Raw genomic sequence first — 57,671 nt, 5'->3', positions numbered from 1 at the left:
ACCACGGGTTTAACCTCGTTCGCTGCCTTCGTTAAAAATGGCGACAAGTTTATGTGAATACACCGCTCTACCATTGAGCTACAGAGCCGGGCTCTGACGGGTCTCGAACCCGCAACAAATGTAGATCCACAGGCATTCGCCAAAACAGGGTGGCACGACAAGTTGAGGTGGATCAGCCTGCTCTAACCGACTGAGCTACGGAGTCAGACTCCGGCAGGACTCGAACCTGCGACCTGGATCTTCATAGGATGTAGATCCACCAGCATTCGTGCCTTCAGCGTTGCGCGACAAATTCATAGCCGGGATGATACGCATCGGGAAAGATGTAATCCCGGCCAGCATTCGCGCCGCGCTGAATACTCTTTACAGCGTCACGGCTTCAATCTCTTCCAGCCAGTGCGCGCTGCCATAGCGACCGTTAACAAAGTTATCTATCACCGTAAACACCTCGTCGCTGAAGCCGCCGACGTTCAAAATATCGCTTCGTTCCGCCGCCTGGGTGGTACCGTAAGGCAGCAGATCGATACACACCAGGCGCGCCTGCGGGTTGCGCTTTTTCAGTTCGATCCAGCATTCCATGGTGGCCGTTGAGCCATGGCGCGATTTATCAACCCACGATTCGTTATCCGACACCATAATCACCAGATCCACCCGCGCCCGCTCGTTCAACAACCTACGCAGCGGCGCGGAGCAGTTGGTGCCGCCGCCGCCAACCGCCGCCAGCTTTTGCGCGTTGTGCATAACCGACTGGCGCGCATCAAGCTGCACGTCAACCACATCGCATTCAAACGGCAGCACGCGGGCCTGCGGATGATTACGCAGCACGGCGGCGGCGATCAGCCCGGCAACGTCCACGCAGCGGATCTTACTGGTCGCCCCCTTGCGATAGCCGGTTATCGACGACTTCATCGACCCCGACACGTCCGGGCAGACCACCACATTGCCGTGAAACGGCGGAATGTTCTCCAGCGCGTACTCCATCGCCTGCGCTAAAGCCTCGCGAATAACCTGCGGCACGCCGCTTTGCAGATTGCTCCACGCCGACAGCAACTGATAAGGATAAACCCAGGACTGGCGCACCTGCGCTCTGTCCGCCAGCCGCTGCGCCACGCTGGCGGCAAGCGTTGTATTCTCAAACACGTCATGACGCGCCAGCGTATTCAAATTCATCCGCAACGTTTGCCAACTCATCCGCTGCGCCAGTTGTGCCCACTGTTCGCGACTCAGCGGCGCGTTGGTCAGCAGTAAAAACGGCACATCGGGTAAGGCCGCGCCCATGTCGCCTTCACGAAACGCCAGCAGCGCGCGCGTTTTTTCCGGCAGCTGCGCCTTATCGCACGGCTTACCAATCAGCCAGGCGAAGAAGGCTTCCTGCCACGCCGCCTGCGGCCGTGGGTGCACCATTTTGACGATATCCGCCAGCGACGGCGCATTGCCCACCGATGCCTGCAATAAGCGCTCTTCGCTGGCGTTCTGCAACCAACGCTGCACCAGCTTCTTTGGCCGCGTCCCCAGCGAGCGCCGCCCGGTCACGCCGCTGCGCAACATTTGCACAAAGTTACGCAGCATCCGGCCATTGTTGATCACCCGCGCAAATACTACCGGCAGCAGCGCCGAACCACGCGCCGCCAGAATGGCGGTCAACAGCGCGGGCATATCCTTCATCATCCCGCGTTCGCGGCCATAAATCGCCAGTTGCGCTAAAAACAGATCGTCGAGATCTTTCGCCGTCGCCAGAACATCATTTAGCTGCGCCTGGCCGTTGGCATAAAAAGTCTCGTTCATGCAGCCGGTCATCACCATTTGCGCCAGTTTATGGCGCGGGGTGAAGGCAAAGGCCGCTGCGCCTTGCTGATTGCTGGCGTTGGCCAGCGGCACGTCCCTTAACAGCGAACGGAACAAAAGTGGATTAGCCATTTGTTTTTCCCATTTCCGTTATTCTCCATGCCATGGTTATTGCAACCAGCGTGCCAGAAAATAAATTATTTTTTAATCTATTGATTTTTAATTGATTTATTTCTTTAGCGTTCAAGTGAAAGAAAAATGCCTGCACGGTAGTCATTAAAAAGCGATAAAATTATCTCGTCTTTTAGAAGGAAATCTAAGATGCGAAAAACGGTGGCCTTTGGTTTTGTCGGTACGGTACTCGACTATGCAGGACGCGGCAGTCAACGTTGGGAAAAATGGCGCCCTACTTTGTGTCTGTGCCAGCAGGAGACGCTGGTCGTTCACCGCCTGGAACTGCTGTACGATGCCCGCTCTCGCTCGCTGTTTGAAGGATTAAAGAAGGATATCGCCAGCGTCTCGCCGGAAACGGAAGTCGTCGGCGTAGAAATCGCGATCCGCAACCCGTGGGACTTCGAAGAGGTTTACGCCTGCCTGCACGATTTCGCCCGCAACCATACCTTTCATCCCGAAGATGAAGACTATCTGATTCATATCACCACCGGCACCCACGTCGCGCAGATCTGCTGGTTCCTGCTGGCGGAGGCGCGCTATCTACCGGCGCGATTAGCGCAGACCTCGCCGCCGCGCAAAAAAGATAAATCGCATAGCACGGGCGACGTGACGATTATTGACCTCGACCTCAGCCGCTACAATGACATCGCCACCCGCTTCGCCCAGGAGCGGGAGGAGACGCTCAACTTCCTGAAGTCCGGCATTGCAACCCGCAACCCGTGTTTCAACCGGATGATTGAGCAAATTGAGCGCGTCGCGATACGCTCCCGTTCGCCAATCCTGCTCAACGGCCCGACCGGCGCGGGCAAGTCGTTTCTCGCCCGTCGCATCTATGAACTAAAACTGGCCCGCCACCAGTTCAGCGGCCCGTTTGTCGAAGTGAACTGCGCCACCCTGCGCGGCGACACGGCGATGTCGGCGCTGTTCGGCCACGTTAAGGGGGCGTTTACTGGCGCGAGAGAGGAGCGTGCAGGGCTGCTGCGCAGCGCCGACGGCGGCATGTTGTTTCTTGACGAAGTGGGAGAGCTGGGCGCGGATGAACAGGCCATGTTGCTGAAAGCCATTGAAGAGAAACGCTTTTACCCTTTCGGCAGCGACCAGCAGGTCAGCAGCGATTTCCAGTTGATTGCCGGCACGGTGCGCGACCTGCGCCAGCGAGTGGCGGAGGGGACATTCCGCGAAGACCTGTACGCGCGCATTAATCTCTGGACCTTCGAACTACCGGGCCTGCGTCAGCGCCAGGAAGATATTGAGCCAAACCTTGACTACGAACTGGAACGCCACGCGGCGCTAACCGGCGACAGCGTGCGTTTTAATACCGAAGCGCGCCGTGCCTGGCTGAGCTTCGCCACCTCGCCGCAGGCCGCCTGGCGCGGTAACTTCCGCGAACTCTCCGCCAGCGTCACCCGCATGGCGACGCTGGCGGACAACGGGCGAATCACGGTCGAAACGGTAGACGATGAAATCGCGCGTTTGCGCTATAGCTGGAATGACCATCGCCCCTCCGCGCTCGACGGACTGCCGGGCATTGACGCAACGGCGCTGGATCTGTTTGACCGTATGCAACTGGAAAACGTCGTTGCGGTCTGCCGCCAGGCGAAAACCCTTTCCGACGCCGGGCGGCAGCTATTCAACGTTTCCCGTCAGGGGAAAGCCACGGTGAATGACGCTGACCGGCTGCGTAAGTACCTGGCGCGTTTTGGTCTGACGTGGGACGTTTTACAGAATTAACACAGCTCCAGTTGGATATGGTTCTCCGTCAACACCTGCATCACGCCCGGCGGCGGCAGGGTATCGGTGTAGACCGCATCGACCATACTAATGCTGCCCATGTTTACCATCGCGTTACGACCAAATTTAGAGTGATCCACCACCAGCATCACGTGGCGCGAATTTTCGATAATCGCGCGCTTGGTGCGTACCTCATGGTAGTCAAATTCCAGCAATGAGCCGTCGCTATCAATACCGCTAATACCGAGAATGCCGAAATCGAGACGGAACTGGGCGATAAAGTCCTGCGTCGCTTCGCCAATAATGCCGCCGTCGCGGCTACGGAGTTCGCCGCCGGCGAGGATAATACGAAAATCCTCTTTCGCCATTAGCGTGTTCGCTACGTTCAAATTGTTGGTCACGATCCGCAAATTACTGTGCCCTAACAGGGCGTGCGCTACGGCTTCCGGCGTCGTGCCGATATCAATAAACAGCGTTGAACCATTGGGGATCTGGGCCGCGACTTTGCGAGCGATGCGCTCTTTTTCTTCCGTTTGCGTCGCCTTACGATCGTGCCACGGCGTATTCACCGAGCTGGAGGGCAACGCCGCGCCGCCGTGGTGGCGCAAAATCATATTCTGTTCCGCCAGATCGTTAAGATCCCGACGAATGGTTTGCGGGCTGACAGAAAAATGCTCCACCAGCTCTTCCGTACTGACGTACCCCTGTTTTTTCACCAGTTCAATGATCGCGTCATGCCGTTGTGTTTGTTTCATGAATAATCTCTGAAAGTAACCAACCTTGCGCCGGATAGCGGCATTCGCCCTACCCGGCCTGGAAAAATATCTCGACCACAGGCCGGATACGCCTCACGTTCGTTTTCGCGCATTCAGCGTATCAACAAAGGCCATCGCTAAACCGACGATAAGCCCGGCGATGTGCGCGCCGTTCGCCATAGACATGCCAAACCAGTCAAACCAACCAGCGACTATCCACAATAATGCAAAAATAATTAAGCCGCGCTGAAGGTAAATTCCGCTTTGCGGATCGCGCTCTCCGCGCAGCCACACGTACCCCATCAGCGCATAGACGACGCCAGACAGTCCGCCAAACCACGGGCCGCTAAATTTCTGCTGTACATAGCCGCTTAGCAGCGCGCTTATCACTGTAATGACGATTAATTTACCGCTGCCCAGGCGCTTCTCTACCGCCCCGCCGAGATACCACCACCACAGCAGGTTAAAAAGAATATGCATCAGTGAGAAGTGCATAAAGATATGGGTGAAGTAGCGCCAGACTTCAAATTTTAAAACCGGATCGAACGGCCACGCCAGCCATACCATCACCGTCTGATCGCCGATGAGACTCATCGCGATATAGACCACCACGCAGGCGAGCATCACGATCCAGGTAACAGGGCCGGCTCGTTCACGCAGCGTGGCGAGAAAGGGAAAACGGCGGTAGCGTAGCCCGCTGTTAGTCTGTCCGGACTGCCAGCTAGCCGCCAGATAACGCGGATCGCCGGGATTTTCTATAAACCGCGCCAGCTCGACCCGCACACGTTCGGCCTGCGATTCATCTGCCAACCAGATATCGCTTTGATTATGTTGCTGAATAGTAAGAATGACGCCCTGGGTGGCCATGTAATCAACAAATGCCTGCGCCACGCGAGGATTCGCAAAGGAAGTAATCATCAACATTATTGCTGTCGCTTAGTCCATACAAAAGAAGACAGTATATATACCCTTCTCGTCGGAGGCTGCATCTTTATGGGATTACGCGCCATTCGCGACATCGGCAGGGAAACGGCGATGCCAGGCCTCAAACCCGCCGTCAATGCTGTAAACCGCATCATAGCCTTGCTGGAGCAGATACTGCGCGGCGCCTTTACTACTGTTGCCGTGATAGCACATTACCATCACCGCGGTATCGAAACCATGCTCACGCATAAACGCGCCCAGCGTATCGTTAGTCAAGTGAAACGCCTGCGGCGCATGACCCATGGCATAACTTTGCGGATCGCGAATATCGACCAGCACCGCCGCGCCCTGGCGCAGTTTCTGATACGCCTCTTCTACAGTGATACATTCAAATTGTTCCATGAATCGCTCTTTCATTATTGCCGGTGAAGCCAATTAAGGCATTTTATCGCCCAGTGTACGTTGACGGAGTAGCTTAACGCCATAATGTTATACATATCACTCTAAAATGTTTTTTCGATGTTACCAATAGCGCGTTTCTTTGCTATTATGTTCGATAACGAACATTTTTGAACTTTAACGAAAGTGCAAGAGGGCAGCATGGAAACCAAAGATCTGATCGTGATAGGCGGGGGCATTAACGGTGCAGGCATCGCGGCTGATGCCGCCGGACGCGGTTTGTCCGTACTCATGCTGGAAGCGCAGGATTTGGCCTGCGCGACCTCATCCGCCAGTTCGAAACTTATCCACGGCGGCTTACGCTACCTTGAACACTACGAGTTCCGCCTGGTCAGCGAAGCGCTGGCAGAACGTGAAGTGCTGTTGAAAATGGCGCCGCACATCGCCTTCCCGATGCGTTTTCGTCTGCCGCACCGCCCGCATTTACGTCCGGCCTGGATGATCCGTATCGGTCTGTTTATGTACGATCACCTCGGCAAACGTACCAGTTTACCCGGTTCCACCGGTGTGCGGTTTGGCGCAGATTCGGTGCTCAAACCGGAAATTGTGCGCGGATTCGAATATTCCGACTGCTGGGTAGACGATGCGCGTCTGGTGCTGGCTAACGCACAGATGGTGGTGCGTAAAGGCGGCGAAGCCCTTACCCGTACTCGCGCAACCGCCGCTCGTCGGGAAAATGGTCTGTGGATTGTCGAAGCGGAAGATATCGACACCGGTAAAAAATATGTCTGGCAGGCGCGCGGACTGGTTAACGCCACCGGACCGTGGGTCAAACAGTTCTTCGACGAAGGGATGCACCTGCCGTCGCCGTATGGCATCCGCCTGATCAAAGGCAGCCATATCGTCGTGCCGCGCGTCCATAATCAGAAGCAGGCGTATATTCTGCAAAACGAAGATAAGCGTATCGTCTTTGTCATTCCGTGGATGGAAGAGTTTTCGATCATTGGCACAACCGATGTCGAATATAAAGGCGATCCGAAAGCGGTAAAAATTGAAGAGAGCGAAATTAATTACCTGTTGAAGGTCTATAACGCGCACTTCCAGAAACAACTGGGGCGCGATGACATCGTCTGGACGTACTCCGGCGTCCGTCCGCTGTGCGATGATGAGTCCGACTCACCGCAGGCGATCACTCGCGATTATACCCTTGATATTCATGATGAAAACGGCAAAGCGCCGCTGCTTTCCGTGTTTGGCGGTAAGCTCACGACCTACCGTAAGCTGGCCGAACACGCGATGGAAAAACTGGCGTCTTATTATCCAGGCATCGGGCCAGCATGGACCAAAACGTGCGTACTGCCCGGCGGCGACATCGACGGCAGCCGCGAAGATTACGCGGCGAAGCTGCGTCGTCGTTACCCATTCCTGACGGAATCGCTGGCGCGCCACTATTCGCGCACTTACGGCAGCAACACGGAGTGGATTCTCGGCGAAGCCACGTCGCTGCTTGATTTAGGCGAAGATTTCGGTCATGAGTTTTACGAAGCGGAACTCAAGTACCTGGTGGATCACGAATGGGTGCGCCGTACTGAAGACGCTATCTGGCGTCGCACCAAAGAAGGCATGTGGCTGACCGCCGAGCAGCAGTCCCGCATCACCCAGTGGCTGGCGGCGTATATTGAGAAACACCAACTTTCACTGGCGTCGTAATAAAATCCGGGGCGGTTTATACCGCCCTTTTCGCCACATACCGCATTCACTCGCCGGGTTTTGTACAGCCGGGCATATGATTAGTGATACGGTAGCGATCGACACTTATTTTGGTAATAAAGAAGGGTTTTGCCCGCGCTTCGCTATTCCAGAGAGTTTTCCCCGTTTTACACCAGCTTTTATGAGTAAAGTTGGCATAATGAACCACGCTCTCCTCCCCCAGCACGCTTTCAAAATGCGCGCGTTTATCACCGTCGGCCACGCTAAAGTCAGCATAAAAAAGATTGCTGTCCAGGTTAAACGTCATCTCTATTTCACTGGCGGACGATGGAAAGAACACAGGTAGCCAGGTCCAGATACCGGATTGCTCGGGTATGGCGGCATAATCAGGAAAATAGCTTACCTGGCGATCATCGCAGGCGGTCAGCACAGCGATGATGATTAATGCTGCACCACACCGGAGGACCTGATTAATCAGCTCAGCAACAATATCTTTATGCCACGAAGTGGATTCACGCCGTGCAATACGAATATCAGCGCCACTGGCCGGGTCTACGCCTACCCGTTCCACATATAATTTAACATCTTCCATTTAGTCCCTTTATTTCGCGGCCGGATACAGCGGCACATATCCCACATCCTGTACCAACTGTTGTCCCTGCGGGCTTAGAAACCAGTCCACCAGCTTTTGTGTTTCCGCTGTGGGGTGCTCACGGGTGACCATATAAACATCAACCGTGTACGGGTAACTGCCGTTACGAATATTTTCAACCGTCGGGGCAACATCGTTTATCGCCAGTAATTTAATCTCTTTATTGCTGTGCATCTGCGTAGCGTAATAACGAAAGGTATAGCCAATGGCGTTGTGCGTATTGCGATACTCAGCCACGATATCCACCATTTCCCCCATTGCGGTTGCCACTGATGTTGTTTGCGCTGGCATCAGCTTTGTTTCTTTCATTACCTTCGCCAGCATCGCCGTTTGGCTGCCAGAGTTTTCCGGTCGCTGCCAGGGCTTAATGTCGATTGCCTCTCCGCCTACCTCATTCCAGTGGGTGATTCTTCCGCTAAAAATGCCGCGAATTTGTACATCACTCAACGATGACACGGGATTGTTTTGGTTGACGATAAACACAAACGCTTCACGTGCAAAGGGGGTGTAAACCAGTTTTACGCCACTGGCCTCGGCCAATTGCTTTTGAGCAGTGGAAGGCTGGGCGACAAAAATAAGATCGGCATTACCGTTAAGGATATTTTGATAGGCTTCAATGGTTCCCTGGTTTTCAAGGTAGTCTTCAGGGCAGATATCATCCGGAAAGCGCGTAAGCGCATAAAAAGCCGAGGCGTATAACGGCAAGCCAGCCGTTGCGCCATCGAGCCGCGGCCAATTTTGAGTGAGCAAAAGTGTCGGTTCATCGCGCAGCCCGGTTAGCTTGTTGCCCCATGTGTGCGCCTGATAATCGCGGAAATAAAGATATTCACTGCTCTCGGGAGCGGGATACTTCACGGCATAAAGATGTGACTGGTATACGACACAGCTCCCGAAAAACAGCAGGCAAATCACCAGCAGATTACGACAAGAGTAGCCCGCACCGCCGCGTAGCACTCCCCAACGCGCACCGCCATACCCCAATGCAAAACAGAGCTGCGAGCCAACCGGGATGAGCAACACTGCCCATACCCAGCCGTTGAAAAAGGATATTACGCTGGGTACTAACCAAAGCGTTTGCACCACCTGGGCGATGGGTTTACGCCCTATCGCGTGAATATTAAGATCGGTGAGAAACATCAGGATGACCCACCCCATCAGCACCACCAGAGCGGGCATAAGCAGGCAGCAATCACGCCATTCTGGATTTACCTCTGATGCATTTCCCTTTCCCCATATTCGGCCACAAAGAAAAATTAACCCTGCGCCCAGAAGCGCTACCGGGATAATGGTCGCCTTCTCAATAGATTGCGCGACGGGGATACTATTTTCAAGAACGCTAATGCACGCCCACATTCCCCCCACGATAATCGTAATAATGTTCACCAGCAGCGGCACGCCGATAAACGCCATTATGATTGACAAAAAAAGCCAATTAGCATTTTTCATTTTTCTATCCGCTAATCCCTGCGATAACGGAAGTATAAACCCGGTAGTCCTGAGCCCACCCATGCATTTTTCTGAAATCGCGACGTTAAAACATTCACGATAGCGGCAGACAGAAGTTGAAAGTTCCGGCTGCCGTTTTTTATTTACAGGCTCACATTAACCTGCAAGATCGATCTTTTTCCGCGCCTGCCCAACAGCATCGGCGGCCCGCAATGCCGCCTGCACAGCCTCCGGCGTAATGGTAAACGGCTCGTTGTGTATCGTTTCCCCAGTTTGACAAGAGGCCCTGGCAACGGCCAGCAGTTCATCATCGCTAACGCCAGCCAGACCAATATCCGCCAGCGTGGTGGGCAAGCCTATATCTTCACAAAATTGATAAACCTCCTCGATAAGCTCAGGCGCTCTATCGGTGAGCATAAGCATTGCCAGCGTGCCAAACGCAACCTTTTCCCCATGCCAGTATTTGTGCGTGGCGGGCAGTACCGTCAGACCGTTATGAATGGCGTGCGCCGCCGCCAGCCCACCGCTTTCAAAACCGAGCCCGGATAATAGTGTATTCGCTTCGATAACATGTTCGAGCGCTGGAGTAACCTGATGTTGTTCACAGGCAAGCTTCGCCAGACGCCCATAGCGCATTAAGGTGGTGTAGCAAAAGCGCGCCAGCTCAAATGCGGTCATCGGTCCTGGCCTGGTGGTCATATTGCCTGCCCCTTTGATGCGGCAATCTTCCGCTTCAAACCAGGTTGCCAGCGCATCGCCTATCCCGGAAACCAAAAAGCGTACCGGCGCGGCAGCAATAATACTGCTGTCCACCAGCACAAGCGTCGGGTTACGTGGAATCATCAGGTAGCGTTTGAATTGCCCTTCTGGCGTATAGATAACAACCAGTGAACTGCACGGCGCATCCGTTGAGGCCAGAGTAGGAACCACGGCAATAGGCAACCGCAGGCTGGCGCCGGTTGCTTTTGCCGTATCCAGGGTTTTCCCACCCCCCATACCGACAATCACATCGGCGCCAATTTCCTGCGCGCGTGCGGAGATGCGAGCAATTTCCTCATCACTGCACTCGCTACTGAACACTTCGATATCAAATTCAATCACCCCGTGCAGTGCTGTTGCAACTGTATCCCGGTAGGTGTTGTGAACAACAGGATCCTGCAAAATCAGCGCCTTATGACCGAGTGCGGCCAATTCCTGCGGGAGATGCGTTGTCAATGCTCCTTTACCCTGAACATATCGTGACGGAAAGATCGCGGTAGTAACCATTGTTTCTCCTTAAAAAGCATTAAAGTTCAATATACAGAACACAAATTCCACATAAAGAATTTAATGCTGTTTACTCTGAACGCACAATGACCAGGTGAGAGCATCATCTTATCCTGTGAGGCAGCGCACAATTTTGGCTATGTATTAGACCGATGAGCAGTTTCCATTGGGCTATCCGCTCTTTCTCACCTTATCTCCGTTCATTTTTGAAGCAAATCACAAAATATAACCTTCCTTAGAGTATGGAATTGACGCTATATGAATACGTCGGCATAGTATCAATATACAGAACAGTAGTTCCATATACAGAACATATTTTTGATACTAAAGGGATGCAATGATGAGCATTGAAATAGAGAAACCGACCACACGAGGGCGCTGGCTGCATATTATTCCAGCCACGATCCTCGTTTATATCGTGGCCTATATGGACAGGACCAATATCGCCATTGGGATCGCAGGCGGCATGGATGAAGATTTAGGCATGACGGCTTCTTTTGCCGGTCTGGTCGCCGGGATCTTCTTTATTGGTTATATCTTCCTGCAAATTCCCGGCGGTCAGATAGCCGAGCGGCTAAGCGCCAAAAAGTTAATTGCCTGGACAATCGTCGCCTGGGGTGGCTTTGCCCTGCTGACCGGTTTTGTTCAGACACCGACGCAGTTGTTGATTATTCGCTTTGTGCTCGGCGTGGCGGAAGGTGCTGTGTATCCCGCCATTCTGGCGCTGATTGGCCACTGGTTCCCAAATGAGGAGCGCGCCAGGGCTATCGCCTATTTCCAGATGAACCTGGCCGTCGCTTCTATTATTACCGGGCCGCTTTCCGGCTGGCTTATTGAAACCTACGGCTGGCGGGAGATGTTTATCATCGAAGGCTTGCTCTCTCTGGGACTGCTCTTTGTCTGGCTACCTTTGGTTTCCGATCACCCGCATCAGGCAAAGTGGCTGGATCCGAAAGAGCGCGCCTGGATCGAACAAAAATTGCTGGCCGATCGCGCGTTGAGTATTGGCGGAGAGCAAAGCAGCATTCGCGGCGTATTAAAAAGCATCAACCTGTGGAAGCTTGTCGGTATCTATTTCTTCGTACAGGTCGGCTTCTATGGCTTCGCACTATGGATGCCAAATCTGATTAAACACCTGACCGGCAGCGGCATGACCATCGTTGGGGTACTCACTGCGGCGCCTTACGTTCTGTGCATCATCGGTCAGTATTACATCGCCAAATGGTGTGATAAAACGATGAATCGCCGCCTTTACACGGCTATTCCTCTGCTGGGTTTCGCGGTCTGCCTCGCCCTCTCCTTATTACTGAAAGATAACGTCTGGCTCGCCTACGGCATGATGGTTATTTGCGGGTTCTTCCTGCAAGCCTATGCCGGTCCATTCTGGACGCTGCCGCCATTACTCTTCGCCCCCAACGTTCTGGGCGGCGTGCGCGGCACGATCAACGCCCTGGGCAACATCGGCGGCTTTATCGGTCCGTACCTCGTCGGGCTGTTAACGGTGACGTTCTCGCAAACAGCAGGAATGACCGTACTGGTTGCCGCCCTGCTTATCGCCGTTGGACTGCTTTTCAGCTTACCTTCTGTTACCGCTCGTCCTGCAGGTAGCAGCAACACACCTAACACCTCGACGCCGGGTGCGTCACTTAAACAGGAAGGAATCGCCAAATGAGCCAAAAATGTCAACATGCTCGCGACCTGTGGTCGCAGCTCGACGCCCTGCGTCTTGGAATGAATTACAGCAAAGAAGATGTCAATAAACTGCAGGTCCTGGTGGATGATTGCTATGGCGAAAGTCATCCGGGCAGTTTCCATCTTAACCAACTGGGCGATGAAGCCGTGCTGGGTGTTCATGAAAGCGGCGGTCGCGCGGTCCGTCACCATGTGACGGATATCTGCGACGGCTGGGGTCAGGGCCACGATGGGATGAATTACATCCTGGCATCTCGAGAAGCTATTGCCAACATGGTCGAAATTCATGCCTCAGTGGTGCCTTATGATGCTGGTATTCTGATCTCAAGCTGCGATAAATCTATCCCGGCGCATCTGATTGCCGCCGCACGCCTGAACCTGCCGCTGCTGCATATTCCCGGCGGTTCTATGCGTCCGGCACCGAATATGAGTACTTCTGACCTCGGCGGGATCACTGCTAAGTTGAAGAAAGGCGAAATCGGCATTCAGCAAGTAGAAGCCATGCAGCAATGCGGTTGCCCCACCGCCGGAGCCTGCCAGTTTATGGGAACGGCCAGTACCATGCAGTGCATGTCGGAGGCCTTGGGGCTGGCCCTGCCAGGCAGCGCTTTGCTGCCATCGACCCTGGCGGAAATTCGCCGCGTTGCCAGAACTGCAGGCCACCAGGCGCTGTATCTGGCGGAGAAAAATATCACCACCCATAAGATCCTGACTCCTGCTGCGTTTGAAAATGCTATCAAAGTCCATGCTGCTATTGGTGGCAGCACCAATGCGATGATCCACCTTCCGGCCATCGCTCATGAACTTGGATGGGAGCTGAAGCCCGAACTGTTTGATCGGATCAATAACGAAATCCCTTATCTGACCAATATTCAGCCCAGCGGTGAATACGTTACCGAAATGATGTGGTTCGCTGGCGGCGTGCCAATGGTGCAATGGTATCTGCGCGATTATCTGGATCTTGATGTTCTTACCGTGACTGGCCGTACGCTCGGCGACAACCTGGAAATGCTCCATCAATCCGGCTTCTTTACCCGCAACCACGGTTACCTCAACAATTACAAAGTCAGTCCGGAGGCGGTAATCCGTAAACCAGAAAATGCCACCAAAAAAGGGTCGATTGCGGTACTGAAAGGCAACATCGCGCCTGAAGGAGCGGTCATTAAATACGCGGCCTGTGCGCCGGATATGCACCACCATACCGGTCCTGCTCGGGTCTTTAACTCCGAAGAAGACGCTCAGCAGGCCATTATCCATAACCATATCGAACCCGGCGACGTCATTTTCATTCGCTACGAAGGCGCAAAAGGCTCTGGCGCACCGGAAATGCTGATGACCACCGATGCCATCGTGTATGACAAACGCCTCGACGGAAAAGTCGCATTGATTACCGACGGTCGTTTCTCTGGAGCGACCAGCGGGCCATGTGTCGGACACGTCTCGCCAGAAGCCGCTGATGGCGGGCCGATTGCCCTGGTGGAAGATGGTGATTTAATCGAAATGGATGTGAAAGGCCGCAAGCTCAATATTGTAGGGATCGACGGGATGCCTAAAACAGAAGAGGAAATACGCCGCTGTCTTGAAGAGCGTCGAGCAAGCTGGAAGAAACCTGATTATTCAAACCGTCGCGGCGTCTTTAAACAGTTCACCGCTAATGCAACATCATTAATGGCCGGAGCCTGGCTTAAATAATATCCCTGGCGGGCTACGGCTCGCCTGTTTTAAGGATCAATACATGACTCAGATTACGAAATTTCACGGCGTATTTCCGCCAGTTCCGACCATTGTTAATGCGCAGGGAGAGTTAGATAAAGTCGGCATGGCAACCTTGCTGGATCATCTTATTGCAAGCAAGGTCAATGGCGTATTACTGCTGGGCAGCGGGGGGGAATTTTGCCATATGACCAATGCGCTGCGTCTGGAAACCGCAGAGTTTTGCGTCCGTCATATTAACCGCCGTATTCCAGTACTATTAGGTATTAGCAGCACCAGCACGCAGGAAGTGATTGAGTATGGTCAACATGCCGACCGACTCGAAGTCGATGCCGTGCTGGTACTCAATCCCTACTATGCCAGATTGACCGATGAGTATATTTATCATCATTTCAAAACCGTGGCTAATAACATAAAAAGCCCGGTCATTCTCTACAACTTTCCAGCATTGACGGGACAGGACCTTAGCGTTGATTTAATTACCCGGCTGGCGCAGGATCACCCCAATATTATCGGCATTAAGGATACCGTTGATAATATCAGCCATATTCGTGAAATCATCAATAATGTCAGGCCAGTGCGTCCGGACTTCGTTATTTTCTCCGGCTATGATGAATATATGATGGATACGCTTATCTTAGGCGGCAACGGCGGGATCCCAGCGACAGCAAACTTTGCGCCGCAGCTAACCTGCGGGATCTACCGCGCGTGGTGTGAAAAAGAGTATGAGACAATGTTCGGATTACAGCGCAGGCTGTCCGCGCTTTCCACTATTTACAGCCTGGATTCACCTTTCTTCGGGATAATCAAAAAGGCAATTCAGCTTAGCGGAGTCGATATTTCAACTCATGTAATGCCCCCCGTTTTGCCGGCAAATGAAGAACATATTTCGAATTTGAAGCAGATCTTACAGCGTGCGGGACTTTAAGCGATGACGAAAGCGGGCTTCTTGCCCGCTATGTCTTTTTATTTCAGCACATCAGACGCGTCAGGCTACGGCTGGCATCCATCATCAGCGTAGCAAGCGACTCGCGTTTATCATCGGGGATCTGGAACGTAACGCCGGATACGCTCAGGGCGGCGATCACTTTCCCCTGCGTATTGAATACCGGCACCGCAATGCAGCGCACGCCAAGGGAGTCTTCTTCGTTATCATAACCCCAGCCGCGACGGCGAATTCCTGCTAACTCCTGCTTAAGGATATTCACATCCGTGATCGTCGTATCCGTAAAACGCGTTAATATCTGATCTGGAGGCAGCAACTCCTCCAGCTCTTCCCCGCTAAGCCATGCAATCAGCACCTTTCCCAGCCCTGAGCTATGTAATGAGAGACGCTTGCCCTCCCAGCTTCGAATCACAATAGCCTGTGGGCTTTCGACTTTCAGAAGGTAAATAGGGGCATCGCCCTCCAGAACGCCAAGATGGCAGGTCAGGCCGGTGTTATCGCGAATCTCTTCAAGAATCGGTAACGCGATTTTTTTAATATCGTACTGTTCCGCCGCTTTATTACCTAATTCATACAGGCGTAGCCCCAGATAATACTTGTCTTTTTCCTGGCGTAATAACCCATGCTCCACCATGCCGTTGAGCAAAGATGAGGTACTGCTTTTCGCAATCCCTGAATTTTGATGGATCTGGGTAAACGTTGCGCCATCGCACTCCAGAAGGTAAGCAAATACGCGCATAATTTTATCGAGAGCCGGAATAGATGTCGTAATCTTTTTCATATTATTATCAATTAATTATGGATTTTTCTGCTAATACTATACACCAGTACTCAACCCTTTTTCCATGACAGAGACCAAGTGCCGCTAACAGATTCAGCAGACGAATATCGGCATACCCCCCGAATATACCACGATAAAAAACGGGGCCGTTTGGCCCCGTTCTCAAGCGTTAAACCGCTACAACCGCACCGGATCAATATGCCAGATATTTTCGGCATACTCTTTGATGGTTCTGTCCGATGAGAAGTAGCCCATATTGGCAATGTTGAGCATCGCTTTCGTCGTCCATTCTTCCGGGCGACGATACAACTCATCCACCTTATCCTGGCAGTCCACGTAGCTGCGGTAGTCCGCCAGCACCTGATAGTGATCGCCAAAGTTAATCAGCGAATCTACCAGATCGCGGTAACGGCCTGGCTCTTCCGGATTAAAGACGCCGCTACCAATCTGCGTCAGTACCTGATGTAGCTCTTCATCTTTTTCATAATAGTCGCGAGGCTTATAACCCTGCCTGCGCAACGCTTCCACCTCTTCGGCAGTATTACCGAAGATAAAGATATTCTCCTCGCCGACATGCTCCTGCATCTCTACGTTCGCGCCATCCAGCGTACCAATGGTGAGCGCGCCGTTCAGGGCAAATTTCATATTACTGGTGCCGGAAGCTTCTGTCCCTGCCAGCGAAATCTGCTCAGACAGGTCGGCAGCGGGAATGATCACCTGCGCCAGGCTGACGCTGTAGTTCGGGATAAACACTACTTTCAGCTTGTCGCCAATCTGCGGATCGTTGTTAATCACTTTCGCTACGTCGTTGATCAGATGAATAATGTGTTTTGCCATGTAATAGGCGGAAGCCGCCTTACCGGCAAAAATATTCACCCGCGGCACCCAGTCGGCCTCCGGATTTTCTTTAATGCGGTTATAGCGGGTAATGACATGCAGTACGTTCATCAACTGCCGCTTGTATTCGTGAATACGCTTAATCTGCACGTCGAATAACGCTTTAGGGTTCACCACCACATTCAGTTGTTGCGCTATCACTACCGCCAGCCGTTTTTTATTTTCCAGCTTCGCCTGACGCACCGCATGATTGACCAGCGGATAATCACAATGCTGCTTCAGCTCGCTGAGCTGACTAAGATCGGTACGCCAGGTACGACCAATATTCTCATCCAGCACGTCAGACAGCGGCGGGTTTGCCAGCGCCAGCCAGCGGCGCGGCGTAACGCCGTTAGTGACGTTACAAAAACGGGTCGGAAAAATCTTCGCAAAATCCGCGAACAGCGACTGCACCATCAGGTTGGAATGGAGTTCAGAAACGCCGTTGACTTTATGGCTGACCACCACCGCCAGCCAGGCCATCCGTACCCGGCGGCCGTTCGACTCATCAATAATCGACGCGCGTCCAAGCAGGCTGGTATCGTTGGGATATTGCTCCTGCAACGTTTTCAGGAAATAGTCGTTAATCTCGAAGATAATCTGCAGGTGACGGGGCAGAATTTTCCCCAGCATATCGACAGGCCAGGTCTCCAGCGCCTCGCTCATCAACGTATGGTTGGTATAAGAGAAGACCTGACAGCACACCTCAAACGCGTCGTCCCAGCTAAATTTATGTTCATCAATCAGCAGGCGCATCAGCTCCGGAATTGACAGCACCGGATGCGTATCATTGAGGTGAATGGCGATTTTATCCGCCAGATTCTCATAGGTTTTATGCAGTTGATAATGACGGTGCAGGATATCCTGCACCGTCGCCGAGACCAGAAAATACTCCTGGCGCAGGCGTAGCTCTCGTCCGGAATAGGTGGAATCGTCCGGGTAGAGCACCCGTGAAACGTTCTCAGAGTGGTTTTTATCTTCCACCGCCGCAAAGTAGTCGCCCTGGTTGAATTTACCGAGGTTGATTTCACTACTGGCCTGCGCATTCCACAGCCGCAGTGTGTTAGTGGCGTCGGTGTCGTAACCGGGGATGATCTGATCATACGCGACGGCCAGAATCTCTTCCGTCTCAATCCAGCGCGCTTTTTTACCTTCCTGCTGAATGCGCCCGCCAAAAAGCACTTTATAGCGTGTATTGTGGCGCTTGAACTCCCACGGGTTGCCATATTCCAGCCAGTAATCCGGAGATTCTTTTTGCCGCCCGTCGACAATATTCTGCTTAAACATGCCATAATCGTAGCGAATGCCATACCCGCGCCCCGGTAATCCTAGCGTCGCCAGCGAGTCCAGGAAGCAAGCCGCCAGCCGTCCTAAGCCGCCGTTGCCAAGCCCTGGGTCATTCTCTTCATCGATCAGCTCTTCGAGATCTAAGCCCATGGCCTCCAGCGCGCCTTTAACGTCATCATAAATGCCCAGCGAGAGCAGCGCGTTAGAGAGGGTACGACCAATCAAAAACTCCATCGACAGGTAATAAACCTGCCGGGTTTCCTGCGATAATTGGGCTCGATTAGAACGCAGCCAGCGCTCCACCAGACGATCGCGCACCGCGAACAACGTGGCGTTCAGCCATTCATGTTTATTGGCAATGACCGGGTCTTTACCAATCGTAAACATCAGCTTATAGGCAATAGAATGCTTAAGCGCCTCAACGCTGAGTGTGGGCGATGCATAAGTAAACGGAGCATTCATATAAATGATTCCTGGATGACTATTTCAAGCGATAGTACAGCTCGCGGTATGATTTCGCGGCAACTTGCCAGCTAAAATCCATCGCCATCGCCTGCCGTTGTACAAACCGCCAAAGCGAAGGCCGTGACCACAACACAAAAGCACGCCGAATCGCGCGTAGCAACGACCAGGCGTTACTGTCTTCGAAGACAAAACCGCTGGCGATACCGTCCGCCAGATTTTCCAGCGAACTGTCGGAGACCGTATCGGCCAACCCCCCGGTACGCCGCACCAGAGGCAGCGTGCCATACTTTAAGCCATATAACTGCGTTAAGCCGCACGGTTCGAAACGACTGGGCACCAGAATAACGTCCGCGCCGCCCATAATGCGATGCGAGAAAGCTTCGTGATAGCCGATCTGTACGCCAACCTGCCCTGGGTGTTCCGCCGCTGCCGCGAGGAACCCTTCCTGAAGCACCGGATCGCCCGCGCCGAGTAGCGCCAACTGCCCGCCCTGCTCCAGCAGCCCCGGTAACGCCTCCAGCACCAGATCCAGACCTTTCTGGTTAGTCAGACGGCTTACCACGGCGAACAGCGGCACTTTGTCGTTAACCTTCAACCCCATCGCAATTTGTAGCTGACGTTTGTTTTCCGCCTTCTCTTCCAGGGTATCGCGCGTGTAGCGCGACGCCAGCAGCAGATCGGATTCCGGGTTCCAGATCTTCTCATCCACGCCGTTCAGTATGCCGGACAAGCGCCCTTCCAGATGACGCTGGCGCAGCAGGCCTTCCATACCATAAGCAAACTGCGGTTCAGTAATTTCACGCGCATAGGTCGGGCTCACCGCCGTTATATGGTCGGCATAGTACAAACCGGCCTTCAAAAAGGAGAGTTGTCCGTTGAACTCCAGCCCAAGCATATTAAAGAATGACCACGGCAGTTCGATGTCATCCATATGCTTTGCATAAAACATGCCTTGATAGGCCAGGTTGTGTACGGTAAAGACCGATTTCGCCGGCCGCCCGCGCGCCGCCAGATAGGCGGGCGCCAGCCCAGCGTGCCAGTCATGGGCGTGCACCACGTCGGGGCGCCAGAATGGATCAAGTCCGCAGGCCATTTCACAGCCGACCCACCCTAACAGAGCAAAGCGCAGCACGTTATCGGTATAGGCATATAAATTCGTATCGTGATAGGGACTGCCTGGACGCTCGTACAGATGCGGCGCGTCGATCAGATAAATGCCCACGCCGTTATAATGCCCGAACAGCAGCGATATCTTACCTGCGAAAGTATCGCGGCGGCTCACCACATGCGCATCGGGTATCCCCCGATGGATATCGGGAAACCCTGGAAGCAGAACGCGAACATCAACACCATCCGCAATTTGTGCCGCAGGCAACGCGCCTATCACATCCGCCAGCCCCCCAGTCTTCAGCAGGGGGAACATCTCTGAACATACATGTAAAACCTGCATTATCGCTCCTGTTTGACCTGCAGTTTGCGCAGCATTTCACGCGTGACCAGTACAATACCTTCTTCTGAACGGTAGAAACGACGAGCGTCCTCTTCCGCATTTTCACCAATCACCATGCCTTCCGGGATAATACAGGCACGGTCAATAACACAGCGACGTAAACGGCAGGAGCGTCCTACCCAAACCTCAGGTAACAACACTGCCGAATCAATATTACAAAAAGAATTTATTCTCACCCGTGGGAAGAGCACAGATTGCACCACCACCGAACCGGAGATAATGCAGCCGCCGGAGACCAGCGAGTTCAGCGTCATACCGTGGCTACCGGAGCGGTCCTGCACGAATTTCGCAGGCGGTAGCGATTCCATATGCGTACGGATAGGCCAGTTCTGGTCATACATATCCAGCTCCGGCGTCACTGAGGCTAAATCCAGGTTCGCCTTCCAGTAAGCTTCCAGCGTACCTACATCGCGCCAGTACGGTTCGGCTTGTGGATCGGACTGCACGCAGGAGAGCGGGAAAGGATGCGCGTAAGCCATACCTTCGCGGGTGATTTTGGGGATAATGTCTTTACCGAAATCGTGGCTGGACGCGTCATCTTTATCGTCTGCCGCCAGCAATTCATACAGGTAATCGGCGTCAAAAACGTAAATGCCCATACTGGCCAGCGCTTTGCTGGCGTCACCAGGCATCGCGGGGGGATTCGCCGGTTTTTCGACAAAATCAATAATCTTGTCGCTTTCATCGACCGCCATCACGCCGAATGCCGTCGCTTCTTTGATCGGCACCGGCATACAGGCCACCGTGCAACGCGCGCCCTTTTCAACGTGATCGATCAACATACGCGAGTAGTCCTGCTTATAGATATGATCGCCTGCCAGGATGACGACATATTCCGCTTTATAGCGACGAATAATATCCAGGTTCTGGGTCACCGCGTCTGCCGTGCCGCGATACCAGTTTTCGCCCTTCATACGCTGTTGAGCTGGCAGCAGATCGACAAATTCGTTCATCTCTTCGCTAAACAGTGACCAGCCGCGCTGAATATGCTGCACCAGCGTATGGGACTGATACTGAGTGATCACACCGATACGGCGAATCCCGGAGTTCAGACAATTAGATAAGGCGAAATCGATGATGCGGAACTTCCCACCAAAGTGGACGGCTGGTTTGGCGCGTTTGTTCGTTAAATCTTTTAGACGCGTGCCGCGGCCGCCGGCCAGGATTAGGGCAACAGATTTCAATGGCAGCTGGCGCGCCAACATTACACGATCGTTCTTCTCTAAACTCACCATGATTAACTCCTTTTTTATCCTCTCTGGAACACACACAGTCCATGCGCAGGTCCCTGCCAGACCGCCGTTATCACCGGATTATCCTCTCCAGCGAATGGGGGAACGGCGCGCCATTCCCCTTCGGGTAAAACTATATCTGTCACCTCAAGCGTGGCATTTATCGCAATCAGAAAACGGTCCGACAACAGAATTTGCATCAGCTTAGGCCCGTTTTGCCACTCATCCGCACTCAAGGGTTGCGCGTTTTTATTCAGCCAACGCACGTTGCCATCGCCTTCTTCCCACCAGCTATTGCCGGTTAAAGCCGGTATCTGCTGACGCAAACGAATCAGCGCGGCGGTAAACGTGGTTAACCCACGGTTTGCCTGCTGCCAGTCCAGCCAGGTTAAGGCATTATCCTGACAGTAGGCGTTATTGTTGCCGTGCTGGCTATGGCCGTGTTCATCGCCTGCCAGCAGCATCGGCGTTCCCTGAGAGAGCAGTAGCGTCGCCAGCAGGGCATGAATGCTGTCGCGCCGCCGCTCCATTAAATCAAGCGGACCGCCTAATCCTTCTTTACCATGATTGTCGCTGTAATTGCTGTTGGTGCCGTCCCGATTTTCCTCACCGTTCGCCTCATTGTGTTTCTGATTGAAACAGACGCAGTCCCGGAGCGTAAAACCGTCATGCGCCGTGAGCAGATTGACAGAGGCGCCGGGCGCGCGGCCATTGCGTTTAAACACATCGCTGGAAGCGGCGAAACGACAGGCAAACTCCCCGGTCGTCAGGTTACGCGGCAACCAGAATCGGCGGGCCGCATCGCGAAAATGGTCGTTCCACTCGGCAAACGGTGGCGGAAAATTCCCGACCTGATAGCCGCCCTCGCCAATATCCCACGGTTCAGCAATCAGCTTGACCGTTGATAACACAGGACACGCTTTAATCGCGGCGAACAGCGGCGCATCCTGGCGAAACGTCGGCGTGCGCCCCATGACGGACGCCAAATCAAAACGAAAACCATCGACATGACAGTTTTCCACCCAATAGCGCAAACACTCACACGCGTATTCCACCACGCCGGGATGGCTTAAATTGAGCGTGTTGCCGCATCCCGTCCAGTTGTGATAATCGCCATCGTCCCTTATCCAATAATAGCTACGGTTATCAATTCCGCGCAGGGAGAAGGTTGGACCGTCCAGATCCAGCTCGGCGCTATGGTTTAATACGATGTCCAGAATGACCTCAATCCCCGCGCGATGCAGCGCTTTCACCGCATCGCGAAACTCGTCCAGCGCCGTCTCGGGCGAACTGGCCCAGGCGGGATGCAGCGCGAACATCGCCATCTGGTTATAACCCCAATAATTGGTCAGCCCCATACGTTGCAGGCGCGGCTCGCTGGCAAACTGCGCCACCGGCAACAGTTCCAGCGCCGTAATGCCAAGCTGTTTGAAGTACGCCACCATGACCGGATGACCGAGCGCTTTATAGGTGCCGCGTATCTCCTGGGGGAGTTCCGGATGCAGGTAGGTAAGCCCTTTGACATGCGCTTCATAGATGACCGTTTTTCCCCACGGCGTGCGCGGCGCGGCGTCATCTTCCCAGTCATAATGGTCGCTGATTACCACGCTTTTCGGCGCCACCGCCGCGTTATCGCGGTAGTCCGGTTCATCGTGTCCGCCGTGCAACAGCGGATGATCTTTTAGTTCGCCCTCGACCCGGCGCGCATAAGGGTCAAGCAGTAACTTCGCCGGATTAAACCGATGCCCCTGCGCTGGCTGCCACGGGCCATGTACGCGATAGCCATAGCGCAAACCTGGCCTGGCGCCTGCCAGATAACCATGCCAGACATCGCCGCGACGTCCTGGCAGGTCATAGCGACGCTCATTCCCTCGGGAATCAAAAACGCACAGCTCTACGCGCTCCGCATGGGCGGAAAAGAGCGTGAAATTCACGCCATGACCGTCATACGTTGCGCCATGCGGCGTTGCTTCGCCGATCGCAAGCTGCGTCATTCCCCCTCCCGCATCAGCCAGATCGTCGCCAACGGCGGTAACGTCAGGTTAAGAGAGTGCTGACGGCCATGGCTTTCGATCTCATCGCTGTGCACCACGCCGCCATTGCCGGTGTTGCTACCGTGATAATGCATCGAATCAGTATTGAGAATTTCACGCCAGCGTCCCGGCTGGTTGATGCCAAAGCGGTAGTCGTGGCGAGGAACGGGCGTAAAGTTGCTGGCGACGATGATCTCGTTACCGGCTTTATCACGGCGTACAAAAATCAGTACCGAGCGTTCATTGTCATCGACCACCAGCCACTCAAAGCCGTAAGCATCGAAATCCAGCTCATGCAACGCTTTATGGTGGCGATAGGTGTGGTTGAGATCGCGCACCAGACGCTGAACCCCGTGGTGCCAGTTATCGCCCCCCTCCAGCAGGTGCCAGTCGAGGCTGGCGTCATGGTTCCACTCGCGTCCCTGGGCAAACTCATTCCCCATAAACAGCAGTTTCTTGCCGGGGAAGGCCCACATCCAGCCATAATAGGCGCGCAGGTTGGCAAATTTTTGCCACGCATCGCCCGGCATACGATCGAGAATGGATTTCTTGCCGTGAACCACCTCATCGTGCGACAGCGGCAGAACAAAGTTTTCGGTATGGTTGTACAACATACCAAAGGTCAGCTTGTCGTGATGATACTGGCGGTACACCGGGTCCAGCTTCATGTAGTCCAGCGTGTCGTGCATCCAGCCCAGATTCCACTTGTACCAGAACCCCAGGCCGCCCGTTTCCGGTGGACGCGTCACGCCAGCGAAGTCTGTCGACTCTTCCGCCATGCTGACTGCGCCGGGCACCTGCTCGCCAATAATGCGGTTGGTATTGCGCAGAAACTCAATGGCTTCCAGGTTTTCACGACCGCCGAACTCGTTCGGTATCCACTCGCCCTCTTTGCGGCTGTAGTCGCGGTAGATCATAGAGGCCACCGCATCGACACGCAGCGCATCAATCCCAAAACGCTCCATCCAGTACAGGGCGTTGCCCACCAGATAATTACTGACTTCACGACGACCATAGTTGTAGATCAGCGTATTCCAGTCCTGGTGATAGCCCTCGCGCGGGTCGCTGTGCTCATAGAGGTGGGTGCCGTCAAACTCCGCGAGGCTAAATTCATCAGACGGGAAATGGCCCGGCACCCAGTCGAGAATGACGTTAAGGCCCGCCGCATGGGCCGCATTGATGAAATAGCGGAAGTCGTCCCGCGTACCAAAGCGGCGGGTCGGCGCGTAGAGGCCGGTCGGCTGGTAGCCCCAACTGCCGTCAAACGGATGTTCGTTGACCGGCAAGAGTTCAAGGTGCGTAAAGCCCATCCATTTGGCGTAAGGCACAAGCTGATCCGCCAGCTCACGATAGCTCAGCCAGAAATTGTTATCCGTATGGCGGCGCCATGAACCTAAATGCACCTCATAAATCGAGATCGGCGCATCAAACTGATTGGCTTTTTGTCGTTCTTCGCTTGGCGTCACTTTCTCCGGCAGTCCGCAAATCATCGACGCCGTTTCCGGACGCATCTGCGCCTCAAAAGCATAGGGATCGGCTTTAATGCGCAGATTACCGTTCGCATCAAGCAGCTCGAATTTATACAGTTGTCCATTATGCGCGCCGGGGATAAACAGCTCCCAAATACCGCTCTCTTTGCGCAGACGCATCGGGTGGCGACGCCCATCCCAATAGTTGAATTGCCCGACAACCGAAACGCGACGAGCATTAGGCGCCCAGACGGAGAAACGGGTGCCGGTGACGCCATCCATCGTATCGGCGTGCGCGCCCAGCGTTTCATAAGGACGCAGGTGGGTGCCTTCCGACAATAGCCAGGCATCCATTTCCTGTATTAATGGACCAAAACGGTAAGGATCGTCGATGAGGTTCTGCTGTCCGTGCCAGGTCACGGCGAGCTGATAGCGAAAGAAATTTTTACGTCGGGGTAAAACGCCGCAGAAAAAACCGCGAGCGTCGAGACATTCCAGTTTGCCGACTTTACGTCCGGTTTTGGGTTCAATCACCCATACGTCGGTGGCGTCAGGTAATAGGGCGCGGACTTCTAGTCCGGCTTGGGTCTGGTGCATTCCGAGTACGGAAAAAGGGTCCGCAAAATGTCCTGCAATTAGCGCATTAATCACGTCTCTATCGATACGACTGGACATGGTTTGTCATCCTGTTTTGTGGCGTCACTCCATCTCACTGAATTCAACATCAGGTAGTGACACTTCTTTGACCTGAACGGCGCAGCACACTGTGCATCCTATCTGCGTCGTCCTACCTTCAGGTTAGGCTTAATACCCGTGGGATTAAGCTACCCTTAAAGAATAGCCAATGCTCTGCTTAACTCCTGATAAAAATGAAACATCTGCGTTTACTCCTGTATTACGCAAAAAAAAGGGTGACGATGCACCCCTGGTTTAACACAAATTCCCCCGCCGGATGGCGGCGCTGACGCGCCTTATCCGGCCTACAGAACCACACGCAGGCCCGATAAGCGCTGCAATAGCCACTACGCCAACTGGCGCAGCATTCGACGCAGCGGCTCGGCGGCACCCCATAACAACTGGTCGCCTACGGTAAACGCCGACAAGAACTCTGGCCCCATGTTCAGCTTACGCAGACGACCAACCGGCGTAGTCAACGTGCCGGTCACCGCCGCCGGGGTTAATTCGCGCATAGTGATATCACGATCGTTCGGCACCACTTTCGCCCACGGATTATGTGCCGCCAGCAGTTCTTCCACCGTCGGAATGGATACCTCTTTTTTCAGCTTAATGGTGAACGCCTGGCTGTGACAGCGCAGCGCGCCGACGCGCACACACAAACCATCAACCGGGATCACAGAGGCAGTATTGAGGATCTTGTTGGTTTCCGCCTGACCTTTCCACTCTTCGCGGCTCTGGCCGTTATCGAGCTGTTTGTCGATCCAGGGGATCAGGCTTCCCGCCAGCGGTACGCCAAAGTTATCCACCGGCAGCTCGCCGCTGCGGGTCAATGCCGTAACTTTGCGTTCAATATCAAGAATTGCGGAAGACGGCGTCGCCAGTTCATCGGCGACATGGCCATACAACTGACCCATTTGGGTTAACAGCTCGCGCATATGGCGCGCGCCGCCGCCGGAGGCGGCCTGATAGGTCGCGACGGATACCCAGTCAACGAGATTATGGGCAAAGAGACCGCCCAGCGACATCAACATCAGGCTAACGGTACAGTTACCGCCCACAAAGGTCTTCACGCCATTGTTCAGGCCGTCGGTAATCACGTCCTGGTTGACCGGGTCGAGAATAATAATGGCATCATCTTTCATGCGCAGCGTAGAAGCCGCGTCAATCCAGTAACCCTGCCATCCGCTTTCGCGCAGCTTTGGATAAATTTCGTTGGTATAATCGCCGCCCTGGCAGGTCACGATGATATCGAGCGCTTTTAGCGCATCCAGATCAAAAGCGTCCTGTAGCGTGCCGGTGGAGGTGTCGCCGAAGGTGGGCGCCGCCTGTCCAAACTGGGAGGTAGAAAAGAAAACAGGGCGAATAGCGTCGAAATCGCGCTCCTCTACCATGCGTTGCATGAGAACAGAGCCGACCATTCCGCGCCAGCCGATAAAACCAACATTTTTCATAGCGTTTTTTTCCTGCAAAGAGATGTGCTGTGTATGCGCGCCAGTATCCTGTGGCGCATCCTTCACCATACAAAAAGCAGCCAAAGTCGCAAGTGAAATTAATCAATGATAGCGAAGCCATCAGTAATGCGACTTATCCTGCCTTACCGCGCAAGCAGAAAGTCCAGTGGCGATTATCAGGGAATTTGCGTTAGGAAGGGAATCATTTCCGTCGCTGTTTTATTGATCCTAATTATGGATCAGCGTAGAAATTTGCCTGCTTTTATGCGCGTACTGAAACATGGCGAGGCAAAATGTCGTTGGGCGATTGCCATGCACACCTCAATAAAAAAACCGGGTAGCGATTACGCCTTACCCGGCTTACGGTATCGATATGTGCCCGTTTCCAGGCCCGGTAAGCGCAGCGCCACCGGGCAACAAGACTCAGCTCAGCAGTTGGAAAGCAATCATCCCGACAATCGCGCCGACCGTGCCGAGGATAGTTTCCATCATCGTCCAGGTCTTCAGCGTCTGCGCTTCGGTCGCGCCGGTAAATTTACCGAACAGCCAGAAGCCAGCGTCGTTAACATGAGAAACCACAATTGAACCGCCGGCGATACAGATAGAGAGCGCAGCCATCTGCGCGCCGGAGAAATTCAGTTGCTCTATGACCGGCATCACCAGACCGACCGCGGTTAAACACGCCACGGTCGCGGAACCCTGAATGATGCGCACTGCCGCCGCCAGCACAAAGCAGGTAATGGCAATCGGCAGTCCCATACCGGTTAACGCTTCGCCCAGCGCCGGGCCGACGCCGGAGTCAACCAGTACCTGTTTGAACACCCCGCCTGCGCCAATCACCAGCAGGATAATGCCCGCCGGTTGCAGCGCGTGGCCGCAGATTTCCATCACTTTGTCTTTCGGCATCCCCTGACGCATCGCCAGGCCGTAAATCGCTACCAGACAAGCGACCAGAATCGCAGTGAAGGGGTGGCCGATAAACTCAAACCATTCGTAAGCGGTGGAACCTTCCGGCACAAAACGCGCGGCGATCGTTTTCAGTCCTACCAGCACCAACGGCAGCAGGATCAGCGACAGGCTGAAGCCGAAAGAAGGCATTTTACCTTCACCCAGATGCGGCTCGGTAATGTCGTCAGGAATACGCAGCTCAACATAACGGCTGATAAAATTCCCCCACAGCGGCCCGGCGATAATCATGCCAGGAATGGCGGCACACAGGCCAATCAGGATCATCCAGCCGAAATCAGCATGCATCTGGGAAGCCAGCAGCATCGGCGCAGGCCCAGGCAACAAAAACGCCGCGGCTGCCGCCACGCCCGCAAACAGCGGAATGACCAGCTTCACCAGGTTTGTGCCGGTATGACGCGCCATAGAGAACGCCACGCTTATCAGCAGCACAATCGCCACTTCAAAGAACAGCGGAAGCGCGCAAATCAGCCCGGCCAGGCCAATCGCATAGTGCGCGCGGTTATGACCAAAGGATTTAAGCATCTTGACGGCTATCTGATCGACCGCGCCGGTTTCATGCAGAATCTTGCCGAACATCGCCCCCAGCGCGACCACAATCGCCAGGAAGCCCAGCGTGCCGCCCATCCCTTTTTCCATGGTCGCGGCGATTTTATCAAGCGGCATCCCTGAAAAAAGCCCCGCGCCCATTGAGACGACCATTAACGCGACGAAGGCGTGCATACGCGCCTTCATCACGAGAAACAGCAGCAGTAAGACGGAACCGACGGCGGTTAAAACCAGTGTTAATGTACTCACAGCGTACTGCCTTTATTGATGACCTCAATGGTGCTCGCCACGACGCCTTCCAGCGGCTGGTCGATATCCACCACCAGAACATCGCGTTCGTCGGCACCCGGCTCTTGCAGCGTTTCAAACTGCGTCACCAGCATCTGGGTTTTGAAGAAATGACCTTTGCGCGCTTTCAGACGGCTTTCAATGACGTCGAAATCACCTTTCAGATAGATAAAGGAGAGGTTCGGGTTTCCCTCGCGCAGCAGGTCACGATAATGTTTTTTCAGTGCGGAACAGACGATCAGCGAGATTTTATTGGTACGCTGCATCGCGAAAGCGGCGTCGTTCAGCGCCTGTAACCACGGTTTGCGGTCATCATCATTCAACGGCTCGCCGGAAGCCATTTTTTCAATATTGCAGCGCGGATGCAGAAAATCGCCGTCCAGAAACGCGGCATGAAGCTGATGCGCCACGGCGCTTGCGACAGCGGATTTACCGCTGCCTGATACGCCCATCAGAACGTAAACGTGGTGATCATGATTAGTCGTGCTCAAAGCGGGCCCCCACTCTACAAGTTGCAAAATTTGTTACGGGTAACTGTTATCGGTAACATTGTCCAACCGCACCATTCACGACGCAATGACCATTCGTGCCAAAAGTGAATAAGTGTGAGCTACTTCAAAGTTGTCAGACTAAATAGATCCGCCCGGTGACAAGGTGAAACCTAAATCTAACATTTTCGGCGTGACCGTTTCGCCGCGAATGCGGGCCAACAGACGTTCCGCGCCAATGCTGCCCATTCGCTCGCGCGGCGTCAGGACGCTTGCCAGACGCGGTTCCATCACCTGGCCGATGTCATGACCGTGGAACCCGGCGATCGCCATGTCGCCCGGGATTTTTAGCCCCAGGCGCTGGCATTCGAAGGCCGCCCCCACCGCCAGGTCATCGTTGGTGCAAAAAATACCGTCAAGCTGTGGGTATTCGCGTCGCGCCTGGCGCATGAGTTCGATACCGGAAGAGTAGGATGAAGATTGCTCCATCATCACACTGTAAGGAACCAGGCCTGAGTCCCGCATCGCCTGTTCATAGCCCTTCTGCTTGATGATAGTACGTTCGTCGAGGCGCGCCCCCAGATAGGCGATATGACGATGACCACGCGCGATAATCGCGGCGGTCATCTGACGGGCGGCCTCGAAGTTGTCAAAACCGACGGCAATATCGAGACACGGCGACTGGCTGTCCATCAGTTCCACCACCGGAATCCCGGCGACTTCGATCATTTTTAAGGTGCGCGGCGTATGGGTACGCTCAGTGAGGATCAGGCCGTCGATATTCCAGGAGAGCATCGATTCCAGGCGCTCCTGCTCCATCTCCGGTTTATAGCCGTAGTGCGCCAGCATGGTTTGATAACCATGCGCGTCGGTGACAGCCTCAATGCCGCGTAACACTTCCGCAAAGACCTGGTTGGTTAAAGACGGCAGCAGAACGCCAATGGCGCGGCTGGTGGCGTTGGAAAGAATGTCAGGCGCGCGATTAGGAATGTACCCGAGCTCATCAAGCGCAGCCGCAATTTTACCCCGCAGCGCGACGGAGACCTGCTCCGGATTACGCAAAAAACGGCTGACCGTCATTTTGGTCACGCCCACGCGGTCGGCTACATCCTGAAGTACGGGTCTTTTCTTTTTCATCGTCCTGAAAGGTATAAAAGGGATAGATTTTCCCAGTTTACCACGGACGTGCGGAATTAATGACAAACGATGAAAAGCCGGATGGCAACGCTTTCGCGTCTTATCCGGCCTACAAAAGGTTACAGCACGTTAGACTGGCGGCAAGTCAAACAACAACACTTCGCTGTCGCTGTCGGCATGAATCGAGATTGCCTGCTCATCCCAAATCGCCAGGCCGTCGCTGGTGGTGGCTTTAGTACCGTTAATGGTCACGTTACCTTTTACCACCTGGATCCAGACGCGGCGCTCAGCGGCAATCTGATGCACCGACTGCTCATCTTTGAGCAGCGCCCAGCGGTACAGCTCCATATCCTGGTGGACCTTCAGCGAACCATCGCGAGCATCTGGCGAAAGCACCAGTTGCTTGCCCTGCGCGGCGTCGAAGCGGCGCTGTTCGTAGCGCGGCGTGATGCCGGTTTCTTGCGGAATGATCCAGATCTGGTACAGCCGCAGACGATCCGTTTTGCTCGGGTTGTACTCGGAGTGGCGAACGCCGGTCCCGGCGCTCATAATCTGGAATTCACCGGCCGGAACCTGTTCTTTATTGCCCATACTGTCCTGGTGTTCTACGGCACCTTCCAGCACATAGGTCAAAATTTCCATGTCTTTATGCGGATGCGTGCCGAACCCCTGGCCTGCGTCGATCACGTCATCGTTAATCACGCGCAGCGCCGAGAACCCCATAAAGTTCGGATCGTAATAATCGGCAAAAGAAAAGGTATGCCAGGAGTCAAGCCAGCCATGATTCGCATGACCGCGGTCGTTTGCTTTGCGTAAGTAGATCATTGTGTTCACCCCCAGATGTTTTCGATGGAATAAGTGTGGACTCATTCCGTCCGGGATCATAGAGGGTGAAAATTGACTCCTCTGTTCAAAAAATATGAATAAGCGCAGAGGAGTCTGTAAGGGCTATTTAGCCAGGGTTATCGTCGCAGGCGTTGCCTGTTCGAAGGCACGTTCGAGGATTTCCAGGTTGGTAAGAACTTCAGATTCCTTGACGTAATTAGGCGTACCGACGGTCAACGTCTGGTACAGCGCATCATAGACGCGGCCATAGTCACCCGTTTCCGGTTTCACCTCTTCTTTCACGGTCACGCCGTCATCGTTAACATATTCCAGCACACCGACGGATTCGTCAGCGGCGAAACCGGGTTCGCCAGGCATAATGTTCGCTTTCAGGCTGGTTTCTTGTTGATCGATACCGTATTTCACAAACGAACCTTTGGTGCCGTGAACAATAAACTTCGGATAGTCGATTTTCACCAGATGGCTGGTTTTAACGATAGCCTTCAAATCGCCATAAAATAGTTGCGCTTCAAAGGTGTCATCCGGATTCGCTTTATTACGCAGGCTACGAATGTCATACGCGACATGATCCGGACGGCCAAATAGCGAAATAATTTGATCCATGGTGTGGACGCCAAGTCCGTAGAATGCGCCATCCTGCGGCAGGCCCGGTTTGGTTTCTGCTACCGGGCGGTAATAATCGAAATGGCTTTCAATTTCGACAATCTTGCCCAGTTTGCCGCTCTCAATCGCTTTTTTAGCCGTGAGAAAACAGGAATCAAAACGTCGATTCTGATACGGCGTAACGGTCAGTCCTTTGCTTCGCGCCAGGTCGAACAACACTTTTGCCTGCGCCAGCGTCGGCGTGAAAGGTTTCTCAACCAGCACATTTTTACCCGCTTCCAGCGCGCGTTTGGCGTATTCGAAATGGCTATCAGCATGTGTACAGACGATCACCAGTTTTACCTGCGGATCGCCCAACACCTCATCCAGATCGCTGGTGAAGTGAATGTGAGAATAGATCGGCGCCTGCTCTTCCGGTTTAGCGTGACGACGGAAAATATGTGCGACATGCCAGGTATCTTTCCGATTCAGAACGTAGGGGAGATGGTAACGGGTGGTACTTTTGCCGAATCCAATAAATGCGCAGTGTAAGGTCATGAGACGATCCTTTTGAAGATGATTGTTTACACCATAGCGCAAAGCGTGAGGAGACTGAATGTTGGATTCTTTGCCGGATGCGGCGTTGCCTTTTTGGGCCTACAAAAGCAGATGCCTCAAGATCGGGCGTAAGTGGCGCAGGCAGATTATTCACGGCCTGCGCGCAGGGCCCGGAGCGTACTAAATGTACGTGAGGAGCACGAGCACTTCCCGGGGACAAAATGACAAGTAAGCCAGGCTGAAACAAAACCCCAAAAAAAAAGCCAGCAAAAGCTGGCCAAAATAATACTGGAAGCAATGTGAGCAATGTCGTGCTTTCAGGTTCTCCGTAGGGTTCCCCTGAATGCAAGGCAATAATAATCATTCTCATTCGCACTTGTCTACTTCTTTTTGCAAAAAAATGCAGTTGACGGAATTTTCTTTCTCAGCGAGTGTAAATACACAATTACCCCTGCAGGAGATAAGGAATGAGTGAGATAGTGATACGCCACGCTGAACCGAAAGATTACGACGCCATTCGTCAGATCCACGCCCAGCCGGAGGTGTACCACAACACGCTACAGGTTCCTCATCCTTCCCTCGAAATGTGGCAGGCGCGGCTAACCGAGCAAGCCGGGGTTAAACAACTGGTTGCCTGCATTGACGATATTGTCGTTGGCCATCTTTCTATTCAGGTCACCCAACGTCCCCGTCGCAGCCACGTGGCCGATTTTGGTATCTGCGTGGATGCCCGGTGGCACAATCGCGGTATTGCCAGCGCGCTGATCCGCACGATGATCGACATGTGTGACAACTGGCTGCGCGTTGACCGTATCGAGTTAACGGTGTTTGTTGATAACGAGCCCGCCGTGGCGGTGTATAAGAAGTACGGCTTTGAAATCGAAGGCACCGGTAAGAAATACGGCCTGCGCAACGGTGAGTACGTTGATGCGTACTTTATGGCGCGCGTGAAATAGCGCTTCCCCGCCCCACCCTGTGGGGCGAAACGTCACAAACCTTCATCACATTCCAGTTATTACAACCTACTTCCCCTATATCAAAACAATAACCACCTGAATTTCATGGTTATTACCACTTTAAGCTTTATCACCGTTTTTTCCGTAATTTTAGCAATATTAATATTACATTTTTGTTTTTTTTTGGTTTCTGCCATCACTTTATGGTGACAATCACAACAATATACTCCTCCCGGGACTAATTTAACCACGGTGAGGTAAAAAATGAAATTTGAACGCCATCATAGAATATTGAAGGAACTCAGTATTTCGGGAGTTGTAAAAGTTTCAAATCTGGCGAAAAGTCTCAAGGTAACAAAGGAAACTATTCGTTCAGATCTCAATGAACTTGCCGGACAGGGATATCTTACTCGCTGTCATGGTGGTGCATTTATTACCCTTGATTCTCTTGATAACGTCGCAAAAAATGAAATTGCTTATGTGCTGGAAAAATATGAATCAGCGCAGAAAATAAAAAAAGGTCTCTCTGCCATGAAAAATAATGTATGTGTTATTGGCTCGTTCAATGTTGATATCATCAGTTATCTACCGAGATTACCCTCAACGGGAGAATCATTGCTGGCCGATAAATTTATTTTTTCACCCGGCGGTAAGGGATGTAATCAGGCATTAGCAGCAAGCTATGCCGATTCTGATGTGCATTTTATTACTAAAGTCGGCTCAGACCATTTTAGTGATTATGCCATTAATTTTATAAACTCATCAAAAATCCATAAAAGTGTTATCTACCAGACCAAAGAAACACAAACAGGTACAGCAACCATCATGGTGAATGGAGATACCGGAGATAACGTCATCGCTATCTACCCTGGCGCCAACATGACAATTTCCCCTGATGAAATCACCATTCAGAAAGAAGCCATTGTTCATTCAGATATTGTTCTTGTCCAACTGGAGACGAATTACGAAGCGCTGCAGCAAACAATTCGTCTCGCACAAAAAAATGACATACCGGTCATTATCAATCCAGCGCCATACAATGACATGGTTAACACCATCATTGATAACATTGACTATATTACGCCAAATGAAACGGAAGCAGGCCTGCTGGCCAATATGGCGGTTAATGATATCGAATCAGCCAAATGCGCGGCCAAAATTATTCATCAGAAAGGCGTCAAAAATACCATTATTACATTAGGTAGCAAAGGTTCGCTTGCTTATGATGGCACACAATTCATCTATTCCCCGGCATTTCCGGCAGTTGTAAAAAATACGGCAGGAGCGGGTGACGCTTTCAATGGCGCCCTCGCATCTGGTCTTGCAAAAGGAAAGTCACTGGCATCCGCATTGTGCTACGCCAGCGCATTTGCCTCACTTGCGGTTGAAACGCCTAATGCCTCTGATATGCCGGAAAACGACTCCGTTCTTCATCGTATTCAGGGTTCACATTACAAACAAACTATCTCTACTCACTAAATCAAGGAGCAGACTATGAACAATACGCAGAAAAAACTAAAGGTGCTCTTTATTGGAGAATCCTGGCATATTCATATGATTCATTCAAAAGGTTATGACAGTTTCACCTCCAGTAAATATGAAGAAGGCGCTACATGGTTACTGGAATGCTTGAGGAAAGGCGGCGTTGATATTGATTACATGCCTGCCCACACAGTACAAATTGCCTTTCCAGAGAGTATTGACGAATTAAATCGTTACGATGTGATTGTTATTAGCGACATTGGTAGTAATACCTTCCTGTTGCAAAACGAGACATTTTATCAGCTAAAAATAAAACCAAACGCTCTGGAGTCCATTAAAGAGTACGTCAAAAATGGCGGTGGACTACTCATGATTGGCGGCTATCTGTCGTTCATGGGTATTGAGGCAAAAGCCAATTATAAGAACACCGTTCTTGCTGAGGTTCTGCCAGTTATTATGCTTGATGGCGATGACCGGGTAGAAAAGCCCGAGGGTATCTGTGCTGAGGCTGTCTCACCTGAACATCCTGTTGTTAACGGATTCTCAGATTACCCGGTATTTCTTGGATATAACCAGGCCGTCGCCAGAGACGATGCCGATGTCGTATTAACAATAAATAATGACCCATTGTTAGTGTTCGGTGAATACCAACAGGGTAAAACCGCCTGCTTTATGAGTGACTGCTCCCCACACTGGGGAACCCAGCAGTTTATGTCATGGCCATTTTATACCGACCTGTGGGTCAACACGCTTCAATTCATCGCCAGAAAATAAAAAACAATGGAGTAACGAAAGTTACTCCTTTTATAAAATATAAGGATTGATGTATGAACAAGAATAAGTACTCAACCCCCTTACTGATGCTTGCCACCATCTTAGCCGGTATGCTTTCCCCGATGCAGTCTGCCGTTAATGGGCAGTTAGGACATTGGTTACAAGACGGTAATGCTTGCGCAGTAATCTCGTTTGCCAGCGGTCTGGTCGTCATGTTTTTTATTATTATTGCGCGCAAAGAAACACGCCAGCAATTCGCCTCAATCCCTACTCTGATTAAAAAGAGAAAAATCCCGCTATGGAATTGGTTTGCAGGATTATGCGGGGCGATGGTCGTATTTTCTGAGGGCGCATCTGCCAGCGCGCTGGGCGTTGCCACCTTTCAAACGGCATTAATTTCCGCTCTGCTTCTTTCCGGCCTGCTGTGCGACCGTTTTGGCATCGGTGTGGAGGAGAAGAAATATTTTACGCCATGGCGCATTACTGGCGCATTGTTCGCCGTTATCGCCACCATTTTTGTCGTGTCGCCACAGTGGCACTCAACCTCGTTTATCCTGCTCGCTATCCTCCCCTTTTTGGCAGGGTTACTCGCTGGCTGGCAGCCTGCGGGAAATGCGAAAGTCGCCGAGGCAACGGGCTCCATGCTGGTGTCCATTACATGGAACTTCATCGTCGGCTTTTGTGTCCTGGGCGCGGCGCTGGCGATACGTATCGCATTAGGCCATGTCACCATCCAGTTACCCAATACATGGTGGATGTATCTCGGTGGTCCGCTGGGTCTGCTGTCCATCGGGCTAATGGCGATTCTGGTGAGAGGCTTAGGACTATTGATGCTGGGCGTAGCGTCAACAGCAGGCCAACTGCTTGGCTCAGTGCTAATTGATGAATTGATCCCTTCATTAGGCAATACGGTCTACCTGGTCACCATCATCGGTACGCTGTTCGCGTTAGTCGGTGCGATTGTGACCACCATCCCTGAATACAGAGCATCCAAAATGGCGCAAAGAATGGAGGTGTCAGAATGAAAGGTTTCCTGCAAACCGTAACAGGCCCGGTGGCGCATACGGATATGGGGCTGACGCTACCGCATGAACATCTGTTTAACGATCTGTCTTCGGTCGTAGACGAGCCACATTATGCTTTTTCACAGCAACTGGTGGGAAAGAAAGTCAGTGCTGACCTGCAGTGGGGGCTGAAACACGACCCATACTGCTGCGCCGATAATATGGACCGCAAAGAGATTGATGATGTTATCTTCGAAATCAATAACTTTATGTCTTTGGGCGGCAGGACGATTGTCGACGCCACCGGATCAGAATCCATTGGACGGGACGCCTCAGCGCTGCGAGAAGTTGCCTTAAAAACGGGTTTGAATATCGTTGCGTCATCCGGACCTTATCTGGAGAAATTTGAAAGTACCCGGATCCATAAACCTGTTGAGCTGTTAGCCTCACTCATTGATAAAGAACTGAATCAGGGTATTGGCGAGACGGATATTCGCGCTGGCATGATCGGTGAAATCGGCGTATCTCCCGCGTTTACCCAAGCGGAGCGTAACAGCCTGCGGGCAGCGTCTCTGGCACAATGTAACAACCCCCACACGGCGATGAATATCCATATGCCAGGGTGGCTGCGGCTGGGGGATGAGGTGCTGGATATCGTGCTGGAAGAAATGAACGTCTCTCCGGCAAAAGTCTCGCTGGCGCATTCGGACCCTTCAGGAAAAGATGTCGTCTATCAACGTAAAATGCTCGACCGCGGCGTATGGCTTGAATTTGACATGATTGGTCTGGACATCACCTTCCCAAAAGAAGGTGTCGCGCCGGGCGTTCAGGAGACCGCAGATGCAGTAGCGAATCTGATTGCACTGGGTTACGCCGACCAAATCGTTTTAAGCCATGATGTTTTTCTCAAACAGATGTGGGCGAAAAATGGCGGAAATGGCTGGGGGTTTGTCCCGAATGTCTTCCTCGCCTATCTGGCTGCTCGCGGAGTAGACAACGATACTCTGCGCAAGCTTTGTATTGATAATCCAGCCCGATTACTCACGGCATAATCTGCAAATAGCCCGGTGTCTGACACCGGGCCTGGAATTAAAAATCAGTATCCCGCCGTTAAATCATCCACCGAACGCGGGTCAGACGCACCGTACAGTTCGCCATCCGGTCCAACCATAATACTTTGGGTGCTGCCCATCGCTTCTTTCAGCGCGACTTTCTGCCCTTTCTGTTCCAGCAACTTTAGCGTATCGGGGCTGAAGCCCTTTTCTACCCGCAGTTCGTCCGGCAACCATTGATGATGGAAACGCGGCGCGTTGGTCGCTTCGGCGACGTTCATGCCAAAATCAATGCTGTTCACTACCATTTGCAGCACAGTAGTGATGATTCGACTCCCGCCAGGACTGCCGGTCACCAGCCAGGTTTTGCCGTCTTTTACCACGATAGTGGGCGACATCGACGACAGCGGACGCTTCTTCGGACCGACCGCGTTAGCATCGCCGCCTACCAGGCCATAAACATTAGGTACACCGGGTTTAGCAGAAAAATCATCCATTTGATTATTCAGCAGAATACCGGTATTTCCCGCCACAATTCCTGTGCCGAAGGTGGTGTTCAGGGTATAGGTCACCGCCACAGCATTGCCGTCTTTATCCACCACCGAGAAGTGGGTGGTCTGGTTGCTTTCATACGGGGCGAGCTTGCCCGGTTTTATCTGGCTGGAAGGTTTGGCCTTGTTGATATCAATTTGATCGGCCAGCGTTTTCGCATAGGCTTTGTTGGTCAGCGCCTGCCACGGCACTTTCACAAAGTCCGGATCGCCCAGATACTCTGAGCGGTCAGCGTAGGCGTATTTTTCCGCTTCCGCCATGATTTGCATGGCATCGGCGCTGCCAAAGCCGTACTTCTTCATGTCGAAATTTTCAAGGATATTGAGAATTTGCACGATGTGAATACCGCCTGAGGATGGCGGCGGCATGGAGAAGACCTGATACCCGCGATAGTCACCGCTGATTGGCGTACGCTCAACGGCTTTATAGCTGGCTAAATCCTCTTTGGTCATCAGACCGCCGTTCTTCTGCATTTCCCCGGCAATCTGGTCGGCAATCGCCCCTTTATAAAACGCAGCCGGGCCGTTTTCGGCAATCATTTCCAGGCTTTTCGCCAGATTCTTCTGGACCAGCTTATCGCCTTTTTTCAGCGGCTCACCGTCTTTCCAGAAAATGGCTTTGCTGTTCTCATGATTAGGGATCACTTCGCTGCCGTAAGTTTTTAAGTCGTCGGCCAGCGCATCGTTAACCACAAAACCCTCTTCCGCCAGCTTCATCGCCGGACGCACCACTTTATTCAGCGGCATCGTGCCGTATTTCTCCAGCGCCAGCGAGAACCCCGCCACGGTACCCGGCGTACCGGATGCCAGATGCGACGTCAGCGACTTTTTCGCATCGGCGTTACCCTGATCGTCGAGGAACATATCGCGCGTAGCGCCGGCAGGCGCCATTTCACGAAAATCAATCGCCGTAGTAGCGCCATCTTTAGTGCGCAGCAGCATAAATCCCCCGCCGCCCAGATTCCCGGCTTGCGGATGCGTGACAGCCAGCGCATAGCCCACGGCGACGGCGGCATCCACGGCATTACCGCCCTGCTTTAAGATATCCACGCCAACCTGCGTCGCCATTGCATCCACGGACGCCACCATCCCTTGCGTCGCCCGCACAGGATGAAAGACATCTTCTTCAACACCATAGGAGACTGGCGGCGCGACGGGAGGATTGGCCACCGCGCTAAACGTCCCCCCGGCCAGCAGAGCGGCAATCGCCACCCAGCGCATAAACGTTGGTTTCATCGTTGTTTTTCTCCAGATAAATGGGTGTATGTCCCGTTTAATCCTGGTCCACAACGCTTAAAAAATCATCATCATGGCGAAATAGAGGTACACTTAAAAAGAGGCCTCATCGGGAGGAGACAACAATGAAACGCTTACTACTTATTACGGCTTTGTTACCCTTTGCTGTATTGGCCCAGCCAATTAACACTATGAATAATCCTAATCAGCCAGGTTATCAGATCCCCAGCCAGCAGCGTATGCAGACGCAGATGCAAACGCAGCAGATTCAGCAGCAGGGTATGTTGAAACAACAGATGCAAACGCAGGCGCGCAGCCAGCAGCAAAATCTACAGTCGCAGTTGAATGCCAATACGCAGCGGGTTCAGCAGGGACAGCCGGGCAACGGTATGCTCGGTCAGCAAACGCTGCCCAATACGCAGGGCGGAATACTCAGCGGCAGCGGAAATCCGGACCGGATGCTAAACCATTCCCAGCCAATGTTGCAGCAGGGCAGCGGGACGCCGCAGCCTGACATCCCGCTGAAAACCATCAGCCCTTAAAACTGACGGCCCTTAAAACTGAAAGTGAGGGCCGATGTCATCAATGCGATCGGTGCAGATACAATCCACGCCCCAGCGCAGCAGCTCTGCCGCCCGCTGGGGCTGATTGACGGTATACACCAGAATCCGCAGACCCGCGGCCTTAATCTCTTGCACTCGCGTCTCATCGAGTAATTTATGGTTGAGATGGAGGGAAACACAGCCCAGACGGGTCGTCAGTTCACGCCAGTCTTCACGCCATTTATCCAGCAGTAACCCGCGCGGCAGTTCAGGTGCTGCCGCCCGAGCCGCTTCCAGCGCCTCTATCTCAAAGGAAGAGAGCAGCGGCGGCGTCATCCCGGCCCACAGTTCACGGGCGGCCAACGCCACGACGCGTCCTGTTAGCCTTTCGCTCCCCGTTGTCGGTTTGATCTCAATATTCGCCATCATGCCGTGTTTACGGCAGCGCTCCGCCACCTGCGAGAGCAACGGCAGCGGCTCGCCTTTAAATTCGCAGCTAAACCAACCGCCAGCGTCCACACGCAATAAATCCTGCCAGTTCAACTCGCCCGCCACGCCCCAACCGTTGCTGGTGCGCTCCAGGTTATCGTCATGCAGCAGGAAAATTTCGCCGTCTTTCGACAGCTTGGCATCAAACTCAATCATGGTGTGCCCGTATCGCGCGCCCACGTCAATCGCCGCCAGAGTGTTTTCCGGCGCCAGTTTACCGCCGCCGCGATGGGCGACAATGTGGGGATAAGGCCAGTTACTCATACACGTTGTCCTGTTTCGCCATCAAAAAGATGTCGCTGATGTTCCGGCAGATGCAGCCATAGCGTACTGCCCGCCGCCGGGCGCTGCTGATGCGCCAACCGCACCACCAGTTTCTGATCGCCCCAGCGCCCATGCGCCAGATTATCCGCGCCCAGAATCTCCAGCGTATCTACCGTTAGCGGCACGCCGCCTTCCGCCTGCGAGCTTAACGCAATATGCTCCGGTCGGATACCCAGCGTCATTTTACGTCCAGCATGACCCCGATAGCCCGCACCAATCGGCAACGCCAGACCGCCAGGCAATTCGAAACGGTCGCCGGAAGCGCTGATAACGCCGTCCAACAGATTCATCGCCGGGCTGCCGATAAAGCTCGCCACGAAGCGACTGGCTGGTTTTTCATACACCTCTACCGGCGTGCCAATCTGTTCTGCGACGCCTTTATTCATCACCATCACCCGCTGGGCCAGCGTCATCGCCTCTACCTGATCGTGAGTAACATAGAGCGAGGTGGTACGAAGACGACGATGCAGATGTTGTAACTCCAGACGCATCTGCACGCGCAGCTTGGCGTCGAGGTTAGAGAGCGGTTCGTCGAATAAAAAGACTGCCGGCTCGCGGACGATCGCGCGCCCCATTGCCACGCGCTGCCGTTGACCGCCGGAAAGCTCGCGTGGACGGCGTTTAAGCAGGCCGTCCAGCTCCAGAATGCGCGCCGCCTCCCGCACACGTTCTTCAATATGCGCTTTGCTCATACCGCGAATTTTTAGTCCCCACGCCATGTTCTCCTCTACGCTCATATGGGGATAGAGAGCATAGTTCTGAAATACCATCGCGATGCCGCGATCTTTGGGCTCCATCTCGGTGACCCGTTTGCGATCAATCCAGATATCGCCGCTGGTCACGCGTTCCAGACCAGCCACCATCCGCAACAACGTTGATTTGCCGCAGCCGGACGGCCCGACCATCACGATAAATTCGCCATCCGCCACGTCCAGCGTCAGCGGTTGAATGACCTGGGTTTTGCCGTCCCAGCTTTTGGTTACTGCCTGTAGTTTTAAACCAGCCATTTTATTTCTCACTATCGACCAGGCCACGCACAAACGCGCGCTGCATGGCTAAAACGATGACAACCGGGGGAATAAGGGTCAGCAGCATTGCCGCCATCACCTGGTTCCATTGCGTGGTACCTTCGCCAGTGGCGATCATCCCTTTGATACCCGCTACGGCAGTGCCAAGATTCACGTCGGTGATAATCAACAGCGGCCACAGATACTGGTTCCAGCCGTAGATAAAGGTGATGACGAATAACGCCGCCAGGTTGGTTTTTGACAGCGGCAACACGATGTCGCGGAAAAAGCGCATCGGCGACGCGCCGTCAATACGGGCCGCCTCCACCAGTTCATCCGGAAGCGTCATAAAGAACTGACGAAACAGGAAAGTGGCGGTAGCGGACGCCATCAGCGGTAGCGTCAGACCGGCATAGCTGTCGAGCATTTTCAGGTTGGCGATCACTTCCACCGTCGGGAAGATACGCACTTCAACCGGCAACATCAGGGTGATAAAAATCATCCAGAAGAACAGGTTACGCAGGGGAAAACGAAACCAGACGATGGCGAATGCGGAAAGCATAGATACCGTGATTTTGCCTACCGTAATGCTGAACGCCATAATGAAACTGTTAAGCATCATCAGCCAGAATGGCGCGCTATTAACACCGACGCCGTTGACCCAAATAGTTTTGATATTCTCCAGTAACTGCGTGCCGGGAAGCAGCGTCATCGGCGTCTCAAACACCGCGCGGTCGTCCAGCGTCGCCGCGACAAACGCGACATACAGCGGAAACAAAATGACCGCGATCCCCAGAATCAGCATGGTATGGCTGAATATTGTCAGCCCGCGACGATTCTCTATCATTGGTAACGCACCTTACTTTCCACATAGCGGAACTGCACCACCGTCAGAATGATGACGAGGAACATCAACACCACCGACTGCGCGGCGGACGCCGAGAGATCCAGGCCGGTAAACCCTTCGCGATAAATCTTATAAATCAGCGTCGTGGTGGCTTGTACCGGCCCGCCGGCGGTCGCGGCGTCAATCACCGGGAAGGTGTCGAAAAAGGCGTACACCAGGTTGACCACCAGCAGGAAGAAACTGACCGGCGCAATAAGCGGCAAAGAAAGCCGGAAGAAACGACGAATCGGCCCGGCGCCGTCAATGGCCGCCGCTTCCACCAGCGAGCGGGGAATGGATTGCAGCGCGGCAAAGAAGAATAAAAAGTTGTAACTAATCTGCTTCCAGACTGACGCAAATACCACCAGGAACATCGCCTGACCGCTGTTTTGCGCGTGGTTCCAGTCATAGCCGAATTCGCCGAGGAAATGGGTGATTAATCCCCGCCCCGGGTTAAACAGGAAAATCCACAATACGGCGGCGACGGCGGGCGCGACGGCATAAGGCAGCAGCATCAGCGTCTGATAAAAACGGCTGCCGCGCACCACGTAATCCACCAGGGCGGCGAAAAACAACGAGACCAGCAGGCCGCTAAACGTGACCAGCGCGCTGAATTTAATCGTCGTCCAGAAGGCATCGAGATAATAACTGTCGTGAAAAAGCGCGACGAAATTCTCCAGCCCGACAAATTGGCTGGAAAAACCAAACGGATCGACGCTTTGCAGCGAATACCACAGCGCTTCGCCCGCAGGCCAGATAAAGAAAATAACGGTGATAACCAACTGCGGGGCAACCAGTAAATACGGCAGCCAGCGCGAGCGGAACACCGGACGGGATGATGACATGAAGGTTCTTTTCCTGGAAGGTGCCGGATGGCGGTGCAAGCAGGCACTTATACACTTAAGATTTGCTCGCTTTCTCAAAACGACGCAGTAACTGATTCCCGCGATCCACCGCGGTATCCAACGCCTGTTGTGGGGTTTTCTTCCCGGTCCAGACGCTTTCCAGCTCTTCGTCCACGATGGTACGAATCTGCGGCATATTGCCCAGACGCAAGCCTTTGGTGAAGGGTAACGGCGGCTTATTCAACATCTGGCGAGTGGCGATATCCGCACCGGGGTTTTTATCGTAATAACCCTGCTCGCGGGTCAGGTCGTAGGCGGCGGTGGTAATCGGCAGGTAGCCGGTTTTTTGATGCCATTCAGCAGCGTTTTCCGGTTTTGCCAGGAAGTCGAGGAATTTGGCGACGCCGGTATAGGTTTCTTTATCTTTACCCTGCATGACCCATAGGCTGGCTCCGCCGATAATGGCGTTTTGCGGCGCGCCCTTGATATCAGCGTCGTACGGCATCATACCCACGCCATAGTTAAATTTGGCATACTGGCGGATATTGGCGAGCGAGCCGGAGGACGCGGTTGTCATCGCGCAGTCACCGTTATAAAACTTCTCGGTAGACTCGTCCTTACGCCCAACATAGCTAAAATCGCCTTTCTTATTCATCTCTTCCAGCAGCGCGATATGTTTCACCTGCTCTGGCTTATTAAACTCCAGCACCGCATCTGTACCGTCAAAGCCATTGTTTTTACTGGCGAAGGGGAGACCGTTCCAGGCGCTGAAGTTTTCCAGTTGGATCCAGCCTTGCCAGCCGCTGGCGTAACCGCATTTCATGCCTGCCGCTCTCAATTTCGCGGTATAGTCAGCCAGCTCCTGCCAGGTTTTCGGCGGCTGTTCCGGATCTAAACCGGCTTTCTTAAAGGCGTCTTTGTTGTAGTACAGTACCGGCGTGGAGCTGTTAAAGGGCTGGGAGAGCAGATGCCCGCTTTTAGCATCGGTGTAGTAGCCTGCAACGGTTGGTACAAACCGGGACTCGTCAAAGTTAATACCGGCGTCTTTAAACACTTCATAAACCGGCTTAATGGCTTTCGAGGCCATCATGGTCGCTGTCCCAACCTCATAAACCTGCAATATTGCCGGCGCGTTGCCGGTACGGAATGCCGCGATCCCGGCGCTCAGGTTCTGTTCATAGTTCCCCTTATAGACCGGAACGATTTTGTAATCCGGATTAGCCTGGTTGAAACGTTGCGCCAGTGAATCAACTTCTTTGCCTAACTCCCCTTCCATTGAATGCCAGAATGGAATAGTGGTGACGGCCAACGCCTGACCCGTAAATGCCAGACTCAGCGCCAGTCCTAAAGCTGTATGTCGTAACGATATCATCGGTTATCTCTCTTTTTGTGCCGGGATGCGCGATATCACGCGTTTTATGTTCGCGGGGGTAACATGACATGCTCGAATGACAGAAAAATAACTTTTTTATTACAAAAAAAAGATAGTAAGGCGACAGAGAGATGGCAAGGCAGTGAAAGCGCCGGAAAAGAAAAGTGGGAGCTACGGCACGTCTGACAGCGTAATGCTGACCAGACATGCGTTATTTGGCTGGCGTCAGCAGTTAATCACGATGAGAATACTTTTTGTACTGATTTTGTAAGCGCCGCTGATCTCGCCGCTCGCGTTCACGCTGAATGTCGGATTTTTCATCCTCCCACGTTGCACAATCCGGATGATGACGCACTTCGCAGGTCGTTGCGGCCAGTGGATAAGGCGTTGCGGTTTCTTCTTGCCAGATAGCAGGATCGCGGGGATCAAAATCGTTTGAGGTTAAGGCGTTAACACTGAACGAAGCCGCGAACAACAGCGTTCCCATTATGCAGGCGCCTGAACGTATCATCCTTGCTCCTTCTTCGGTGGTTATAGTTGATAACTATTCTCAACTATAACATATTGGTACGAAAAATGTTCTACTGATTTGCCGAATGCCGAGTAATCCGCCAGGTCCGGTAAGCGGTAGCGCCACCGGGCGCGTTTGCCAGATGGCAGCTGTAAACTGCGCCTTATCCGCCCAGATAGGCGCTGCGCACCGCTTCGTTCGCCAGCAGCGCATCACCGGTATCGGATAGCACCACGTGGCCGTTTTCCAGCACATAACCGCGGTCGGCGAGCTTCAGCGCCTGGTTGGCGTTCTGCTCGACAAGGAAGATGGTCATACCCTGCTCGCGCAACTGCTCAATGGTGTCGAAGATCTGCTGGATGATGATCGGCGCCAGCCCCAGCGACGGTTCATCCAGCAGCAATAGCCTCGGCTGGCTCATCAGCGCGCGGCCAATCGCCAGCATCTGCTGTTCGCCACCGGACATGGTGCCCGCTCGCTGGATACGGCGTTCATGCAGGCGCGGAAACAGCTCGTACACCCATTTGATACGCTCCTGAAACCGATCGCGCTCGGCAAAAAAACCGCCCATCGCCAGGTTCTCTTCCACCGTCATCCGCGAGAAGACGCGCCGCCCTTCCGGCACTATCGCCACCGCTTCACGCATGATTTTCGCCGTCTGCCAGTCGGTGATGTCTTTACCGTCAAACACCACCCGTCCGCTGGAGGCGCGCGGATCGCCGCACAAGGTGCCAAGCAGCGTCGTTTTCCCCGCGCCGTTAGCGCCAATTAGGGTAACGATTTCCCCCTGGTTGATGTGCAGACTGACGTCGTGCAGCGCCTGAATCTTGCCGTAGTGGGCGCTGACTTTTTCAAACGTTAACATCGTTTTTTCCATCTTATGCCTCACCCAGATAAGCGCGGATGACGTCCGGGTTGTTGCGGATCTCTTCCGGCGTGCCGTTCGCCAGCGGCGTGCCCTGGTTCACCACGTAAATGCGATCGGAAATGCCCATCACCAGCTTCATATCGTGTTCAATCAGCAAGATAGTGGTGTTGTGATGGTTACGTAGTTCGGCAATCAGCTCATCCAGCTCTTTGGTCTCTTTCGGGTTAAGGCCAGCCGCCGGTTCGTCGAGCATCAGAATTTCTGGCTGCGTCACCATGCAGCGGGCAATCTCCAGCCGGCGCTGGTCGCCGTAGGCCAGATTACTGGCCTGGCGGTTGGCATGTTCCAGCAGGCCAATACGCTCAAGCCAGGTCGCCGCGCGGTCCAGCGCTTCGCTTTGCGCGCGGCGGAAAGCGGGCGTTTTCAACAGGCCGGAAAAGAGGCCCGTTTTCAGTTGCTGGTGCTGCGCCACCAGCAGATTTTCAATCACCGTCATTTCGCGAAACAGGCGCACATGCTGGAAAGTGCGTACCACGCCCATGCGGGCGATCTGCTGGCCCGGCAATCCTTCCAGATGCCGCTCGCGCAACGTGATCGTACCGCCTGTCGGCTTATAAAAACCGGTCAGGCAGTTAAACACCGTCGTTTTACCCGCGCCGTTAGGGCCAATCAGCGACACAATTTCCCGCTCACGCAATTCCAGCGATACATTGTTGACCGCCAGCAAACCGCCAAAGCGCATCATCAGGCCGTTAACCGCTAATAATGGCTGACTCATGCCTGCTCTCCTTTCGCCTGACCACTTTTCAGCTTCAACTGCGGACGCGTCATCGGCAGCAATCCCTGCGGGCGCCAGATCATCATCAACACCATCAAACCACCGAGCATCAACATGCTGTATTCGTTGAAGTCGCGCATCAGCTCGCGCGACACCACCAGCAGAACCGCCGCCAGGATCACCGCAAACTGCGAGCCCATTCCGCCCAGCACCACAATCGCCAGCACGAAGGCGGATTCGGCGAAGGTGAAGGATTCCGGGCTGACAAAGCCCTGGCGGGCGGCAAACAACGTCCCGGCGAAACCGGCAAACGCGGCGCTGATAGTAAAAGCGGTCAGCTTGATGCGCGTCGGGCTTAAACCTAATGAGCGACAGGCGATCTCATCTTCACGCAACGCTTCCCACGCCCGGCCCAGCGGCATACGCAGCAGGCGGTTAATGACAAACAACGACAGGACCACCAGCAACAGGGCCACCAGATAGAGGAAAATGACCCGGTCGGATGGGTCGTACTTCACGCCAAAGAAATTGCTGAAGGTATCCCAGCCGCCTTCGCGGGTACTGCGGCTAAACTCCAGACCAAACAGCGTCGGTTTGGGGATCTGGCTGATACCGTTCGGGCCGCCGGTAATTTCAGTGTTGTTGAGCAACAGGATACGGACGATTTCGCCGAAGCCGAGCGTCACAATCGCCAGATAGTCGCCGCGCAGACGCAGTACCGGGAAGCCGAGCAGGAAACCAGCGGCGGCGGAGACCAGTCCCGCCAGCGGCAGGCAGGTCCAGAAACCCAAACCGTAATAGTGATTGAGCAGCGCAAAGGTATAAGCGCCGATGGCGTAAAAGCCGCCGTAGCCCAATACCAGCAGGCCGGACAGCCCCACCACCACGTTCAGCCCCAGACCGAGGATGATATAAATCATGGTCATAGTGGCGATATCCACGCTACCGCGCGACACCATAAACGGCCACGCCACGGCGATAACCAGCAGCGCCATCAGAAACAGCTTTTGCTTAACGGTAGAGCCATCGATCGCCGGCAGAATAAACTTCGGTCCGGAGACGTGCTTCACCGCTTTCTGGAACATCGGACGCAGCAACTGAAAGAAAAAAACCACTGCCGTACCGATAAAGATCCACTGCCAGCGGATGTCGGCGGCGGTATCCACCACCAGTTTGGTGCCGTCCAGCTCCAGTTGTACGCCCATGAAGACGCCAGCCAGAACGAAGAACATCGCCGCAGAGAACAGAGCCATCGCAATATGCATCGGTTTCATACTTTCTCTACCTCCGGACGCCCCAGGATACCGGTCGGCATCACCAGCAGTACCAGAATCAGCAGAGCGAACGATACGACATCTTTATATTCGGTACTTAAATATGCAGACGAGAGCGCTTCGGCGACGCCCAAAATCAGACCGCCGATCATCGCGCCCGGAATGCTGCCAATCCCGCCCAGCACCGCCGCGGTGAACGCTTTCATCCCGGCCATAAAACCGATGTAGGGGTTAATTACGCCATAGAACTGACCGAGCAGCACGCCCGCCACCGCCGCCATTGCCGCGCCGATAACAAACGTTAGCGCAATGACACGGTCGGTATTAATGCCGAGCAGGCTGGCCATTTTCAGATCCTCCGCGCAGGCGCGGCAGGCGCGGCCCATCCGGGAGTAGCGAATGAAAATGGTGAGCGCCAGCATAGCCAGAAAGGTGACTATCCAGATAACCGCCTGCATGGTGGTGATGGACGCGGAAAAGTTTTCGCTGCTGCCCACAATCCACTGGCCGTTAAACAGGCTGGGTAACGCCACGTCGCGCGAACCTTCCGTCAGGCTGACGTAGTTTTGCAGGAAGATGGACATCCCGATGGCGGAAATCAGGGCAATCAGGCGCTTGGAGTTGCGCACGGGCCGGTAAGCGACTCGCTCGATACTCCAGCCGTAGGCGCTGGCAATAATAATCGCGCCGATAAATCCAGCGGCCACCAGGAGCCAACTGGTGTCTATTCCCATCATCATTAGCGCGGCGATGATCATAAAAGAGACGTAGCTGCCGATCATATACACCTCGCCATGAGCGAAGTTGATCATGCCGATAATGCCGTACACCATCGTATAACCGATAGCAATCAGCGCGTAGGTGCTCCCCAGCGTGACGCCGTTAAACATCTGCTGCAAGAAATAGAGAAACTGCTCGGACATAAGGTAACCTTTTTAAACCCGCCCGGCGTGCGGGCGGTGGGATAACTTATCTTCTGGCATTACTTCGCGACGGTTGACGAGCCGTCGGCGTGCCACTGGAAGACGCCAAATTCAAATCCCTTAAGATCGCCTTTTTCATCCCATTTCAGCGGCCCAATAACGGTATCAGCCCCGTACGCTTTAAGATCTTTCACCAGATCCAGCGGAGCATGGCTGGCGCTACGCGTCATTGCGGTCGCCAGCGACTGGACGGCGGCGTAGGTGATCCAGACATACGGACCGCTGGGATCTTTCTTGTCGGCTTTCAGCGCCTCGACAATCGCTTTATTCGCCGGGTCCTGGTCATAACGTTTTGGCATCGTCACCAACATGCCTTCCGCCGCACCGCCCGCAATATTGGACAGCGACGCGTTACCCACGCCTTCCGGCCCCATAAATTGCGTTTTCAGGCCATTAGCCCGCGCCTGGCGCAGCATCTGCCCCATTTCCGGGTAGTAGCCGCCGTAATACACAAAGTCGATATTCTCTTTTTGCAAGCGAGCAATCAGGGCGGAGAAATCTTTTTCACCGGCGGTAATACCATCAAAAAAGACAATATTGGCATTGCCCTGCTTCAGACCATCCTGCACAGAGCGCGCCAGTCCTTCGCCGTATTGCTGTTTATCGTGAATGATAGCGATGCGCTGCGGTTTCACCGTTTCCAGGATGTATTTCGCGGCTGTTGGCCCCTGGGAGGAGTCCAGGCCGGCGGTACGCATAATGTACTGATAGCCGCGCTGGGTCAGCTCCGGGTTAGTCGCCCCTGGGGAGATCATCAGAATACCTTCATCTTCATAGATATCGGATGCTGGCTGAGTAGAAGAAGAACACAAGTGACCAATAACGTACTGAATACCGTCGTTAACGATTTTGTTGGCCACCGCCACCGCCTGTTTTGGATCGCAGGCATCATCGTACTCTACGCCGACCAGCTTATCGCCTTTAATACCGCCTTTAGCGTTGATGTCTTTAATGGCCTGGCGCGCGCCGTTAAATTCCATATCGCCCCATTGCGCTACCGGGCCGGACATCGCCCCGACTATGGCGACTTTAATATCATCTGCCATTGCCCCCTGCGAGACTGCTAATGCAACAATCCCTGCGATTATTGTTTTCGCTTTCCGTTTCATGTGCCTGTATCCCCATTCGTGATGTTATATGTTTTGTTTTTTGCTGGTTAAAAAGCAGACTGTACTTTTTATAAATGGTGCGCTTTTTACTGACTCATTAATGAGTTAGCGCAGCATTTAAAGCATAATAAGATTAAAATCTCTATTTTTCAGTCTATTAAGGAAAGATAATATTCTGCTTTTCGCTATAGATAAACAAAAAAAAGCACGCTTGTCAGCATAAAATAACGGCATATTAAGCGGAATAATTCACTAGCATTCAGGGAATTATGCTGCCTGTTTTCCATTCTCTAATGCTTCAAACTGTAATTATCGTTGTTAAAAAATTAATAACCTGGTAAATGACACAAAAAAGAGAAAGCATCTGGCCTGCCTGTTTCGGTACACTGATCGCATCTTTTGAAATCGGGACAAGCCGTCGATGAAGCTGACTATCCTTCGTTTAGAACACTTTAGCGCTCAGGATCAGATCGATCTGGGCAAAATCTGGCCGGAATATTCCGCCTCCTCATTAAGCGTAGATGAAACGCACCGGATTTATGCCGCGCGGTTTAACGAGCGTTTGTTGGGCGCCGTAAGAGTGACGCTGAGCGGAACGCAGGGCGCGCTGGATTCCTTACGCGTGCGTGAAATCACCCGTCGTCGCGGCGTCGGACAATACCTGGTAGAAGAAGTCATCCGCGATAATCCCAACGTCTCGTCGTGGTGGATGGCGGATGTCGGTGTTGAAGACCGTAGCGTGATGGCCGCGTTTATGCAGGCGTTAGGCTTTACAGCACAGGCGGATGGCTGGGAGAAGCGCGAAAAGAAAGCCGGATGGCGCTGACGCTTATCCGGCCTACATGCCGGGAGAAAAGATAAAAACCACCTCGCAATTTTCCAAGAATTTCGCGTTGCAGGCAGGCGGCAAGTTATGAAATCCCCGGGAGCTTACATAAGTAAGTGACCGGGGTTGAATAACGTAGCCAACGCACCTGCAGCGCGAAAGGCGCCAGGAAAATTACTTAGCGTCTGTCGCCGTACCGTTCGCATGCCAGTCAAACACGCCGAACTCAAATCCTTTCAGATCGCCTTTCTCATCCCATGACAGCGGTCCCATTACGGTGTCGACCGTGGCGCCTTTCAGGTATTTGGCGATTTCCGCCGGATCGTCGGAGTGGTTCAGCCCCGCCTGTAAGGATTGCAGCGCGGCGTAGGTGGTCCACACGAATGCGCCGCTAGGATCTTGTTTCTTGGCTTTGATGGCATCCACAATCGGTTTGTTCGCTGGCACCTGATCGTAGTTCTTCGGTTTGGTGACCAGTAAGCCTTCCGCCGACTCTCCGGCGATGTTAGACAGCGAGACGTTCGCGACCCCTTCCGGCCCCATAAACTGAGTTTTCAGCCCTGCGGCGCGGGACTGGCGCAAAATCTGCCCCATTTCCGGGTGATAACCGCCGTAGTAGACAAAGTCGATATTCTCTTTTTTCAGACGCGCTACCAGAGTGGAGAAATCTTTTTCGCCGGCGGTGATGCCGTCAAAGAATACGACATTAACGCCGCCTTTCTTCAGACCGTCCTGCACCGCGCGCGCCAGCCCTTCGCCGTACTGCTGCTTATCGTGGATAATCGCGATGCGCTGCGGTTTTACCTTCTCCAGAATATACTTTGCCGCCGTTGGCCCCTGGTCAGAGTCCAGGCCGGTCGTGCGCAAAATCAGGTTATAGCCGCGTGCGGTCAGCTCCGGCGCGGTCGCCGCCGGGGTTATCATCAGGATACCTTCGTCTTCGTAGATATCAGACGCTGGCTGTGTGGAAGAGGAGCATAAGTGACCGATAACATACTTGATGCCGTCGTTCACCACTTTGTTAGCGATAGCTACCGCCTGTTTCGGGTCACAGGCGTCGTCATATTTCACCGCGACGAGCTTATCGCCTTTAATACCGCCTTTCGCATTGATATCGGCAATTGCCTGTTCCGCACCGGTAAACTCCTGATCGCCATACTGCGCTACCGGACCGGACATCGCGCCGACAACCGCGACTTTAATGTCCTCGGCGAATGCCATATGGCTTAATGACAGGGCGATACATCCTGCCAATAACGTTTTACCCTTCATATTCATCCTGGTAATCCCCATTATTCTGGTTGTTACGTGTGTTGTGGTGTTATTGTTCAGCACTTTATTTCGATTATTGGCTAGCTACCCGTGTTTTAGCAGCATACTCTGCTAAAACATACCCGATTTTTATTATTTTGGAATAGCTAAATTTACATCCAGATAACAGATTTGTGTCGGTGGGGGAGAGGAAGGGCCCGTAGGCCAGATAAGCGAAGCGACATCGGGCAAACGTGTTGCCGGATGGCAGGGTAAACGCCTTATCCGGCCTACAAAAAACAAAACCCCCGAATTCACATTCGAGGGTTCATTGGCAATTCGCGAAGATTACGCTTCGATCGCAGCGCGAAGCTTTTTCATGGCGTTCTTTTCAAGCTGGCGCACACGCTCAGCGGAGACGCCGTAACGATCGGCCAGCTCCTGCAACGTAGACTTATTGTCTTCGTCCAGCCAGCGAGCGCGGATAATATCCTGGCTACGCTCGTCGAGCCCCTGCATCGCATCGGTCAGTCGGTTAGCGGCCTGCTCTTCCCAGTTATCGTCTTCAATGCCGTCGGCAAAGTTAGACGATTTATCCTGCAGATACAGCACCGGCGCCATTGGCTGGCTGTCGGACTCATCGTCCGAAGACATGTCAAACGTCATGTCCTGCGCCGCCATACGCGACTCCATCTCACGCACGTCTTTACTGGAAACACCCAGTTCGCGCGCCACCATTTCAACCTCATCCTGATTAAACCAGCCCAGACGCTGCTTGGTTTTACGCAGATTAAAGAACAGCTTACGCTGCGCTTTCGTGGTTGCGACTTTAACGATACGCCAGTTACGCAGCACGTATTCGTGAATTTCTGCTTTAATCCAGTGTACGGCGAAGGAGACCAGGCGCACGCCTACTTCCGGGTTGAAACGACGTACGGCTTTCATCAGGCCGATGTTGCCTTCCTGGATCAAATCCGCCTGCGGCAGACCATAGCCCGCATAGTTACGAGCAATATGAACAACAAAGCGCAGGTGAGACAGGATCAGCGTTTTAGCTGCTTCCAGATCGCCCTGGTAATGCAGCCTTTCAGCCAATGCCCGCTCCTCGTCAGCCGATAACATCGGCCACGCGTTCGCCGCCCGGATATAAGATTCCAGGTTGCCAACAGGGGCTAAAGCTAAATTTTGCATTTCTTTGGTCATTCAAATCCTCTCAATCAGTATTGCCTGGCACCGTCAGCGAGCAACAACCGTGCCAAAGCCGATGAGCAACGAGAATATCACCCACTCTTTTATCAGACAGTGATTTTATCCACAAGTTCAATGTAACACTGTGCATAATTTGCACAAATCTTGTGACATAAAGATGATGCGCGGGGAAGAGACAACAGGCACTCTTTCCCTGCGAACGGAAGCCCATTGCAGGGAAAGATTATACCACGATTTTATCAATCGGGAGTAAAGTGACGTAAATGTTGCACCGTGGCCAACCAGGCGGCGATCCAGCCAATCATGGAACAGACCAGCAGCAGCAACAGGCACTCATCGAACGATAAGCCATTGAGATCAAACTTCGTGCCGAAGACCTGCGCCACTTCAGTCACCGCCGATGATAAACGCATCACCAAAATTTCAGACAATATCAGTGAAAGAAACGCGCCGGAAAAACCGAGCAACGCGCCGCCGTAGAGGAACGGACGCAGGATAAAGCCATCGGTCGCGCCAATCAGCTTTTGCACGTTAATGGTGTCGCGACGGGCAAAAATGCTCAGACGCACGCTGTTGCCGATAACGAGGAAGACCGCCGCGACCATCAGCACGCCGATCATCGCCGACACACGGCCCACCAGCCCGGTGAGCGCCGCCAGGCGCGCAAACCAGCTATCATCCATGCGGACTTCGTCAATGCCGTTAATCTGCGAGATACGGTCGCGCAGCGTATTAAGCGAGGCGGTACTTTGAAAGTCCAGCTTGGGGATCACCACCGCCACTGCCGGCAGCGGGTTCTCTTCCAGCATGTCCAGCGCGCCGCCAAAACCCGACCAGTTGCGGAATTCTCCCAGCGCGTCCTCACGGGACAGGTAGTTGACCTTCTCAACGCCCTGCTCGGCCTGAAGCTGCCCAACGACCCGCGCCGCCGCGTCATCATCCAGCGTTTTTTGCAGATAAACGGTGATCTGCGGCGACGGGTAATACTGAGTCGCCGCCTGGTTGACGTTCTTATAGACCATGTAACAGACGCTGGGCAGCGTCAGGGAGATGGCGATCACCATCACCGTCAGAAACGTCGCCAGCGGTTTGCTTTTCAGATCTTGCAGCGCACCGTGCCAGGCATAGCGCACCTGTTCATTAAAGACATTTGTTTTACGTGAGTTCGGTTTCGGCGTCGGCTTCTGGCGTCCTGGCGCGTTGCGCCCGCCGCCTGTTCCGCCGCGAGACTTACGCAGTCGATCCAGCCGTCCGCCGAACTGCCTGATTTGGTTAATCGCGTCGCGCCTATTCATTGGCCAGGCCTCCATGCAGATGTCCATCGCTCAGGACGAGCTGCCTATAGGAACGACGGGAGATAAGTCCAATATCGTGCGTCGCCATCAGTACCGTCACCCCTACGCGGTTAAACTCTTCAAACAGACGTAAAATCCCTTCCGACAACGCGTCGTCCAGGTTCCCGGTCGGTTCATCCGCCAGCAATACCGCTGGCTTATTGACCACCGCGCGGGCGATGCCCACGCGCTGTTGTTCGCCTCCGGAGAGTTGAATCGGGAAGTTTCTCGCTTTGTCCAGTAGTCCAACCTTATCCAGCGCCGCCGACACACGACGACGGATATCATCGCCGCTGGCACCGGCAATGATTAACGGTATCGCCACATTGTCATAGACCGTGCGATCCATCAGCAGATGGTGATCCTGGAAAATCATCCCAATCTGGCGGCGCAAAAACGGCACTTCGCGGTTTTTCAGGCGCGTAATATCATGCCCGCTGAAGAAGATTTTGCCGGCGCTGGGCCGCTCAATCCCACAGATTAGCTTCAGCAGGGTACTTTTCCCCGCGCCGGAGTGGCCGGTCAGAAACGCCATCTCGCCTGGCCGCATATGGAATGTCACTCCCTGCAGCGCTTGTCTCCCGCCGAGATAGGCCTTGCTGACATGTTCAAAGCGAATCATTGTTAATCCTCTCGGGCAAAAAGTGCCTCAATAAAATCGTCCGCCTTAAACGGACGCAAATCCTCGATACGTTCGCCCACGCCAATGTAACGGATAGGAATACCAAACTGGTCAGCTACCGAGAAAATCACCCCGCCTTTCGCCGTACCGTCCAGCTTGGTCAGGGTAATACCGGTTAAGCCTACCGCTTCATGGAACAGTTTGGCCTGGCTTACCGCGTTCTGTCCGGTGCTGGCGTCAATGGTCAGCATAACTTCATGTGGCGCTTCTTCGTCCAGCTTTTTCATGACGCGAACGATTTTTTTCAGCTCTTCCATCAGGTGCGACTTGTTCTGCAGACGCCCTGCCGTATCGGCAATTAACACATCCACATTACGCGCCTTCGCGGCCTGGATAGCGTCAAAAATCACCGAGGCGGAGTCCGCGCCGGTATGCTGGGCGATAACCGGAATGTTGTTACGCTGTCCCCAGACCTGTAGCTGTTCGACCGCCGCCGCGCGGAAAGTATCCCCCGCCGCCAGCATCACTGATTTACCCTGCTGCTCAAACTGGCGCGCCAGTTTACCGATAGTAGTGGTTTTACCCACGCCGTTCACGCCAACCATCAGAATAACAAAAGGCGTTTTACCTTCAATATTAAGCGGTTCGTCTACCTTCGCCAGAATCTCGCCCATCTCGTCTTTCAACAGACCATACAGCGCCTCGGCATCTTTAAGCTGTTTGCGGCTGGCGCCTTCCGTCAGATTAGCGATAATCTTACGCGTGGTTTCCACCCCGACATCAGCGATGAGCAACTGCTCTTCCAGCTCCTCGAACAAATCATCGTCGATTTTCTTGCCGCGGAACAGACTGATAAATCCGGAACCGAGATTTTCTTTGGTTTTCAGCAGACTGCGTTTCAGGCGGGCAAAGAAACCTTCTTTAGTCGGTTTTTCCTGCTCCTGAACGATCGCTTCCACCGGCGCGTCTTCTTCCGCCGGCGGAACAACCATCACCGCCTCTTCCGCCGCCTGAGCGGCCAGCGCCTGCGCTTCCAGCTCTTCGTCGGTGAATTTCGCCGCGTTTTCGCCCTCTTCTTCTACCGCGGCAATGACCTCTACGGTTTCCGCTTCGGCCTGCCACTCTTCCGGCGAGATAGCCTCGTCTTTGACCTCTTCCGGCAGCGGCAATTCCTCGCGTTCCACCGCGATCTGCGGCGCTGCCGTCTCAATGGCCGCCGCGGGCTCCGGCTCTACCGGCTGCGGTTTTTCGCTCTCCTGAACTTTCTCAGTAACGTCCACCACCTCTTCCGCAAAGGCTTCGGTTTCTGCTTTGCTGTGCGCGGGCGTTTGCGCGTCTACGTCTGCCGCCGTTTCAACAGGGGGCTCAACCGGTCGTTGTTCCTCAACAATCTGCTGTTCTTCGGTCTGTTCCTGCTTCTGCTCTTTATCACCGAAGCCCAACCAGGAAAAGAAGCCACGTTTTTTCTGTTTTGCCATCTGCGACTACACCCCTCGCGGCGCTATATACATGGAAGCTAAAAAAATGATGAAATAGTCTATCACTTAACTTAATTCACATCACCGCCTGGAATAACTTGCAACAGGCGGTTCGAGCAAGAGAAATGAAAAAACCGACTCACTCTGGCAGCGGCCAAATCCGCATTATTGGCGGGCAATGGCGTGGCCGTAAATTACCGGTTCCGGACAGCCCGGGTCTGCGTCCCACCACCGATCGCGTGCGCGAAACGTTATTTAACTGGCTGGCTCCGGTAATGGTAGACGCCCATTGTCTGGATTGCTTTGCCGGCAGCGGCGCGCTGGGTCTGGAAGCGCTATCGCGTTATGCGGCCCAGGCAACGTTACTGGAAATGGATCGCGCCGTATCGCAGCAGTTGCAAAAAAATCTGGCGACGCTGAAAGCCAACAATGCTCGCGTCGTCAATACCAATACTCTGGCCTTCCTCAGCCAGCCGGGGACGCCGCACCACGTCGTCTTTGTCGACCCGCCGTTTCGTA

At 53.6% G+C, this 57,671-nt stretch carries 50 protein-coding genes, 1 tRNA gene and 1 pseudogene (1 of these 52 cut by a window edge); 15 read left to right on the top strand and 37 right to left on the bottom strand.

Annotated elements, in window-relative coordinates:
• Window positions 1–88 precede the first annotated feature (88 nt).
• Both ABVM99_RS17410 and ABVM99_RS17405 read right to left on the bottom strand, forming a co-directional pair.
• Window positions 89–205, bottom strand: a tRNA-OTHER gene (locus ABVM99_RS17410).
• Window positions 206–363: 158 nt separating this feature from the next.
• Window positions 364–1,917, bottom strand: coding sequence for a TROVE domain-containing protein (locus ABVM99_RS17405; RefSeq protein WP_023194641.1), 1,554 nt, complete (start codon window positions 1,915–1,917; stop codon window positions 364–366).
• Between the two features lie 189 nt (window positions 1,918–2,106).
• Here ABVM99_RS17405 and rtcR point away from each other — a divergent pair, with 189 nt between their 5' ends.
• Entirely contained in the window at window positions 2,107–3,690 is a 1,584-nt protein-coding gene (gene rtcR / locus ABVM99_RS17400; RefSeq protein WP_023194640.1) for an RNA repair transcriptional activator RtcR, read from the top strand.
• On the opposite strand, the gene ABVM99_RS17395 is transcribed toward rtcR, so the two are convergent.
• The 3 genes from ABVM99_RS17395 to glpE all read right to left on the bottom strand — a co-directional run bounded on the left by ABVM99_RS17395 (window position 3,687) and on the right by glpE (window position 5,771).
• The gene (locus ABVM99_RS17395; RefSeq protein ID WP_000815085.1) at window positions 3,687–4,445 is read right to left on the bottom strand and encodes a DeoR/GlpR family transcriptional regulator; all 759 of its coding nucleotides are present in this window, start codon (window positions 4,443–4,445) and stop codon (window positions 3,687–3,689) included. The genes rtcR and ABVM99_RS17395 overlap by 4 nt on opposite strands.
• Window positions 4,446–4,538: 93 nt before the next feature.
• Complete coding sequence (glpG, locus tag ABVM99_RS17390; RefSeq protein ID WP_000928705.1) at window positions 4,539–5,369, bottom strand: rhomboid family intramembrane serine protease GlpG; 831 nt, start codon at window positions 5,367–5,369, stop codon at window positions 4,539–4,541.
• A gap of 75 nt (window positions 5,370–5,444) precedes the next feature.
• Window positions 5,445–5,771, bottom strand: coding sequence for a thiosulfate sulfurtransferase GlpE (gene glpE, locus ABVM99_RS17385; protein ID WP_020899329.1), 327 nt, complete (start codon window positions 5,769–5,771; stop codon window positions 5,445–5,447).
• A gap of 198 nt (window positions 5,772–5,969) precedes the next feature.
• On the opposite strand from glpE, the gene glpD reads away from it, so the two are divergent.
• Window positions 5,970–7,478, top strand: coding sequence for a glycerol-3-phosphate dehydrogenase (glpD, locus tag ABVM99_RS17380; RefSeq protein WP_023194639.1), 1,509 nt, complete (start codon window positions 5,970–5,972; stop codon window positions 7,476–7,478).
• A gap of 46 nt (window positions 7,479–7,524) precedes the next feature.
• Here the strand turns inward: glpD and ABVM99_RS17375 are convergent, their stop codons facing one another.
• The 3 genes from ABVM99_RS17375 to ABVM99_RS17365 form a co-directional block, all read right to left on the bottom strand.
• The gene (locus tag ABVM99_RS17375; protein WP_023194638.1) at window positions 7,525–8,070 is read right to left on the bottom strand and encodes a hypothetical protein; all 546 of its coding nucleotides are present in this window, start codon (window positions 8,068–8,070) and stop codon (window positions 7,525–7,527) included.
• 9 nt (window positions 8,071–8,079) lie between these two features.
• Complete coding sequence (locus ABVM99_RS17370) at window positions 8,080–9,639, bottom strand: PstS family phosphate ABC transporter substrate-binding protein (RefSeq protein ID WP_077684041.1); 1,560 nt, start codon at window positions 9,637–9,639, stop codon at window positions 8,080–8,082.
• A gap of 93 nt (window positions 9,640–9,732) precedes the next feature.
• Window positions 9,733–10,842: a glycerol dehydrogenase gene (locus ABVM99_RS17365; RefSeq protein ID WP_023194636.1), complete on the bottom strand. Its 1,110-nt coding sequence runs from the start codon at window positions 10,840–10,842 to the stop codon at window positions 9,733–9,735.
• 337 nt (window positions 10,843–11,179) lie between these two features.
• On the opposite strand from ABVM99_RS17365, the gene ABVM99_RS17360 reads away from it, so the two are divergent.
• Genes ABVM99_RS17360 through ABVM99_RS17350 form a run of 3 tightly spaced genes read left to right on the top strand, consistent with a single transcriptional unit; the run spans window position 11,180 to window position 15,175 of the window.
• On the top strand, window positions 11,180–12,514 hold the full coding sequence (locus tag ABVM99_RS17360; protein WP_001518078.1) for an MFS transporter: 1,335 nt from the start codon (window positions 11,180–11,182) through the stop codon (window positions 12,512–12,514).
• Entirely contained in the window at window positions 12,511–14,226 is a 1,716-nt protein-coding gene (gene ilvD, locus ABVM99_RS17355; RefSeq protein ID WP_000078493.1) for a dihydroxy-acid dehydratase, read from the top strand. The genes ABVM99_RS17360 and ilvD overlap by 4 nt, the downstream gene beginning before the upstream one ends.
• A 43-nt stretch (window positions 14,227–14,269) precedes the next feature.
• Window positions 14,270–15,175, top strand: coding sequence for a dihydrodipicolinate synthase family protein (locus ABVM99_RS17350; RefSeq protein WP_000192193.1), 906 nt, complete (start codon window positions 14,270–14,272; stop codon window positions 15,173–15,175).
• Between the two features lie 43 nt (window positions 15,176–15,218).
• On the opposite strand, the gene ABVM99_RS17345 is transcribed toward ABVM99_RS17350, so the two are convergent.
• From ABVM99_RS17345 to asd, 7 genes are all read right to left on the bottom strand, one after another.
• Entirely contained in the window at window positions 15,219–15,974 is a 756-nt protein-coding gene (locus ABVM99_RS17345; protein WP_000724553.1) for an IclR family transcriptional regulator, read from the bottom strand.
• Between the two features lie 177 nt (window positions 15,975–16,151).
• Window positions 16,152–18,599 (bottom strand): glycogen phosphorylase, encoded by a 2,448-nt coding sequence (glgP, locus tag ABVM99_RS17340; RefSeq protein WP_000993424.1) that lies wholly within the window; start codon window positions 18,597–18,599, stop codon window positions 16,152–16,154.
• A gap of 19 nt (window positions 18,600–18,618) precedes the next feature.
• Window positions 18,619–20,052, bottom strand: coding sequence for a glycogen synthase GlgA (gene glgA / locus ABVM99_RS17335; protein ID WP_393927118.1), 1,434 nt, complete (start codon window positions 20,050–20,052; stop codon window positions 18,619–18,621).
• On the bottom strand, window positions 20,052–21,347 hold the full coding sequence (glgC, locus tag ABVM99_RS17330) for a glucose-1-phosphate adenylyltransferase (protein WP_000253994.1): 1,296 nt from the start codon (window positions 21,345–21,347) through the stop codon (window positions 20,052–20,054). The genes glgA and glgC overlap by 1 nt, the downstream gene beginning before the upstream one ends.
• 14 nt (window positions 21,348–21,361) lie before the next feature.
• On the bottom strand, window positions 21,362–23,338 hold the full coding sequence (glgX, locus tag ABVM99_RS17325) for a glycogen debranching protein GlgX (RefSeq protein ID WP_023194634.1): 1,977 nt from the start codon (window positions 23,336–23,338) through the stop codon (window positions 21,362–21,364).
• The gene (glgB, locus tag ABVM99_RS17320; protein WP_000098548.1) at window positions 23,335–25,521 is read right to left on the bottom strand and encodes a 1,4-alpha-glucan branching enzyme; all 2,187 of its coding nucleotides are present in this window, start codon (window positions 25,519–25,521) and stop codon (window positions 23,335–23,337) included. Before glgB ends, glgX begins: the two co-directional genes overlap by 4 nt.
• Before the next feature lie 347 nt (window positions 25,522–25,868).
• The gene (gene asd, locus ABVM99_RS17315) at window positions 25,869–26,975 is read right to left on the bottom strand and encodes an aspartate-semialdehyde dehydrogenase (protein WP_000799940.1); all 1,107 of its coding nucleotides are present in this window, start codon (window positions 26,973–26,975) and stop codon (window positions 25,869–25,871) included.
• Window positions 26,976–27,101: 126 nt separating this feature from the next.
• Between asd and ABVM99_RS17310 the strand changes: the two are divergent.
• Window positions 27,102–27,476, top strand: a pseudogene (locus ABVM99_RS17310) (MarC family protein); the annotation flags it as partial.
• On the opposite strand, the gene gntU reads toward ABVM99_RS17310, so the two are convergent.
• The 5 genes from gntU to ABVM99_RS17285 all read right to left on the bottom strand — a co-directional run bounded on the left by gntU (window position 27,399) and on the right by ABVM99_RS17285 (window position 32,389).
• On the bottom strand, window positions 27,399–28,739 hold the full coding sequence (gene gntU, locus ABVM99_RS17305; protein ID WP_000105950.1) for a gluconate transporter: 1,341 nt from the start codon (window positions 28,737–28,739) through the stop codon (window positions 27,399–27,401). The pseudogene ABVM99_RS17310 and the gene gntU sit on opposite strands and share 78 nt — an antisense overlap.
• Window positions 28,736–29,269 (bottom strand): gluconokinase, encoded by a 534-nt coding sequence (gene gntK / locus ABVM99_RS17300; RefSeq protein WP_000108342.1) that lies wholly within the window; start codon window positions 29,267–29,269, stop codon window positions 28,736–28,738. The genes gntU and gntK overlap by 4 nt, the downstream gene beginning before the upstream one ends.
• A 138-nt stretch (window positions 29,270–29,407) precedes the next feature.
• Window positions 29,408–30,403 carry a gluconate operon transcriptional repressor GntR gene (gntR, locus tag ABVM99_RS17295; RefSeq protein ID WP_023194633.1) on the bottom strand — a complete coding sequence of 332 codons (996 nt, stop codon included), beginning with the start codon at window positions 30,401–30,403 and terminating at the stop codon, window positions 29,408–29,410.
• Window positions 30,404–30,532: 129 nt separating this feature from the next.
• Window positions 30,533–31,228, bottom strand: coding sequence for a pirin family protein (locus ABVM99_RS17290; RefSeq protein ID WP_000639789.1), 696 nt, complete (start codon window positions 31,226–31,228; stop codon window positions 30,533–30,535).
• 123 nt (window positions 31,229–31,351) lie between these two features.
• Complete coding sequence (locus ABVM99_RS17285) at window positions 31,352–32,389, bottom strand: oxidoreductase (RefSeq protein ID WP_023194632.1); 1,038 nt, start codon at window positions 32,387–32,389, stop codon at window positions 31,352–31,354.
• A 467-nt stretch (window positions 32,390–32,856) separates the two neighbouring features.
• Here ABVM99_RS17285 and yhhY point away from each other — a divergent pair, with 467 nt between their 5' ends.
• The 5 genes from yhhY (at window position 32,857) to ABVM99_RS17260 (ending at window position 37,657) form a co-directional block, all read left to right on the top strand.
• Window positions 32,857–33,345: an N-acetyltransferase gene (gene yhhY / locus ABVM99_RS17280; RefSeq protein WP_001290278.1), complete on the top strand. Its 489-nt coding sequence runs from the start codon at window positions 32,857–32,859 to the stop codon at window positions 33,343–33,345.
• 264 nt (window positions 33,346–33,609) lie between these two features.
• Window positions 33,610–34,824, top strand: coding sequence for a PfkB family carbohydrate kinase (locus ABVM99_RS17275; RefSeq protein WP_000667440.1), 1,215 nt, complete (start codon window positions 33,610–33,612; stop codon window positions 34,822–34,824).
• 15 nt (window positions 34,825–34,839) lie between these two features.
• Window positions 34,840–35,601: a glutamine amidotransferase gene (locus ABVM99_RS17270; RefSeq protein ID WP_001066509.1), complete on the top strand. Its 762-nt coding sequence runs from the start codon at window positions 34,840–34,842 to the stop codon at window positions 35,599–35,601.
• A gap of 53 nt (window positions 35,602–35,654) precedes the next feature.
• Window positions 35,655–36,626 (top strand): DMT family transporter, encoded by a 972-nt coding sequence (locus ABVM99_RS17265; protein WP_023194631.1) that lies wholly within the window; start codon window positions 35,655–35,657, stop codon window positions 36,624–36,626.
• Window positions 36,623–37,657: a phosphotriesterase gene (locus tag ABVM99_RS17260; protein ID WP_000675710.1), complete on the top strand. Its 1,035-nt coding sequence runs from the start codon at window positions 36,623–36,625 to the stop codon at window positions 37,655–37,657. The genes ABVM99_RS17265 and ABVM99_RS17260 overlap by 4 nt, the downstream gene beginning before the upstream one ends.
• A 44-nt stretch (window positions 37,658–37,701) precedes the next feature.
• Here the strand turns inward: ABVM99_RS17260 and ggt are convergent, their stop codons facing one another.
• Window positions 37,702–39,444, bottom strand: coding sequence for a gamma-glutamyltransferase (gene ggt / locus ABVM99_RS17255; protein ID WP_023194630.1), 1,743 nt, complete (start codon window positions 39,442–39,444; stop codon window positions 37,702–37,704).
• 125 nt (window positions 39,445–39,569) lie between these two features.
• Here ggt and ABVM99_RS17250 point away from each other — a divergent pair, with 125 nt between their 5' ends.
• Window positions 39,570–39,986, top strand: a complete 417-nt coding sequence (locus tag ABVM99_RS17250) for a DUF2756 family protein (RefSeq protein ID WP_023194629.1) — start codon at window positions 39,570–39,572, stop codon at window positions 39,984–39,986.
• 12 nt (window positions 39,987–39,998) lie between these two features.
• Here ABVM99_RS17250 and ugpQ read toward each other — a convergent pair whose 3' ends face one another.
• From ugpQ to livK, 11 genes are all read right to left on the bottom strand, one after another.
• A complete protein-coding gene (ugpQ, locus tag ABVM99_RS17245) occupies window positions 39,999–40,739 on the bottom strand; it encodes a glycerophosphodiester phosphodiesterase (RefSeq protein WP_052938217.1) in 741 nt (246 codons plus the stop codon).
• A complete protein-coding gene (locus ABVM99_RS17240; RefSeq protein WP_000907842.1) occupies window positions 40,736–41,806 on the bottom strand; it encodes a sn-glycerol-3-phosphate import ATP-binding protein UgpC in 1,071 nt (356 codons plus the stop codon). Before ABVM99_RS17240 ends, ugpQ begins: the two co-directional genes overlap by 4 nt.
• 1 nt (window position 41,807) lies before the next feature.
• On the bottom strand, window positions 41,808–42,653 hold the full coding sequence (gene ugpE, locus ABVM99_RS17235; RefSeq protein WP_000572196.1) for a sn-glycerol-3-phosphate ABC transporter permease UgpE: 846 nt from the start codon (window positions 42,651–42,653) through the stop codon (window positions 41,808–41,810).
• The gene (gene ugpA / locus ABVM99_RS17230; RefSeq protein ID WP_000099303.1) at window positions 42,650–43,537 is read right to left on the bottom strand and encodes a sn-glycerol-3-phosphate ABC transporter permease UgpA; all 888 of its coding nucleotides are present in this window, start codon (window positions 43,535–43,537) and stop codon (window positions 42,650–42,652) included. The genes ugpE and ugpA overlap by 4 nt, the downstream gene beginning before the upstream one ends.
• A 55-nt stretch (window positions 43,538–43,592) precedes the next feature.
• On the bottom strand, window positions 43,593–44,909 hold the full coding sequence (gene ugpB, locus ABVM99_RS17225) for a sn-glycerol-3-phosphate ABC transporter substrate-binding protein UgpB (RefSeq protein ID WP_023194482.1): 1,317 nt from the start codon (window positions 44,907–44,909) through the stop codon (window positions 43,593–43,595).
• A 232-nt stretch (window positions 44,910–45,141) separates the two neighbouring features.
• Window positions 45,142–45,420, bottom strand: coding sequence for a hypothetical protein (locus ABVM99_RS17220; protein WP_020838617.1), 279 nt, complete (start codon window positions 45,418–45,420; stop codon window positions 45,142–45,144).
• Window positions 45,421–45,583: 163 nt separating this feature from the next.
• On the bottom strand, window positions 45,584–46,297 hold the full coding sequence (gene livF / locus ABVM99_RS17215) for a high-affinity branched-chain amino acid ABC transporter ATP-binding protein LivF (protein WP_000416114.1): 714 nt from the start codon (window positions 46,295–46,297) through the stop codon (window positions 45,584–45,586).
• A 1-nt stretch (window position 46,298) separates the two neighbouring features.
• Window positions 46,299–47,066 carry a high-affinity branched-chain amino acid ABC transporter ATP-binding protein LivG gene (gene livG / locus ABVM99_RS17210; RefSeq protein WP_000082083.1) on the bottom strand — a complete coding sequence of 256 codons (768 nt, stop codon included), beginning with the start codon at window positions 47,064–47,066 and terminating at the stop codon, window positions 46,299–46,301.
• Entirely contained in the window at window positions 47,063–48,340 is a 1,278-nt protein-coding gene (gene livM / locus ABVM99_RS17205; RefSeq protein WP_000803766.1) for a branched chain amino acid ABC transporter permease LivM, read from the bottom strand. The genes livG and livM overlap by 4 nt, the downstream gene beginning before the upstream one ends.
• Entirely contained in the window at window positions 48,337–49,263 is a 927-nt protein-coding gene (gene livH, locus ABVM99_RS17200) for a high-affinity branched-chain amino acid ABC transporter permease LivH (RefSeq protein ID WP_000003007.1), read from the bottom strand. Before livH ends, livM begins: the two co-directional genes overlap by 4 nt.
• A gap of 59 nt (window positions 49,264–49,322) precedes the next feature.
• On the bottom strand, window positions 49,323–50,432 hold the full coding sequence (livK, locus tag ABVM99_RS17195; RefSeq protein WP_023194481.1) for a high-affinity branched-chain amino acid ABC transporter substrate-binding protein LivK: 1,110 nt from the start codon (window positions 50,430–50,432) through the stop codon (window positions 49,323–49,325).
• A 421-nt stretch (window positions 50,433–50,853) separates the two neighbouring features.
• On the opposite strand from livK, the gene panM reads away from it, so the two are divergent.
• Both panM and ABVM99_RS17185 read left to right on the top strand, forming a co-directional pair.
• Entirely contained in the window at window positions 50,854–51,258 is a 405-nt protein-coding gene (gene panM / locus ABVM99_RS17190; RefSeq protein WP_023194480.1) for an aspartate 1-decarboxylase autocleavage activator PanM, read from the top strand.
• Window positions 51,218–51,349 (top strand): hypothetical protein, encoded by a 132-nt coding sequence (locus ABVM99_RS17185; RefSeq protein WP_031622906.1) that lies wholly within the window; start codon window positions 51,218–51,220, stop codon window positions 51,347–51,349. The genes panM and ABVM99_RS17185 overlap by 41 nt, the downstream gene beginning before the upstream one ends.
• An 83-nt stretch (window positions 51,350–51,432) precedes the next feature.
• Here the strand turns inward: ABVM99_RS17185 and livJ are convergent, their stop codons facing one another.
• From livJ to ftsY, 5 genes are all read right to left on the bottom strand, one after another.
• A complete protein-coding gene (livJ, locus tag ABVM99_RS17180; protein WP_023194479.1) occupies window positions 51,433–52,536 on the bottom strand; it encodes a branched chain amino acid ABC transporter substrate-binding protein LivJ in 1,104 nt (367 codons plus the stop codon).
• Between the two features lie 321 nt (window positions 52,537–52,857).
• On the bottom strand, window positions 52,858–53,712 hold the full coding sequence (gene rpoH / locus ABVM99_RS17175) for an RNA polymerase sigma factor RpoH (protein WP_000159621.1): 855 nt from the start codon (window positions 53,710–53,712) through the stop codon (window positions 52,858–52,860).
• Between the two features lie 245 nt (window positions 53,713–53,957).
• On the bottom strand, window positions 53,958–55,013 hold the full coding sequence (ftsX, locus tag ABVM99_RS17170) for a permease-like cell division protein FtsX (protein WP_001081707.1): 1,056 nt from the start codon (window positions 55,011–55,013) through the stop codon (window positions 53,958–53,960).
• A complete protein-coding gene (gene ftsE, locus ABVM99_RS17165; protein WP_000617729.1) occupies window positions 55,006–55,674 on the bottom strand; it encodes a cell division ATP-binding protein FtsE in 669 nt (222 codons plus the stop codon). Before ftsE ends, ftsX begins: the two co-directional genes overlap by 8 nt.
• A gap of 2 nt (window positions 55,675–55,676) precedes the next feature.
• Window positions 55,677–57,152 carry a signal recognition particle-docking protein FtsY gene (ftsY, locus tag ABVM99_RS17160; RefSeq protein WP_001118686.1) on the bottom strand — a complete coding sequence of 492 codons (1,476 nt, stop codon included), beginning with the start codon at window positions 57,150–57,152 and terminating at the stop codon, window positions 55,677–55,679.
• 125 nt (window positions 57,153–57,277) lie between these two features.
• Between ftsY and rsmD the strand changes: the two genes are divergently transcribed.
• A protein-coding gene (rsmD, locus tag ABVM99_RS17155; protein ID WP_000743275.1) for a 16S rRNA (guanine(966)-N(2))-methyltransferase crosses the window boundary here: on the top strand, window positions 57,278–57,671 show its 5' portion. It continues 203 nt past the right edge of the window; only the first 394 of its 597 coding nucleotides appear in the window; it begins with the start codon at window positions 57,278–57,280; its stop codon lies off the right edge, out of view.

It is taken from the genome of Salmonella sp. SJTUF15591, assembly GCF_043356435.1.
In the GTDB taxonomy this organism is placed as follows: Bacteria; Pseudomonadota; Gammaproteobacteria; order Enterobacterales; family Enterobacteriaceae; genus Salmonella; species Salmonella enterica.
The sequence above is the reverse complement of the archived record's forward strand: the minus strand, read 5'-3'. Positions and strand labels throughout refer to the sequence as shown.

Coding starts and splice junctions, on each gene's coding strand:
- livJ (WP_023194479.1), bottom strand. CDS start 52,536: ATGAATATGAAGGGTAAAACGTTATTGGCAGGATGTATCGCCCTGTCA.
- ABVM99_RS17405 (WP_023194641.1), bottom strand. CDS start 1,917: ATGGCTAATCCACTTTTGTTCCGTTCGCTGTTAAGGGACGTGCCGCTG.
- livK (WP_023194481.1), bottom strand. CDS start 50,432: ATGAAACGGAAAGCGAAAACAATAATCGCAGGGATTGTTGCATTAGCA.
- ABVM99_RS17220 (WP_020838617.1), bottom strand. CDS start 45,420: ATGATACGTTCAGGCGCCTGCATAATGGGAACGCTGTTGTTCGCGGCT.
- ABVM99_RS17360 (WP_001518078.1), top strand. CDS start 11,180: ATGATGAGCATTGAAATAGAGAAACCGACCACACGAGGGCGCTGGCTG.
- ugpA (WP_000099303.1), bottom strand. CDS start 43,537: ATGTCATCATCCCGTCCGGTGTTCCGCTCGCGCTGGCTGCCGTATTTA.
- rpoH (WP_000159621.1), bottom strand. CDS start 53,712: ATGACCAAAGAAATGCAAAATTTAGCTTTAGCCCCTGTTGGCAACCTG.
- ABVM99_RS17285 (WP_023194632.1), bottom strand. CDS start 32,389: ATGACCTTACACTGCGCATTTATTGGATTCGGCAAAAGTACCACCCGT.
- ABVM99_RS17350 (WP_000192193.1), top strand. CDS start 14,270: ATGACTCAGATTACGAAATTTCACGGCGTATTTCCGCCAGTTCCGACC.
- ugpQ (WP_052938217.1), bottom strand. CDS start 40,739: ATGAGTAACTGGCCTTATCCCCACATTGTCGCCCATCGCGGCGGCGGT.
- ABVM99_RS17270 (WP_001066509.1), top strand. CDS start 34,840: ATGAACAATACGCAGAAAAAACTAAAGGTGCTCTTTATTGGAGAATCC.
- asd (WP_000799940.1), bottom strand. CDS start 26,975: ATGAAAAATGTTGGTTTTATCGGCTGGCGCGGAATGGTCGGCTCTGTT.
- ABVM99_RS17365 (WP_023194636.1), bottom strand. CDS start 10,842: ATGGTTACTACCGCGATCTTTCCGTCACGATATGTTCAGGGTAAAGGA.
- panM (WP_023194480.1), top strand. CDS start 50,854: ATGAAGCTGACTATCCTTCGTTTAGAACACTTTAGCGCTCAGGATCAG.
- ABVM99_RS17290 (WP_000639789.1), bottom strand. CDS start 31,228: ATGATCTACTTACGCAAAGCAAACGACCGCGGTCATGCGAATCATGGC.
- glgB (WP_000098548.1), bottom strand. CDS start 25,521: ATGTCCAGTCGTATCGATAGAGACGTGATTAATGCGCTAATTGCAGGA.
- ABVM99_RS17185 (WP_031622906.1), top strand. CDS start 51,218: ATGGCTGGGAGAAGCGCGAAAAGAAAGCCGGATGGCGCTGACGCTTAT.
- glpD (WP_023194639.1), top strand. CDS start 5,970: ATGGAAACCAAAGATCTGATCGTGATAGGCGGGGGCATTAACGGTGCA.
- ABVM99_RS17370 (WP_077684041.1), bottom strand. CDS start 9,639: ATGGGTGGGCTCAGGACTACCGGGTTTATACTTCCGTTATCGCAGGGA.
- glpE (WP_020899329.1), bottom strand. CDS start 5,771: ATGGAACAATTTGAATGTATCACTGTAGAAGAGGCGTATCAGAAACTG.
- ABVM99_RS17240 (WP_000907842.1), bottom strand. CDS start 41,806: ATGGCTGGTTTAAAACTACAGGCAGTAACCAAAAGCTGGGACGGCAAA.
- ftsX (WP_001081707.1), bottom strand. CDS start 55,013: ATGAATAGGCGCGACGCGATTAACCAAATCAGGCAGTTCGGCGGACGG.
- ftsE (WP_000617729.1), bottom strand. CDS start 55,674: ATGATTCGCTTTGAACATGTCAGCAAGGCCTATCTCGGCGGGAGACAA.
- ABVM99_RS17395 (WP_000815085.1), bottom strand. CDS start 4,445: ATGAAACAAACACAACGGCATGACGCGATCATTGAACTGGTGAAAAAA.
- glgC (WP_000253994.1), bottom strand. CDS start 21,347: ATGGTGAGTTTAGAGAAGAACGATCGTGTAATGTTGGCGCGCCAGCTG.
- livM (WP_000803766.1), bottom strand. CDS start 48,340: ATGAAACCGATGCATATTGCGATGGCTCTGTTCTCTGCGGCGATGTTC.
- ABVM99_RS17265 (WP_023194631.1), top strand. CDS start 35,655: ATGAACAAGAATAAGTACTCAACCCCCTTACTGATGCTTGCCACCATC.
- ABVM99_RS17275 (WP_000667440.1), top strand. CDS start 33,610: ATGAAATTTGAACGCCATCATAGAATATTGAAGGAACTCAGTATTTCG.
- livG (WP_000082083.1), bottom strand. CDS start 47,066: ATGAGTCAGCCATTATTAGCGGTTAACGGCCTGATGATGCGCTTTGGC.
- ftsY (WP_001118686.1), bottom strand. CDS start 57,152: ATGGCAAAACAGAAAAAACGTGGCTTCTTTTCCTGGTTGGGCTTCGGT.
- gntR (WP_023194633.1), bottom strand. CDS start 30,403: ATGAAAAAGAAAAGACCCGTACTTCAGGATGTAGCCGACCGCGTGGGC.
- glgP (WP_000993424.1), bottom strand. CDS start 18,599: ATGAATGCTCCGTTTACTTATGCATCGCCCACACTCAGCGTTGAGGCG.
- ABVM99_RS17375 (WP_023194638.1), bottom strand. CDS start 8,070: ATGGAAGATGTTAAATTATATGTGGAACGGGTAGGCGTAGACCCGGCC.
- glgA (WP_393927118.1), bottom strand. CDS start 20,052: ATGCAGGTTTTACATGTATGTTCAGAGATGTTCCCCCTGCTGAAGACT.
- livF (WP_000416114.1), bottom strand. CDS start 46,297: ATGGAAAAAACGATGTTAACGTTTGAAAAAGTCAGCGCCCACTACGGC.
- glpG (WP_000928705.1), bottom strand. CDS start 5,369: ATGTTGATGATTACTTCCTTTGCGAATCCTCGCGTGGCGCAGGCATTT.
- ilvD (WP_000078493.1), top strand. CDS start 12,511: ATGAGCCAAAAATGTCAACATGCTCGCGACCTGTGGTCGCAGCTCGAC.
- ABVM99_RS17345 (WP_000724553.1), bottom strand. CDS start 15,974: ATGAAAAAGATTACGACATCTATTCCGGCTCTCGATAAAATTATGCGC.
- glgX (WP_023194634.1), bottom strand. CDS start 23,338: ATGACGCAGCTTGCGATCGGCGAAGCAACGCCGCATGGCGCAACGTAT.
- yhhY (WP_001290278.1), top strand. CDS start 32,857: ATGAGTGAGATAGTGATACGCCACGCTGAACCGAAAGATTACGACGCC.
- ugpE (WP_000572196.1), bottom strand. CDS start 42,653: ATGATAGAGAATCGTCGCGGGCTGACAATATTCAGCCATACCATGCTG.
- ABVM99_RS17250 (WP_023194629.1), top strand. CDS start 39,570: ATGAAACGCTTACTACTTATTACGGCTTTGTTACCCTTTGCTGTATTG.
- ABVM99_RS17260 (WP_000675710.1), top strand. CDS start 36,623: ATGAAAGGTTTCCTGCAAACCGTAACAGGCCCGGTGGCGCATACGGAT.
- livH (WP_000003007.1), bottom strand. CDS start 49,263: ATGTCCGAGCAGTTTCTCTATTTCTTGCAGCAGATGTTTAACGGCGTC.
- ggt (WP_023194630.1), bottom strand. CDS start 39,444: ATGAAACCAACGTTTATGCGCTGGGTGGCGATTGCCGCTCTGCTGGCC.
- rtcR (WP_023194640.1), top strand. CDS start 2,107: ATGCGAAAAACGGTGGCCTTTGGTTTTGTCGGTACGGTACTCGACTAT.
- ugpB (WP_023194482.1), bottom strand. CDS start 44,909: ATGATATCGTTACGACATACAGCTTTAGGACTGGCGCTGAGTCTGGCA.